Genomic DNA, 56,357 nt, shown 5'->3' on the forward strand with positions numbered 1-56,357 from the left:
CCGCGAAGGCGGCCGCACCGTCGGCGCCGGCGTCGTGTCGAAGATCGTAGAATAATCCGTAGGCCAGGCTTCAGCCCGGCACATCGGTGAAACAAAGAAGGCCGCTCCATAAAGGGGCGGCCTTTTTTGTAAGTTATTGTATCGAAGGCCTTCGACCGACTCGTAGGCCGGGCTTCAGCCCGGCGCGTCTGTGACCCTAATGAAGGCCGCAACAAGAACATCAAGGCGGGGTGTGTCCCGCCCGATGAGTTCAACGAAATTCAGTTTTGCGGATAAAGCCAACTATGCAGTCGCGAGTTGGCAGATCAGCCCAACCCGCCTTCAGCTGCGGCCCGTACGGCCCGAATATTCTCACCGTAAACCTCGGGCCGATCAACTGATCCGCCTTTGAACACGGCAGACCCGGCCACCAGCACATCAGCCCCCGCTGCGGCAACAAGGGGCGCTGTCTGGGGATCAACACCGCCGTCGATCTCGATATGCACGGGGCGGTCACCAATCATCTGGCGCAATTTGCGGATCTTGCCAGTCATGTCGATGAACTTCTGGCCGCCAAAGCCGGGGTTCACGGTCATGACGCAGACCAGATCGGTGAGGTCCAGCAGATGTTCGACCGCCTCAGCCGGGGTGCCCGGGTTCAGGGCCACGCCTGCCTTCATGCCCGCGGCGCGGATCGCCTGCAGCGTGCGGTGGGTGTGGGCCCCTGCCTCGACATGCGCGGTCAGAATGTCGGCGCCTGCATCAGCGTAGGCCTGGATGTATGGATCGACCGGCGTGATCATCAGGTGCACGTCCATGACCGTCTTTACATGCGGGCGGAACGCTTTGACGGCTGGCGGGCCAAAGGTCAGGTTCGGGACGAAATGGCCATCCATTACGTCAACATGGACCCAATCCGCGCCCTGCGCTTCGATGGCCTGAATTTCTTGCCCGAAATTGGCAAAGTCGGCGGACAGAATGGACGGCGCGATCTTGATGGTGCGGTCAAAGCTCATATTGGCCTCGTATCAGCTGAAGAGTCGCGGATGCGTATACCCGTGAGGCGGGGCGATGGATACCCCCCGCACGTGTCGTGCCGTTACAAAACTTTCACTACGCTGACACATATCCGTTGAACGGCATCTGTAGCAGTCCGCCAACATGAATTGGGGGTGGCACGTGCTGCGTATCAAGAAACTGACCAAACGCTTTGGTGACAATGTTGCCGTTAATGCCGCGGCGCTGGATGTGGACAAGCCATGCATGATCGGGATCATCGGACGGTCGGGCGCGGGCAAGTCCACCCTGCTGCGGATGATTAACCGCCTGACGGATGCCAGCGAAGGCGAAATCCTGTTTGAAGGCCGGGACATCACCCAACTGAAAGGCCGTGACAAACGCGCCTGGCAGGCCGATTGTGCGATGATTTTCCAACAGTTCAACCTGGTGCCGCGCATGGATGTGGTTTCGAACGTGCTGCATGGCACGCTCAACCGTCATTCCACGCTGGCCGCTATGTTCAACCTGTTCCCGATGGATGAAATTCACCGTGCCATCGACATCCTGGACCGGTTGGGGATTGCGGAACACGCTCCGAAACGGGCCGAGGCCTTGTCGGGCGGCCAGCAACAGCGCGTGGCGATTGCGCGGGCTCTGATGCAGGACCCGAGGATTATTCTGGCGGATGAACCAATTGCCTCGCTGGACCCGATGAACGCACAGGTTGTGATGCAGGCGCTGCGCCGCATCCATGAAGAAGATGGCCGTACCGTCATCGCCAACCTGCACACGCTGGACACTGCACGTCGCTATTGCGACCGCGTGGTTGGGATGCGCGACGGGCGCATCGTGTTCGACGGGCTGCCCGAGCAACTGACCACGGGCGTCGCCCGCGAAATCTATGGTGCCGGTGCCAGCTTCTCGGAAGAAGCGACATCAACGGAAATCGAAACGCTCGACGCCACGCAAAAGGCGCTGATGGAAGCAGAGGCAACCATCTGAGCGGTCCCAACACCTTTCATCGCCCGGCCCGATGAGAGGCCGGGGTTATCAAACTGGAGAGAGACAGATGAAAAAACTGATTGCTGCCTTGGTCGCAACCACAACACTGGCCGCACCGGTCATGGCCGAAGAAATCAGCGAATTCCGCATCGGCATTCTAGGTGGCGAGAACGCTCAGGACCGGATGAGCAAAAACGAGTGTCTGCGCGAATACACCGAAGAACTGTTGGGCGTTCCGACCAAATTGTTTGCCCCTGCCGACTATAACGGAGTGATTCAGGGGCTGCTGGGCGGCACGATTGATGTCGCCTGGCTGGGTGCGTCGGGCTATGCCAAAACCTATCTGAGCGACCCCGAAGCGGTTGAGCCGGTACTGGTTAAGGTGAACACCGATGGCGGTTACGGCTATTACTCGGTTGGTTTTGCACGCAAGGACAGCGGCATCACCTCGCTTGAGGACATGAAGGGCAAGGTTTTTGGCTTTGGTGACCCGAATTCGACCTCGGGTTATCTGATCCCGTCGATCGAGATTCCCCAGGCCACCGGAGCAACCATGGAATCGGGTGACTATTTTGCTGAGGTGAAATTCACCGGCGGTCACGAGCAGACAATTGTCGCGGTGAACAACGGTGACGTTGATGGCGGTGTGACCTGGGCTGATGGTCTTGGCGAGTGGGAAGACGGCTATCAGTCGGGCGCGCTGCGCCGTGCTGTGGATGCTGGTCTGGTCGACATGAACGATCTGGTCGAGATCTGGAAATCGGCACCGATCCCGGAAGGTCCGGTTGTACTGCGCAAGGCTCTGCCCGAGGATGTCAAAGCTCAGGTCACCGAATTGTGGAACACGCTGGATGAAAAAGACCGCGAATGCTTCTATGGTGTGGCCGCGGGTGAGGCCAAGAGCTTTGATCCAATTACGCATGAGGCCTACGAGGTCATCATCGAAGCGCGCAAGCTGAAGTCCAACTAAAACTGCATATCCAATGATCGGGGTCTGGTGATGTACCAGACCCCGTTTTCCCTTCAGGAGCATTCCATGACAGACCTTACCGCAGGGTCCTTATCCGTCGATCAGATCCGCAACGACTATACAGCGATGACACGACGCAAGCGGGTCTATGGCGGCATTCTCCTGATCCTGTTCCTGTCGTTGATGGCAGCAGGGTTTCGCACAGCCGACAACCGGAATGCCGGCAGCTTTGTCGATGGCTGGCACCGTATTCTTGACTACCCCACAGAGGTTCTGTCCGAGGCGTGGGAAAAGATTGCTGAAATGCCAGCCAATTTGGTCTCGTTCTTCCCGGCTCTGATCGAGACAATCAACATCGCGGCGGCGGCGACGCTTGTTGGCACAATTGTCGGGACGTTTTTCGCCCTGATGTCGACACGCGGCATGGCGCTGTGGCCGTCATTTATCCCGCTGTTTCGCCGAATATCAGACATCTGCCGCGCCATTCCCGAGATTGTAATTGCTTTGGTTCTGATCTTCATTCTGGGCGGTGGCCCGGTTCCCGCGATGATCGCCATCGCGATTCACACTGCTGGCGCATTGGGCAAACTGTTTTCGGAGGTGAACGAGAACGCCTCGCTGAAACCGGTGGACGGGCTGCATTCCGTCGGTGCCAACTGGTCACAGCGGATGTATCTGGGGGTGATCCCGCAGGTCGGGCCAAACTATGTCAGCTACGCGCTGCTGCGGTTCGAAATCAACATCCGTGCCTCGGCCATTCTTGGATTTGTTGGGGCGGGCGGTTTGGGTTACGAGCTGCGCAATGCCATGTCCTGGGGGCAGGGGCGTTATGACGAAGCCGCAGCCATCTTCATTCTTCTGTTCGTTACAATCGTGGTCGTCGACCAGCTGTCAGGCTACCTGCGCGACCGCCTGACCCACGGCTCGGAAAAAGGAGCTTTGGCATGAGCACCTTCGCAACCAATCTGACTGTTGATGACCTCAAAGCCGAAGCAGATCGCTTGTTCAACCGCAAGAGGTTGGTGAACTTCGGGTTGCCTGCTCTGGTTTTCGTCTATCTGGTCTATGTCTTCTTTGCTTTTGACGTGTCGGGCCTTGTGGGGCGCGCAAACTGGGCAAATGGCAAGACGCTGGTGGCTGACAGCTATAGCTACAAAACGCATATCGCCCGGGATAATCGCACCGGTGAAGTCTCTGCCGCCATCGAGGGTGAGCGCAAGGGGGCATATCCTGAAGGGCAGGCCCCCGAGTGGGTGGCACTGGGCGAGACAACTGTGATCGACCTTGAAAAGGGCCATGTCGTGCGTTTCGGTGCGCAGACGGTGGAATATGACATTCCCGGCTATGGCACCATTCGCGCAACACCCACGCGTTCGGCCGGTGTACAGGCGGAGTTGCCGGAGGGTGAGGTTCCGGAGTGGATCAACGTTTCTAAAAACCGGCTGTCTGTGACCACGGACGCAGGTCGTTTGACTGTCACCCGCAACCGGTCCGAGGTGTTTCGCTATTTCACAGGTTGGGAATTGTTCTGGTTCACGCTGGACAGCCCTTATTTCGGCAAGTCCTTCCCGGAACTGGCCGGACTGGCGGCGTCGGGCGAGGCGGGTGCGATCTTTAATGATTTCTGGACCAACAAGATGTGGCGCCATCAGGATGTGGCGTGGGCCATCTTCGAGACGATGCTGATGGCATTTCTGGGCACGTTTGGCGCGGCGATTGTGGCCCTGCCATTGGCCTTCCTTGCGACGCGCAATTTCAACCGGATGACATCCATCCGCTTTGCGATACGGCGTGTATTCGATTTTGTGCGCGGCGTAGACGCGTTGATCTGGACTGTGGTTCTGGCCCGCGCCTTTGGCCCCGGCCCGTTGACCGGTGGGCTTGCCATTCTGGTGACGGACACCGGGACATTCGGCAAGATATTCTCGGAAGCGTTGGAAAACGTGGATCAGAAGCAGATCGAAGGTGTGCAGTCCACGGGTGCGAACGCCCCGCAACGGTATCGGTTCGGCGTTATCCCTCAGGTCACGCCTGTTTTGCTGAGCCAGCTTTTGTACTTTCTCGAATCCAACACCCGCAGTGCGACGGTGATCGGTGCAATCACGGGGGGCGGTATTGGCTTGCTGCTGACGCAAGCAATCATCACGCAGAAAGACTGGGAAGAGGTCGCCTACTACATCATCCTGATCATTCTGATGGTGATGCTGATGGATTGGTTTTCGGGCTGGCTGCGCCGCCGTCTGATCCAGGGCGAGTCGGGTAAAAAGCGCAGGCCGCGCACACCCGATCCCAAACCGTTCCTGTTGCCCTGAACCGGGATTGGAAGGACAAGAAAACAGCGCGGTTCAGTGCGGCGCAACCGTTTGAAAAAGTGTCACAGAGCTTTTGCACGACCGTTCATCCGATTGCCGGATAACGTCGGCCCAAAGGCAGTTTATCCGGATTTCGCGCCACGCCCAACGGGATGAGACCTCCGGCAGGAGGTCGAGATCGAGCGGCAGGGATAGTGGTTTACTCTTCGTTCAGCGTCAGCGTGACACGCTCACCAGCAAAGACGGTTCGGCCATATTCGACGGGTGCGCCGTCCGGGTCCGCGTTGACACCGACCGAAAACAGCACCGGAGCACCTTCGGTCAGTTGCAGATGAAGGGCTTGCGTTGCTGTCGCGCCGCGCGCGGTCAATCGGGTCGAGATGCGGGTGTAATCCGCGATGCCGCAACGTTGCAGGGCTTTTGTTACTGACTGGGTCTCGGTCAGCGCCTGTAACAGGTTTGGAAAGCGTTCTGCCGGGAAGACACTTTGAAAAACGGCTATGGGCTGCCCATCCGCCAGCGATAACCCGTCATAGACATGCACCGGGTTCCCTTTGCTCAGACCCAGTGCTTCGGCCTCGGCTTCATCTGCCGCCCGTGTGGTCAGGGCCAGGATTTTCTTTCCCGGTATCTTGCCGCTGGCCGAGACGTTCTTGTGATATCGAACCCTTTTGCCAATCGGATAGTCGGTTGGCCGCGCCGCCACAAAAACGCCCGCACCGCGCCGGGCATGAACCAGACCTTGTTCCGACATGTCAGCCAACGCGCGCCGCACCGTGTGGCGGTTGACACCGTATTTGGCGGCCAGCTGAGCTTCGGTCGGCAGGCGGTCACTGGTTTGATACCGCCCTTCGGCAATGTCCGAGGTCAGGCGCAGGGCGATGCTTTTCCAGATCGGCGTTTTGCTCATGTCACCAAATCTTCACACAGTTGGAGATTGCGTGTTGCGCACACGCGGGTTAATATTTGTCTAGTTGTATAGTTTAGATAGACAACCCGGCCAAGAGGCTTTGATGACAGATCAGACAGAATTCGCGATCGGGGCGCGCAGGGATTGGATGGGTTTGCTGGCCCGTGCACCTGACGACACCCTGATGACCTTGTGGGACGGGATTGAGACCCGCCCGAGCTTTGACTGGCTGCGCCGCCCCGAGGTCGGGAGCGTGATGGTGCGTGGTCGCACCGGCGGCACCGGAGCACCGTTCAATCTGGGCGAAATGACGGTCACGCGCTGTTCTGTGGTGTTGCAGGATGGAACGGTTGGTCACGGTTATGTTCAGGGTAGATCGAAACCCAAGGCCGAAGCCGCAGCATTGATTGATGCGATGATGCAGACCGGGGCAGCGGATGAGGTGCAGGCGCGGCTGCTCGACCCGCTTCAGCAGCAAATGCAGGCGGTCAAAAGCACTCGCGCGGCCAAGGCAGCGGCCACCAAGGTTGAGTTTTTCACGCTTGTTCGGGGGGAAGATTGATGGCCGCGCAAACACAGTTTTCCGGGGGCTTTGAAAACGCACCTGTCGATGCTGCACATGCGTTCCGCGCTGCGATGACCGTCATGGCATGCCCGGGCGACATACGTGTGCTATCGGGCGGCGAACCTCCAGCGCCCCTGTCCGTGGCGGCCGGTACACTGCTGCTGACGCTGTGCGACCCCGAGACCAGGGTTCACCTGGCCGGAGGCACCGATACCGCCGCAATCCGCAATTGGCTGACATTCCACACGGGCGCCCCGCTCGTATCCGCAGCAAAGGCTGATTTTGCCGTTGGCACGTGGGAGGCATTGGGACCGCTTAACGCCTATCGCATCGGAACGCCGGAATACCCGGATCGTTCTGCGACCCTGATTGTGGAATGCGACCGGCTAGAGCAGAGCGGTGCCGTTCTGAGCGGCCCCGGCATCAAAAAGACCGCGCGCCTGTCTCTGCCGGATATTCCGGCGCTTCAGGGGAACGCGATGCTCTACCCTCTGGGGTGCGATTTCTTCTTTACCTGCGGCAACAGGGTTGCGGCCCTGCCACGCAGCACGCAGATCACGTCGGAGGCGTAAGCGATGTATGTTGCTGTCAAAGGGGGTGAAAAAGCTATCGAGAACGCCCATGCCTGGTTGGCCGAAGAACGCCGGGGCGCGACCGATGTGGCAGAACTGAGCCTTGCACAGATCCGCGAACAGTTAAGCCTTGCAGTGAACCGGGTCATGGCGGAAGGCTCGCTTTATGACCCCGACCTGGCTGCGCTGGCGATAAAGCAGGCGCGGGGCGACCTGATCGAGGCGATCTTTCTGATCCGCGCCTATCGCACCACGCTGCCGCGTTTTGGCCATTCAAATCCGGTCGAAACAGGTGAGATGGCCTGCGACCGCCGGATATCGGCCACGTTCAAGGATGCGCCCGGTGGGCAGGTTCTGGGGCCAACGTTCGACTATACGCATCGTTTGCTGGATTTCAAACTGGCCGCGGATGGTGATGTCCCGAAAGTTCCGGAAGGTTCAGCGCGGCAGGAACCGACGCCGCATATCACTGAATTCCTGAAAGACGAGGGCCTCATTCAGGACGAGCCGGCAAGTGATGACACCCCCGGCGACCTGACGCGCGAACCGATGGAATTCCCCGCCAATCGCCCGTTGCGCCTGCAATCGCTGACACGCGGGGATGAGGGTTTCGTGCTGGGCATGGCATATTCCACCCAGCGCGGTTACGCACGCAACCACGCGTTTGTGGGTGAATTGCGGATCGGCAAGGTTGCTGTTGAAATGGACATCCCCGAGTTGGGGTTTGCCATAGATATCGGCGAGGTCGAACTGACCGAGTGTGAGACGGTGAACCAGTTCAAGGGTTCAAAAACCGAGCCGCCTCAGTTCACGCGCGGTTATGGTCTGGTCTTTGGTCAATCCGAACGAAAAGCCATCGCGATGGCCTTGGTTGATCGCGCGCTGCGGTGGAAGGAACTGGGCGAAGACAATCTGGGCGCGCCTGCGCAGGATGAAGAATTTGTTCTGAGCCACGCGGACAACATTCAGGCGACCGGTTTTCTCGAACACATCAAGCTGCCGCATTACGTGGATTTCCAGTCCGAGCTTGAACTGGTCCGCAAACTGCGCCGCGAGGCTGACGCGCGGATCACGTCAAAGGAGGCTGCGGAATGAAGGCTGTCGTTTTTGATATCGGCAACGTTTTGATCCAGTGGGATCCGCATTTGGCATGGCTGGATGAGATGGGTAGCCGCGAGGCGGTGGCAGAGTTTCTCACTCGTATCGATTTCCCCGAACGTAATCTGCGGGCCGATGGCGGTGAGGATTTCGCTGATCTGGCTGCTGAACTGGAAGATGCTGACGACCAGCGACGTCTGAGTTCTTATGTTGAGCGCTATGCCATGACCGTCCCACACAAGATCGAGGGAACTTGGCGATTGCTCCATCGTTTGAAAGAACAGGGCACCCCGGTTCATGCGATCACCAACTGGTCAGCGGAAACATGGCCCGTTGGTGTTGGTGTGCATCCTGAGCTGGGCGAGGTCTTTGGCGTGACCGTAGTGTCAGGTCAGGAAAAGCTTTTGAAACCGCAGCCCGAGATTTTCCGTCGGATGTGCGACCGGGCCGATCTTTCCCCTCAGAACTGTATCTTTGTCGATGATAGCCCAAGAAACGTGGATGGAGCCCGCGCCGTTGGCATGGACGCCATACATTTTACCAGCCCTCAGGCCTTTGAAGTAGCCTTAACTGCGCGGGGACTGCTATGAGCGCGTACAACTTTGCATATTTGGACGAACAAACCAAACGGATGATCCGCAGGGCCATCCTGAAGGGCCTGGCTATTCCAGGGTATCAGGTGCCCTTTGCCAGCCGTGAAATGCCGATGCCTTATGGCTGGGGCACCGGAGGGGTGCAGGTCTCGTCCGCGACGCTGACGCCTGAGGATACGCTCAAGGTCATCGATCAGGGTGCGGATGACACGACCAACGCAGTGTCGATCCGCAAGTTCTTTGAAAAGACCGCAGGTGTGGAGACGACCGAGGAAACCGAGAAGGCGACGGTGATCCAGACCCGCCACCGCATCCCCGAGGCGAAGCTGCGCGAAGATCAGATTATCGTTTATCAGGTGCCGATTCCGGAACCTCTGCGCTTCCTCGAGCCGCGTGAGACCGAGACACGCAAGATGCACAGCCTTGAAGAATATGGGCTGATGCATGTGAAGCTATATGAGGATATCAGCCAGCACGGGGCGATCTCGACCGCTTACGCCTATCCGGTGAAAGTGTCTGGCCGCTATGTGATGGACCCGTCCCCGATCCCGAAATTCGACAACCCGAAGCTTGAAATGGATGCAATCCAGCTGTTCGGTGCCGGGCGCGAGCAGCGCATCTACGCAGTGCCGCCACATACCAGGGTCGTGAGCCTTGATTTCGAGGATTACCCGTTCGAAGCCACCAAGGCCGATCATCCCTGTGACCTGTGCGGAGCCGAGGATAGCTATCTGGATGAAGTCATCATGGATGATGCGGGCAACCGAATGTTTGTCTGTTCGGATACCGATTATTGCCGGTCGCGCCGCGAAGCGGGCCATATGGGCCGACTGGCCGAGGAGAACGCGGCATGACCCCCCTGTTGCAAGTCAAGGGCATCGAAAAGCTCTATGGTGCGCGGATCGGATGCGCGGATGTTACTTTTGATCTCTACCCCGGTGAGGTGATGGGGATCGTGGGCGAAAGCGGGTCGGGCAAGTCGACCCTGCTGAATTGTCTGGCCGGTCATCTGGTGCCCGATGCAGGGCAGGTGATCTTTGACACGCGCGCGAACGGGCCGGTGGACACGGTAACCATGTCTGAGCCCGAACGCCGGATGTTGAGCCGTACCGACTGGGCCTTTGTGCATCAGCATGCACGTGACGGGCTGCGGATGTCAGTTAGTGCCGGAGGCAATATTGGTGAACGGCTTATGGCCGTGGGCGAGCGCCACTATGGTGACATCCGAGACAAGGCCATTGACTGGCTGGGCCGGGTCGAGATCGAGGCGGCCCGCGTTGATGACCGGCCCACCGCGTTTTCGGGCGGGATGCAGCAACGTTTGCAGATCGCCCGTAATCTGGTGACTGGCCCGCGACTGGTGTTCATGGACGAACCGACCGGGGGGCTGGATGTCTCGGTTCAGGCGCGATTACTGGACCTCTTGCGCGGCTTGGTGCGTGAAATGGGGCTGAGCGCGATCATCGTGACCCATGATCTTGCTGTGGTGCGTCTGTTGGCCGACCGGTTGATGGTGATGAAGGATGGTCATGTGGTTGAGGCCGGGCTGACCGATCAGGTGCTGGATGATCCCCAACACGCCTATACGCAACTGCTAGTGTCCAGCGTTCTGCAGGTTTGAGTATTTGGGAAAAGGTGAAGCAATGATTGAACTGATCAATGTGAGCAAAAGCTTTACCCTGCACAATCAGGGCGGTGCTGTTATCCCGGTGATGGAAGGCGCGTCGTTGAGGGTTGAACCGGGTGAGTGCGTTGCTTTGACCGGGGCGTCTGGCGCGGGCAAGTCCACGCTGATGCGCGTAATTTATGGCAACTACCTGGCGGCCTCTGGTCAGGTGCTGGTTGGAGGTCTGGACGTGGCAAAAGCCGAGCCGCGCCAGATCTTGACCCTCCGCCGGGAAACGCTGGGCTATGTCAGTCAATTCTTGCGGGTCGTGCCGCGGGTGCCGACACTGGACGTTGTGGCAGAGCCTTTGCTGGCCGTGGGTTGCGACAGGACAGAGGCGCTGGAGAAATCCGCCGAGTTACTGAAGCGGCTGAACATTCCTGAGCGCTTGTGGACCCTGAGCCCTACAACCTTTTCGGGCGGCGAACAGCAGCGGGTGAACATTGCGCGTGGCTTTGCGCATGACTACCCGGCGATGTTGCTGGACGAACCGACGGCAAGTCTGGATGCGCAGAACCGCGAAACCGTGTTGTCGCTGATTGAAGAGGCAAAAGGACGTGGCGCGGCGATTGTCGGGATATTCCACGACCTCGATGCCCGTGAGCGCGTCTGTGACCGCGAAGTCAATGTCGCTGACTTCACGCCGGGACTGGCGGCATGACACTTGCCCCTGTCATAGCGATTGTTGGCCCCTCGGGCGTTGGCAAAGACAGCGTCATGGAAGCGTTGGAGGCACAGGTGCCTGGCGTCCGGCGGGTGCGAAGGGTGATCACCCGCCCCGCAGGCGAAGAAGGCGAGGATTTTGACCGGGTTTCGGTTGCAGAATTCCAGCAGATGGAACAGGCAGGCGCTTTTGCCCTCAGCTGGCCTGCGCACGGACTGTTCTACGGTATCCCGGACGAGATTTTGCGACAGCGTCAGGGGGCGATTGCGGTTCTGGTCAATCTTTCCCGCGGGATTCTTTTGCAGGCGCAGAAGGTGTTTGGAGATCTGATTGTGATCTCTCTGACGGCAGATGTCGGAGTTTTGGCGCGGCGCCTGTCCGCTCGGGGACGGGAAAGCGCAGACGAGCAGGCGCGGCGGTTGTGTCGCGCCAAAGTGGCGTTGCCGGATGGTCTGAACCGGGTCATCCAAATTGACAATTCCGGCGCGCTGGAAGACACGGTTGCCGAAATCCTGCGCCGCCTTCAACCGGAAAGCGCGTAGCGATGGATCAGGTGAAACCGCCCTTCTTCCGCCTCGCCCATCAGGGCAAGATCAGTGATCTGGAAAGGTTGCGGCAGCAAGGGGCTCAGATGGGTGTGCAGTGCTTCTTGGGTTGCCCTGAGGGTTGGTTTGTCCAGTTTACCGCTGAGCGTGATGTGAAATCGAAACGCGTCCAGCACGTAGGGATAGCCCCATTGGGTCAGATTAGCGTCCTGCTCGGGGGTCAGTCCCGCGGCGCGGCGGCGCGTCAGTTCGGCCTGAGTGGCAGGTGCGCGAAACCGGTCGAGATCGCGAACACAGGCCGCTGCCAGCGCATTCAGCTCCTGCGTTTCACCCAGCGGGCGCAGCGCCAGAAACCGGCCAAGGCGGGCAATTTCCAGGCCGTCGAGAGTGACGGGCTGCTGGCGCGCAGCCAGCGCAATGCACGCCTGGTGCAATGCGTCAAAGGACAGGCCATCGCGCAACCGGAACGGCGGTTTCAGGGTCGCGTGCAGTCCGTATTTGCGCGGCACCTCAGTGACGGAGGCAATGTCGATGCCACCCATGATCGGATGCGCGACCTGCGTTCCTTTTGCCATGTCCCAGCCCAGCCAACTGGTCGCAAATTTCGTCCAGGCCGCCCCGGCGGGTGGCGCAAAATAGATCGCGTATCGCGTGAATGTCACATTGGCCTCCTATTAAGTGGCCTTCCAATACCTCAGATTGCGTGAAGTTCAGATGACAGAAGACTTGATCCTTGCCAATGCCACGCTTGTGCTGCCGAATGAAACCGTCACCGGCTGTGTTCGAATTGTGGGTGACACCATCATCGAAATTGATACCGGGCGTGCAGTTCCTGCAGGTGCTACAGATTGCGAAGGCGACTATGTCAGCCCCGGTCTTGTCGAGTTGCACACGGATAATCTTGAACGCCATATTCAGCCGCGCCCCAATGTGCATTGGCCCCATGCCGCCGCCATTCTGGCCCATGACGCGGAACTGGCCAGCGTGGGGATCACAAGTGTGTTCGATGCGATGCGGGTAGGTTCAATCCCCTCCGGTGCAGGACGGTACGGAAAATATGCCCGCGGCCTGTCGCGGGAGTTGTGGGATCTGCGCGAGCAGGATGCGCTCAAGATCAGCCATTTCCTGCATTTGCGGGCAGAGGTGTGTTCCGAGACACTGATCGAAGAACTGGACGAGTTTGGACCCGAGGACAGGGTTGGCCTTGTGTCCATCATGGATCACACCCCCGGCCAGCGTCAGTTTCGCGACATGGGCAAGCTGGAATCCTTTCTGAAGGGCAAATATGCCATGGACGATGATACGTTCTTTCAGCATGTGGCTCAGCTGAAAAGCCTACGGGACCGCAACGGTGATGTGCACGAGGTCGAAACCGTCAAGGCCGCGCGCCGATTTGGGGCCGTGCTTGCCAGTCATGACGATACGACCGAAGATCAGGTGAAGATCTCGGCAGGTCACGGCATTCGGCTGGCTGAGTTCCCCACAACGGTGGAAGCTGCGCGAGCGTGTCATGATCACGGTATCAAGGTCATGATGGGCGCGCCAAACGTTGTTCGCGGTGGCTCTCATTCCGGTAATGTTGCGGCCAGCGAATTGGCCGAGCTTGGGCACCTGGACGTGATATCCTCGGATTACGTGCCGTCGGCCTTGTTATTGTCTGCGGTCATGCTGGGTGAAATGTGGGGCGATATGGCGCGTGGAATGAAGACCGTCACATTGGCCCCGGCGCAGGCCGCCGGGCTTGAGGATCGTGGCGAGTTGCGCGTCAATGCCCGCGCCGATGTTATCCGTTTCCGGATGCGCGCAGGTGTGCCAGCCCTCAACTCGGTTTGGGCGCGAGGTCGCCGTGTGGCGTAATCAGGCCGTATAGAACAGGTAACGGTCCGGTGCGATCGTCTCGGGCCCTTTGATCTGGTTGAAGCCGACAAGGGGCTGGCCGGATATCAACAACCCTCCGGGCCGCATGACCTGCGCGATCAACGGGCTGAGGCGTGCGGCCTCGGCCACATCTTCGTGTTTGATGCCACGTCCGAAATCATAATGCGCCAACGCGATCTTGTGCCCCTCGGCCATCAGTTTCCGCAGCATGGGTTCAGCTTCGCCTTGCAGGAAATCTTCGGCTGGTGGGGTGCTGTCAGGGTGGCATTGCAGCACACGATCCATCACCCAGATCCGTCGGTTCGGCAGGATCTCTCGCAGGTGGTCATAGGTGCGGCCATTGCCTAGCCCCATATCCAGCACATCGCCAGTTTGGTCACTGATCTGTTCGGCTGCCCAGTTCAGCCCGTCACGTTGGGCCGTCAGTCGGCGCAGCATGGAATCCAGTCGGCTCATGACGATGTCCTTATTCGTTCTTCGGTGCGACCCAGAGTGTGGCAGGACCGTCCAGCAGATGTTTCAACAACGCCTCGGTAAAGGCCCAGATGTCCTGATCATGGACCAGGTGATGGGTCAATACTCCAAACGGCTCGGCGTTGTCTGCGCGGCCTTCGCGCCTGTCCCGCAGGAGGTTAACTGTCTGAGCGATCAGGTGGTCCGGAGAGATCAGACCGCGTGAACCCCGCCAGCCAATCGGGTCAAGATGTGTGTTGACCTGCTCAAGCCCCGCAGCCGCCATTTTCGTTCTGCGGGGCGTTGCCGTGGAAAGAATGCGGTATCCCAGTGACGGAAGATGTTCGATGACTTCTGGTGCAATGCGGTTCCACGGAGGGACAAACATCGGCCGCACGGTTTTGCCGAACAAGGCGTCAAGGCGTGACAGTCCTGCCGCGGCATCGGCAACAACCTCGTCCAACGGACGGTTGTGGCGAAACTCGGCTTTCTTCTCACTGGCGGGCGCATGGTTCTTGTGGGACCACCCGTGGACCACAGGGATGAGAGTTTCGCCGCGCGCAACATAGTTAGCCAGCGCAGGGGTTGCCGCGTGGGGAATGACGGCCAGATGTACCGGCAGGCCCAACTGTGCGGCCAGATCGGACAGGTGGTCTAACTGCGATGTCGGAGCGATCGCGTCATCGTCTCGCCACCACAGCGGCAACGACAGGCTCGCTGCATGCCAATGGGTCAGTTCGACCTCAAGTGGGTACCAGTCCGGGTTCATGTACGCCGCTCCAGCAGGTTCTTGGCGATCTCTACGGTTTGGGCCGCGCCATCAAATCCGAAATCCTGCTGTGCTCGGGGTCCATCTGAAATGACGCGCTCTACGGCCTGCGCCAACGCCTGCCCGCTCAGGGTTCGGCTGAGAAGCACCTCGATGGCTGGCAAACTCGACAGGCTTTGCCCACGCAGCCCCTGTTCAACCTCTTTGCCATCATCGAATGGGACAAAAACAGCGGGTGTTCCGCTTTGCAGAATATCCATGGCGGTGTTGTAGCCGCACATGCTGACCGATGCCGCCGCATGGGGCAGCATCTGGCGAAAATCCGGGCGCACGGGTTCCAGAATTGCTGAGGTTCCTTCGACCAGTTGGGACAGCGCGGCTATTCTCGCCTTGGCATCCGTCCCGCCGACCAGCAGGCGCCAACGCCTGTTGGGCATCTGGCGGGCGGCCTCGATGGCCGCGCGAAAGATCGGTTGCCCCACAGAACCGCCGCCGGCACTGACAAGGATTTCGCCCTGCCCAACGGCATCAGGATGCGGTTGAGGCAACTCAGGCGCAACAAAGCCGGTATAATACAACCGTTCCGCCAATCGGTCCGACACCGGCCAACTGACCGAAAGCGGTGTGACACTTTCGGTCGAGTGAACAAGAATGCCGTCATAAAAGCGGGTGACGATATCTTCTGTCCGCTGGGCCTTGGCAGGTTTGGAAGGAGGGGCCAGAATATCCCGGATCGATCCCAGGATGACCGGAGGCCGAGGCAGGGCCCGTGCCGCATTCAGGGCCGCGTCGAATTCCGCCGCCAGAGACCGGCGACCAAAGGGGTAAAGCTCGGTTATCAGAATTTGCGGCTGAAAGCTGTTTACCGCCTGCACGATGGCTGTCACACGTGCGCGCCGATAATCCGCGTCAGCCTCGACGCCGCTTTCAGTCAGAAGCCGGGTGAAATTGGTTCCATCTGATCTGAGCGGCGGCAAACCGAACAGGGTCAGCCCGCTGCTGTCCAGTTGAGGCGCAGGCATTCCGCCCGAAACGACCATGACCTCGTGACCGTCATCCCGAAACGCCCGGCCCAACGTCAGGGCCCGGCTCAGATGTCCTGTTCCCAAAAGGTGCGTGACAACGATCATTACCTTCATGGCAGCGGCCCATGTTTGATCAGGCGAACGGGGTCCGGGTCTGCGGTCATTGTGTCCATATCAACGATATACAGCCGATTGCGCTTGATCTTGAAGGGGGCGGGACCATCAAAATCCCAACCCCACGCCTGGGCGAGAATGACCCGCATGATGCCAATATGGCAGACCGCGACTGTATCCTTTCGCAGTCCGGACACCCAGGGGCGCAGCCTGGTCCAAACCTCGGCAGGGCTTTCACCGTGAGGCGGGCGAAAATCCCAGCTCCAGTCTTCGATATGGCGATACCCGCTGGTTTCATCGGCGATCAGGTCGACGCCTCGAAGCCCCTCCCAGTCGCCCCAATTCATTTCGGTCAGCGCGTCCGAGGTTTTCGGGGCGCGCCCAGACACGATCCGTGCCGTTTCACTGGCGCGCAGCAACGGGCTGGACCAGATATCAGCGGCGGCCCATGGGTCAGGCAAGCGATACCCGGCCAGTTCAGACCGCGCGTCGTCATCCAGTGGAATATCACTGCGCCCCTGAATGCGCCCTGCGCGGTTCCAATGGGTATGCCCGTGGCGAAGCAGTGCAAGACGGGTCATGATACATCCTTCAACAAGGGCCGTAGATGTGCCCACAATCGCTCGGTCGCCTGAGGCATAAGATGACGCCGGGCCACATAGCTGCGCGCATTCGCCCCAAGCGCATGGCGCTGCGCGGTATCCTCCAGCAGGTTTTGCATGTGATCGGCAAGCCCTCTGGCCCCAGCATCAACCGATGAGTAAACAGCAGGTGCCAGCACATCCCGAACGCCGGAGCGGTCCTGTGCGATCACGGGCAGGCCTGTCGCCTGCGCCTCGAGATAGACCATCCCATAGGCTTCGTTCACGCCGGGCCAGACAAGCAGGGATGCGTGTTGGTAGATTTTCTGCAAGGCCGCCCGGTCGAGCTGGCCCAGAAAACGCACCCGGCTTCCGAACGGCACCATCAACGCTTCAACATCCGGCCGCGCCGGACCGTCCCCCGCGATGTTCAGGTTCCAGTCACATGTCAGGTGCGAAAGGGCTTCGGCCAAAATCCGGTAGGACGCCAGCTTGTCCCCATGCCGCATCATTCCGACAGTCAGCATGGGGCCGTCCCCGGTCGTTGCCACAGGCAACACGGTTTCAGGCAGAAATGGCGGCAATTCAACCAGTGCCTGCTTGCCAAAACGGTCCCGTTCCAACGTAATCAGGTCATTGGCTGTGTGGTAGAAAATGATATCCGCTGCATCACACGCCTGATGCGCCGCTTGGGCGAAATCGGCCCACGGCCCGTTCAGCCTGCTTGATGCGCGCGTACTTTCCAATTGCACATACGGAATGCCGCGCGCCTGGCAGATCTTGGGGCCCAGCAGGTCGGGTGCTTTGTAGTAATTGTGATAAGTCACCCAAAGATCAGTATCAAAGGGCAACTCGGCGTTCAGCCGCTGTGCTTCAATCTCAGCCGCGCGAACAAGGGTTCGCTGTAGGTCCCGGTCCCCGTTCTTGTCATAGATGCGCAGGTCCGAGGCCAGTTCGACCTTATCCCCTTGCGCCGCCAAGGCGAGCATCAGGTTTCGCGCCATTTCGCGGTCGCCCGAGGGTTTCTGGCTGCCGGGGGATTTCATTGGCGCATAAAACGCAACCCGCGCCATTACGCGTCTTCCATGCTCAGGGTTTTCAGCCGTGCCGACAGCCGTGCAATACCAGGGTCCATTCGAAAATCTGCAATCAGACGGTCATAGGCTGCACGCGCCATAGTTGCTTCCGTTTCCGGATCAGCGGCCAGAGCTGAAATGGCCGAAGCCAATGCAGCCGGGTCGTCATCAGACAACACGCCATGCGTTCCGGATTGGATGAACTCCGGTATGGCCGAAACCGGTGTCGACAGGATCGGCAATAGCTGCGATGCGGCCTCCATCAACACGTTTGGCAATCCGTCACGATCACCATCCGCAGCAATCCGGCTGGGCAAGACAAACAGGTCGGCCCTGCGCATGGCATCGATCACCTCTGGCTGATCGCACGCTCCCCTCCAGGTGATGCGGTCCGTGATACCAGCAGCGCGCGCCTGCGCCCGTAGCGTGTCCCCAAGACCCCCGCCGCCAATGTGGGTCCAATGCCAGTTCAGGTTTTCCGGCAGCAGTGTGAAGGCCGCAATAAGACGGTCAAAGCCCTTCTTTTCAACCAGTCGTCCAACGGAAATCATGTGAAACGGATCGCCAGCGGCGCGTATCCTGCGTTTTGGCGGTTCGGGGAAGCGCGACAGGTCCAGACCGTGATAGATAAGCTCCACGCGGTTGGGGTCATCAGCTAGGCTGCGCAGGTGTTCCGCGCCGATTGCCGTGCAGGTGGCCCCGAAAGCGGCCCCATACGTTGCGGCCTGCAGCTTTTCACGCTTTTCCCAATCCGGTGAGGTCCAGATGTCCTTGGCATGGGCAGAAAAGCTCCATGGCAGACCGCGCATGATGGCCGCATACCGGGCGACCGACGAGGGGGTGTGCATGAAATGGGCATAGAGCCCCTGCGTCTGGGCGGGTAACTCAGCGGCCAGAACACATGCTTGCCCGAAGCGGCGGATGCGGTTCGGCGTGGGATCGCGGCGCAGGTCGTGCCGCCAGATCTTGTAGGCTTCGGCATAGCCGGGCAGGTCCTGGGCGGCAGCGCGGGCCGCCCACACTCTCTGTGGCTCTTCATGCAGGTATTCCGGCAGATAGCGAACCTGCCCTGCGAAACGGTCGTGCAAAGGGTGACGTTTGGTGTCGGTCGGATGGCGCAGAGACCAGATGTCAAATCGGTGCCCGGCTTCCTGCAAGGCAACAAGTTCCTGCGCGATAAATGTTTCGGACAGTCGCGGCCAGCCTTTGACCACAACCGCCAGATTGGGATAGGCCGAGTTCATCCAGTGGCTCGTTTCTGTTCCCATGTCAGCAGGCTGTCAATGCGGTCGGTGACATAGTCCAAACCGTCCAGTAAACCGCTTTGGATGGCCTGTGACGGCACAGATTGGTGCGGCAGGTTGCGGATGGCACGGATCATTGCGTCGGGTGTCAGGCTGTCGCGTTGTTCGTCCAGCATCTTGACCAGCCCCAGCTCTTCTGCGCGTGAGGCCCGTATCCACTGTTCCAGACGGGGTGTGGTGCGTGGAACGATGACGGCCCGTTTGTCAAAGGACAGGACCTCGCAAAACGTGTTGTAGCCGCCCATGCAGACCACGCCTTCGGCCCCGGCAAACAGCGTTTCGATCTGCGATTCAAATCCAACCGCGGTTACACGACCATTCAATGCGGCAACCCGTGCTTCGAATTCATTCCTCAATTCACCCGACAGGAATGGGCCATAGACCAGCACGGCACGCGGCGACAGGTCTGGGTCTTTCTCGTAGGCGGACAAGACGAGGTTGACCAACGCCTTGCCATCGCCCCCGCCGCCGGGTGTGATCAGGATATAGGGTTGCTGAGGCGGTTCCCCGATCGGGCCGAGGTCGCGGCGCAGATATCCCGTCCAGTGAATGCGGGATCGCGCTGACGCGCTTAGCGGCAAGCCTTGCGTCGGGTCATAGATCGACTGTGATCCATAAACCCAAATCTCATGATAGAACCGCTCGGTCGCTTCGATGGCTTCTTTGCGCGCCCACTCGGCGGCCAGTACTTCGGGTTCGTCCAGCACATCACGCAGACCCAGAACCAGTTTCGTTCCGCAATGGCGTTCAAGGTATTTCAGTGTCGGCACCAGCTCACCCCGGAACCCTGTCGGTTCCTTGTCGACGACCAACACGTCGGGGTCGAATTGCTGAACCGCAGTCTGGATCAATCCCGCGCGCAATTCGGTTACTTCGTCGATCCCCATTCCGATTGTGCGCGCGGCATACGATCCGTCCGCGCGCTTGGTCACACCGGGCAGGCGCACATGGTCAACGCGGCGGGGAAAGGTAAAACGGCCTGCCACGGGCGAACCCGTCAGGATCAGCGCCGAGGCGCTTGGATCCGCCTGCGTGATTGCCGCAGCCAAGGCGCGGGACCGGCGCAAATGCCCCAGACCGAACGTGTCGTGGCTGTAAAACAGGATACGCGGCGCGCGGTCCGGTTTAGAATTGGTTGTGCCAAGGCTCATAGTGTTGCCCGTCTTCTTGATCCCAGAGCGAAATCCGCGCGTTCGCAAGCGTTACTGTATATTTCAATCCCACGCTTGCCAAAGGCGGATTTGCGCACTTGCAAATGTTTCAAGCATTGCGATTTGGCAACAGCGTATTGACTGTTTCGCGACATATCGCACCACCGCCAGACAAGATCGCCTAATGAGAACGATGAAGACAATCGAGGCCGACCAGAAACCTTTGCTTGGTCATATTCAATTATTGAAAGATTGAAAACACCTGCGCTCATCAGAGTGCGCCAAGAACACGTCCAAACACGATATTGAGACGGTTCGATGCGAGTATTTGAACTGCTTGAAACGCTTCTGTAATCTGACCAATATCGGCAAAAACTGGATGCACGACCCAATGCGAAATAACTTTCTGGCCGCATTTTTTTTGGCGTTTTGGGCCATTTTCCTGAGCATTTCCACTGGTGCATTGGCGCAGTCATCCTTGATTCCCGGATATCCTTCAGGGTCGGGCAGTTCGTCCGAGGCCGACAAGGAAAGTGATCTGGCCGCTGCAATCCGCGCGGCCAGCGATGCGGGCGCAAGTGTCATTGTCATCGACAGTGCCGGTCAGGTTGTGACAACGGCAGGCGGAAAGGATGCAGGTTCGGAGGGCGCAGACAGCGATTCGAGCAACCCAATGGGTGACGGTTCGCAACTGATGAAGGCGCAAGAGCGGTTCTCGAAGTTCCGTGAGTCGATGCAATCGAGGCTCGAGGCGCTGCCCTATTCTATTTTTGAAGTACAATACATCCTGCGCCAGACCAGCCCGGATGGCCGAATTCAGACCTATGTCGAGGTGTTGGGTTGGAACATCCTGTTCCTGTTACTTGGGCGGTGGCTGTCGATCGAGATATACGGGAAGCGGTTCGCGCGCCGCTGGGTGGTGGCGCGGATCAAGGACGAACCACAGGGGTATCGGGAAAAGATGCCGTTCCTGCTGTTCCGGTTCCTGATGGGGATTGGAGCCACGGTCTTTGCCATGATCATGGCTTTGATCGTCGGGTATCTGATCTTTGGCGAGGCCGAGGATATCTCGGTCCAGTTCACGATCACGGCAATCTTTACGGCCTTTTTCCTGTCGCGCACGGTGTCGGACCTCTGGCGCATGGTCCTGTCACCTTATCTGAGCCAATATCGATTACCGCCCTTTTCGGACAAGAATGCGCGCAGGCTGTATATTTGGGCGTCCGTGCTGGCGACCTATGACATTTCGGTCGTTCTGTTTTCTACCTGGGTCGCGGATTTTGGACTGAACTACAACGTCTACGCCATGGTGTATGGCGGTCTGACAATGCTGGGCGCGCTGGGCAACATACTGATGATCCTGTTCAACGCCCGTGCAATCTCGAACGCGATCCGGGGTGGGCGGGCATCCGAACAGGTGTCATGGCTGTTGCGGTTCGTGTCTTTTGGCTGGGCACCGGCATTGATTATCTATGTCGTGTTCAGCTGGTTCCGTCTGGCCGTTGATCTGGCGCTGGAGCATCCGACGCCGCTGCCGCTGATTGCAAGCAGCTACATGATCTTCATGTCCGTGGTCGTGGCCTATGGTGCAATGAACTATCTGCTGGAGCGATATTTTGACCGCTCGCGCATGATTAGCGAAATAAACGGGGAAGCCGCCGCAGCGGATGAAGGGGTCGTGGCGACGGAAGTATCCGAGCCCGAACAACCGAAGCAGCATCTTCTGACTTATGAAGACCTGGCCCGCCGGGTAGCCGGGATACTGGCATTCGTGCTCGGGGCTTATGCGCTTGTCGTGATCTGGTACCCGAATGCGGACTGGAGCGAGGACCTGCCCGTTGAACGTGCGCTGGATGTGATGGTTGTCCTGTTCATCGGGTACATCCTGTTTCACTTCTTTCGGATTTGGATCGACAGCAAAATCGCTGAAGAATCCGACGATGGCACCGAGGTTGAACTAGGCGACGAAGGTGGCGAAGGCGGGCAAAGCCGTCTGGCAACGTTGTTGCCGCTTTTCCGGGGCGCAATTCTGGCCGTTGTCGTGGTTACAATCGTTCTGATAGTCCTGATGGAACTGGGTATTAACGTCAGCCCGCTGTTTGCGGGTGCCGGTGTGGTTGGTTTGGCCGTGGGGTTCGGGTCACAAACGCTGGTGCGCGACATTTTTTCCGGCGCATTCTTCTTGTTGGATGATGCGTTCCGGAAAGGAGAATATATCGACATTGGGGATGTGAAAGGCACGGTCGAGAAAATCTCGGTCAGGTCCATGCAACTGCGCCACCATCTGGGTGCGCTGAACACCATTCCCTTTGGTGAGATCAAAGTGCTGACCAACTACTCGCGCGATTGGGTGATTATGAAGCTGCCGCTGCGCGTGACCTATGACACCGATGTCGAGAAGGTCCGCAAACTGATCAAGAAACTGGGACAGGAGTTGTTGACCGATCCTGTAATCGGAGACAATTTCATCCAGCCGCTAAAGTCGCAGGGCGTGATCGAGATGCAGGATTCGGCGATGATTATCCGGGTCAAGTTCATGACGAAACCGGGTGATCAATGGCTGGTACGCAAGAAGGTCTATCAGGACATTCGCGAGCTGTTCGCGCGCGAAGGGATCAAGTTTGCACATCGCGAGGTCACTGTAAGATTGGCGGATGGCAAGGAAGCAGAAGACCTGACACCGAAACAGCGTGAAGCCGTGACGGGGGCTGTTCAGGCCGCGATCGACGAGGATTATCTGGACGATATCGGACCGGGCGGTGACGACCGATAGCAAGGCCTTCCGTCGCTTTGAATCGCGCCTCGGATGAGGGGCCACCGAAAGAGCTGGGTCACTAGGAAACGAAGGGCCAGACCGGTTCGGATGTGCCCAGTTTCGACGCCGGTAAATCCCATTGCAGCACAGCGTCACCGAGGCTAAGCGCTGGTTTGAGACGGTGCCCCGGTCCCCAGCCCGAGGCTTCTGTCACAGGCGAGTAATCCGTGGGTATTGGAATAATGGGCTCGGCCTCGACGTCGTCTTTGCCGAGAACCGCCAATAGCTCGGCGGTGCGGGCAAGGGACAGATGCGCATGCATGATGGAATTACCCGACGCAGCCTCGGCCAATGCGGAAAGGACGGCGGCGGCCATCAGGTAGCCGGTTGCGTGGTCCAAAGCCTGAACCGGCAACGGCGTCGGTTTGTCTGCGTCAGCCCATCCCATGCCCGCATGTGCAATTCCCGCGCTCATCTGGACAAGGCTGTCAAACCCGCGCCGGGTCGACCAGGGGCCTTGCCAGCCATAGGCATTCAGCGTCACCTCGACCCTGTTCGGTGCCAGTTCATCGCGCTTGGCGCGGGTCATGCCAAGCGCGTCCAAAGCGCCGGGCCGGTACCCGTGTACGAACACATCCGCTTGGGGCAGAAGTTCTTGCAGCCGTTCCATGCCATTGGTCGATTTCAGATCGAGATAGGCGCAGTGTTTTCCAAGTGAAATGTCGGGGATCACACCGGGTTCGTCCCAACCGGGCGGATCGATCCGCAGAACCTCGGCCCCGAAACCGGCCAATGTGCGGGTCGATACCGGACCTGCCAGAACGCGTGTAAGGTCAAGAACCCGCAGCCCGGCAAGAGGTCTTGCAGGGGTTGCCTGCGGTCTCTCCCGCAGCTTGACGTACCGGGGGCCTTGCCAGCCAATCAACGGGTCGCGCGATACAGCGCGGCCCTGCGGATGTTCAAGCCACTCGGTCCGGCTGCGCATGGCAGCGGCCACGCCGCCTTCGGCCACAATATCGGTTTCCAAATCGGATATGGCCCGGGTTCTGACGGCTTTTGTCACAGCTTCACGCTCTGGCGGGGTTCCGAGAACCTTCATCGCTGCTGCGCGATGGCGCGGAAGGTTGGTGTGCAGCCTGATCCAGCCATCTGAGGCCCCGTAGTCCCCCGCGACCGCATCCCAAAGGTTTGGCATTTCCCAGCCATCGGACTTGAAGGAATAGCCGAACCACAACGATGCCAGCCGGTGGTCGATGGCGATCTCGGGGGCGTTTTGGGTCAGGTTCAGCGCCTGCATAAAGCGGGCCATCTCTTGCCCAACGGCTGCAAAGCTGGCCGTCGCCAGTTCGGAGACGGCAAAAGCACTTGGCAGAGCGCCTGTGCCGACCTTGCGATATCGGTCGGCGGCGGGAAGGGTGGCAAGAAGGCTCATTGCTGATAAGGATCAAGGCTGTCGCGCAACCCGTCACCCAGGAAGTTGAAGGCCAGTACGATCACGATAATCGGCAGCATCGGGATTGCCGTCCAGGGGTAGATCTCGATCGATGCGAGGTTTTGCGCGTCATTCAGCATCACCCCCCAGCTGACCGCTGGTGCACGAAGGCCCAGGCCAAGAAAGCTAAGCGCCGTTTCCCCAAGGATCATTGCCGGGATCGACAGGGTGGCTGATGCAATCAAGTGAGACATGAAATTCGGCAACAAGTGCTTACGGATCACCCGGCCCGAGCTTGCACCCATCATTTCTGCCGCACGAACGTATTCTTCCTCGCGTAGTGACAGGAACTTTGCACGAACTGAACGCGCCAGTCCTGGCCAGTCGAGGATGCCGAGGATGATCGAAATGATGAAGAATACGGCAACCGGGCTCCAGTTCGATGGCACGGCGGCAGACAGTGCCAGCCACAGCGGCAGTTCCGGCAGTGAACGCAGGATTTCGATGACCCGGTTGATGACCCAGTCAATGCGCCCCCCGAAATAACCCGCCATCGAACCGAACAGGATACCCAGAAAGAATGACACCGAAATACCGATCAGCCCCACGGTCAGCGACAGCTGCGCCCCATAGAGGATGCGGCTGAAGATATCGCGACCCAGCCTGTCGGACCCCCAGAGGAACAAGGTGGCACCATCCGGCGCGCAGAAAAGATGCCTGTCTGTCTTGATAAGACCCGCAAGTCGATATTCGGACCCTTCACAGAAGAACCGGATCGGGCGCGGGTCGTCAGTGTCAGGGACGAACTTCCACTGGAAGGTTTCCAGATCCGCCTCGGCGACGATTGGAAAAACATGGGGGCCGATAAAAGCGCCTTCGTAAAACCAGTTCACCGATTGCGGTGGCGCATACAGATGCTCTCCGTTCCGGTCATTCGGGCCATACGGCGCGATGAAACCGGCAAATGGGAGCATCAGATAGCACATTAGCAGGAAGATGCCCGAGATCAGACCCAGCTTATGCGTGCGGAACTTGCGCCAGACCAATACCCAGTTGGGGGCATCCAGATCGGCGCGTTCCAGTTGCTGTATCGACGCCTGCGGATCAAACGGCGCGTCATCGACGTAGCGGTTGTCAGGAGTATCGGTCATGCTTCGCGCCCCTCATATCGTATGCGGGGATCCAGCATCACCAGCAGAATATCCGAGATCATCGTGCCGATAAGCGTCAGCAGCGCGACAAACATCAGGATAAACGCGGACAGGAATTGGTCCTGCGTTTTCAGTGCTGTCAGCAAAGTCGGCCCGATGGTTTGCAAGCCCAGAACGACTGACACCAGAACCGATCCCGACACCATAGATGGCAGAAGGTTACCGATATCCGCAACGAACGGGTTGAATGCCACGCGCAACGGATATTTCGTCAGCATCCGCGACGGCGCCATACCTTTGGCAATGGCCGTTTCCACATAGGGTTTCCCCAGTTCATCGAGCATATTTGCCCGCAGGCGCTGCATCATCGCCGATGCGCCCGAGGTTCCGATGACAAAAGTCGGAACGATCAGGTGGATGAGAATAGATTTCATCTTGTCCCAACTCAGCGGCTGACCTTCGAATTGCGGATCCATCAGGCCGCCGATAGGCAGGTTGAAATACCGATGCCCGTAGTAGAATAGGATCAGGGCCAACAAAAAGTTGGGTGTCGCTAGCCCCAGATAACCCACAAAGGCCGAGGTATAATCAATCCATGTCCGTGATCGCGCCGCAGCAATAACACCCAGGGGAAGAGCAACGGCATAAACAAACAGGATCGCGGCCAGGTTGACGACGACCGTCAGCCAAAGCGTGTCGCCCACGATTTCAGATACAGGCCGGTCGAACTCAAATGACCAGCCGTAATTACCTTGGATCAGACCCGAAAATCCGTGCGGTCCCGGCCAGAAGCCCACCCAGATCAGGTACTGTTCCCACATCGGGCGATCCAGAGCGTACTCGGCGCGCAGAAACTCGGCCTTGGCGACACCTGCTGACTGGCCCGAGGCCTGAAGCTCGGCAATCTGGTTGCTCAGGTAATCACCGGGCGGCAGGTTGATGATTATGAAAATCAGGACCGAGACCACCAACAATGTCAGCAGCATCGTGAAAAAGCGATACACCGCATAGCGCAGCATGACCATTTAGCTGCTCCTGCTTAGTCGGCGAAAAAGAACTCGTCCGGGCGGTGAACGCCGAAATGCGCACCGGGCTCCCATGCCCACATGGCCTGTTCCGGCACATTGCGCAGACGGTTCGACACGACAATCGGTTGGGGTGCTCCGTTCAGGATACCGATGGCAAAAAGCTGGTCGGCGTGGATTCTCAGCATCTCAGTCCAGACTTCTTTGCGTTCGTCATCGGTAGTTGCGACCTCCCAGTCATGGGCCAGTTGCATCAGGCGTTCTGCCTCGGGCATGTCGGGGGCTTCCCCGGCTTCACCACCTGTCTGATAAAACTGGCCCCATTTTGGCCAGGCCAGGAAGACCTGATCGGTTGGTGCCAGGTACGCCGGGGACGTGTGCGCCTGCGGGATACCGTCATCCCACCCATACCAGACCGATGCCATCGAGTTACCTGCAAACACCCGGTTGCGCAGGATATCGCGATCCAACGGGCGCATGACCAGCTTGACCCCGATCTCGCGCCAGGTGTCAGTAACGATCTGAAGGGCGTTTTCAACCTCTTGCCGCTCGCCAGCGGTTTCGATCACCAGCTCCATAGGGCGCCCGTCCGGTAGCAGGCGAATACCGTTCTTGTCGCGCTTGGTCAGGCCGACCTCATCCAACAACGCATTGGCCTGGCCGACATCGTAACCGGCCCATGCGGTGGCATTCTTCTCATCATAAAAGGGCGAGGCCGGCAGAACCGACATTGCGCCGGGATGCGCTAGCTTGAAATACAAAGCTTGGTTGATTGTCTCGCGGTCGATGGCAAGGGACAGGGCGCGCCGTACACGGACGTCACGCAGCACATCGCGCCAGACGTCATCCTCGAAATTGAGGTTCGGATAGATCGCGATTTGCGATGCAACGCCGGTTTTCCACAGCAATGTCTTGTAGCCGCCTTGCGCTTCGCCTTTTTTCAGGATCGAAGCGTCGCGGAAATCCAGACCCCGGCCTTGCAGGTCGCTTTCCCCTGCATTGGTTTTGGCAGCGACCAGACCGGGGGCAACGATCTCCATCTCGACCACATCGATATAGGGCAGTTGAACCCCTTTGCTGTCGATACGGTGGTAATAGGGGTTACGTACGAAATTGTGGCGGATTTTCTTGCCGGAACTTGCGTTCAGCCACGGTTGCAACGTGGGCAATTCGTGATTGTCGAACTTGTACAGGTTGTCGAGCTTGTTGTGCAGCGCGGCCCAGCTTTTGACGCGGGCATCGTCGACCAGAAAGGCAAGTTCCTCGGGGTCGGCATATTTCTCGTGATATCGTTTCAGGAAAGCTGCAGGACGATAGATAAACGGCGGTCTTGCCTGAGCCAGCGATTGTAGAAAACCCGGGTTAGGGTCTTCCCATTCGAAAATCACCGTGGTTTCATCCGGGAAGGTAACGGTGGGTGATTTGCCTTCGACAATCAGAAAATCCGGCGGGCCTGACGGGCTGAGCAATTTGTTGTTGGCAACGTCTTCCCACCAATAGCGGAAATCTTCCGACGTAAACGGAGAACCGTCTGACCATTTGTGCCCTTCGCGCAGTTTCAGGGTGAACTTGCGGCCGTCTTCGTTTTCAAACGATGCCAGCAAATCGGGGATAATCTCGTAGTTCTGGTCGAAACCGACCAGCCGCGCATAGCCATAGACAACCATCTGGCGGATATCTTTGGACCGCGTGATCATGGTGCGCAGGGTGCCGCCTTGTTTGCCGAACTCGCGACCCTTTGCTGCCAGATCTACAATCAGCGGGTCCGCTGGCAGGCGCTCCTGAACGGGTGGCAGATTGCCCGCTTCTACTTCCGCGTTCCAGAACGCGCTTTCCTGCGGCGTCGGAATTGTCTCTGCCGTGGCGGGCAGCATCCCGATGAGCGCCAGCGAAGCGGCCAGGATCAGGGGGCGAGTGGTCTTAAACATGGCAACGTACCTTATGGCCCGGTTCCAATTCCACCAATGAGGGTATCACGGTGTCCGAGAAACGAAAGGCTTCATCCCAACTGTCCGGCGCGCCGGCGCCCAAGGAAACCACTTGCAGGTCGATCGGGCGATTGATGTCGGGTTCGGGTTGAGCGGCAATCAGCGCTTTGGTGTAGGGGTGGCGCGGATTGTAGAAAAGAGTTTCGGGGGGTGCTTGCTCGACGATCAGGCCGCGACGCATCACGGCAACTTCGTCGGCGATCCGCGCGACCACAGCCAGATCGTGCGAGATGAACAGATAGGACAGGTTCAGGCGTTCCTGCAGATTTTCCAACAGGGTCAGAATCTGCTCTTGTACCGATACGTCCAGCGCCGAGGTGGGTTCGTCACACACGATGAGCTGCGGGTCGAGCATCATGGCGCGGGCTATCGACAGACGTTGCCGCTGCCCCCCCGAAAAGGCGTGTGGATAGCGTTTCAGCATGTCGGCTGTCAGGCCGACGCGCTGCAACATCTCGGCGGCCTTGTCGCGCTGCTCGGCCGTTGTTCCGATGCGGTGAATTTCCAGCGGCTCGGTCATCGCGTCCTGAATGCGCATCCGCGGGCTGAGCGAGCTGTAGGGATCCTGAAACACCATCTGCGCATTGCGCTGAAACGCCGTGCGCTGGGCGCGGGTCATGTTGTGCACTGTGATAGGATCGGCATTCGGCACGGTGCGAAACAGGACTTCTCCACCGGGATCGGGCAGTTCCGCACCCAACGCGATCCGCGCGGCTGTTGTTTTACCTGATCCGCTTTCACCGACAATGGCCAGCGTCTTGCCGCGTGCCAAATTCAGATCGACCCCTTTGCACGCATAGATTTCCTTGTCGGCCTGCCACCCTTTGCTGGACCGCATCGTGTAGGTTTTGGAGACACCCTTCATCTGAAGGATCAGATCGTCGTCCGGCATCGGTATACCCACAGCATCCTGATCTGGAATTTCCGGTGCAGCATCAAACAGTTGTTTGGTATATGGATGTGCGGGGGAGGTCAGGATTGGTGCGGCCGGGCCAGCCTCCATGATGCGGCCCTTGTGCATGACCACAACCTGTTCGGCCATGTTGGCGACCACGCCCAGATCATGGGTCACCAGAATAAGCGCCATGCCGGTCTCGCGCTGCAATTCCTTGATCAGCCCCAGAACCTGCGCCTGAGTGGTCACATCCAGCGCGGTGGTTGGCTCATCCGCGATCAGCAGTTCGGGTTTGGATACCATTGCCATCGCAATCATGGCGCGTTGGCGCATTCCGCCCGACAGTTCGAACGGGTAGGAGTCATAGGCGCGCTGCGGATCTGGAAAGCCCACGCGCTCGAACTGCGTCAGGACATTTTTGCGCGCCTCGGACTCGGAAAGCCCACGATGGAGCCACAGGACTTCACTGACCTGATTCCCAATCTTGTGCAGAGGTGACAGCGATCGCATGGGTTCCTGAAAGATCATCGAAACGCGATTGCCACGAATGCCGCGCATTTCCCGCTCGGAGACAGCTGTCAGGTTACATGTGCCCTTGGAATCATTCAGAGTTATCGTGCCGCTGCGTATCTGGGCCGTTCGCGGCAGAATCCGCAAGACGGCCCGGCACGTGATGGTTTTACCCGATCCCGATTCACCGACCAGCGCCAAGGTTTCTCCTGGTTTGACATCGAAATTCACATCCGTGACCACTGAACTTCCCGCACCAAAGCCGATGCTGAGGTCTCTGACAGACAACAACGCTCTCATGCAGGTTTTCCAACCGTTTGGCCGCTTGGTGACATCGGTCGTTTCAACTCCCCGTGATTTTTTCGTCAGTGTCGCGCGGTTCCGCCTGTCTAGTCAAACCCGTTCTTGGGCTGAAATGTCGCGAAAATGTGAAACTTTGGGCTTCGTCGCTACACAAAGTCTTGAGAATTTGTCATCTAAGGCGGCGTCGGGGGCACCTATGCTTTCGATTGGTATCAAGGAGATATTTGCCAGTGTCCGAGAATCAAAGTCGTCTGGACTTGTTTATCGATCGTATGGTGTCGCAGCGCGCCTGCCTGGATCACGCGATTGCGCAAACGGCAGGCATGGCTGGCCCGGTGTTTGAACTGGGGTTGGGCAATGGGCGCACCTATCATCATCTTGTGCAGCATATCGATGGACGTCCTGTCTTTGTTTTCGAACGCGCGGTGGCTTCGCACCCTGATTCAACCCCGCCCGAGGATCGGGTGATCTTGGGGGATGTGCGCGAGACGCTGCCAGCGGCGGTCGACAGGTTTGGACCGACAGCAAGCCTGATTCATGCAGACCTTGGGGGGCATAATCGCGAAAAGAACGACATCTTTGCGCGGCTTGTTTCCCCGTTGATCGAGCCCTTGCTGGCACCGGGTGGATTAATGGTTTCAAGTGACCGGATGTATTTCGAGGCGCTGGAGGAAATGCCGTTGCCCGAGGGTGCCGTCGAAGGGCGCTGTTTCATCTATCGGCGTTGACCAGAGAGAAGGGGCCTGCATGATATTCTACGATTGCTCTACGGCCCCAAACCCGCGCCGTGCCCGCATGTTCATCGCGGAAAAAGGGTTGAACATCGAAACGCACGAAATCTCGATTGCTGAGGGCGCGCAGTTGAGCACTGAGTTTCGTGCAGTGAACCCCCGGGCCACAATCCCGGTTCTGGTAACGGATGACGGCGCAGTCCTGACCGAAAATCTTGGCATCGCCGCGTATCTTGAAGCGCGTTTCCCCGAGCCGCCCTTGATGGGCCGGACCGCTGATGAAAAAGGGTTGGTCCTGATGTGGAACGCAATTGCCGAGCAGCAGGGCGGTGCGCCCATCGCTGAAGCTTTACGCAACAGCCATCCGGCGTTCAAAGACCGTGCTATTCCCGGCACGGTTAATCATGCGCAGATCCCCGAACTGGCGCAGCGTGGGCGCGAGCGGGTTGCGTCATTTTTTGAACTGCTGGAGGCGCGGTTGATGCAAAGCGCGTATGTTGCGGGCGATGTATTCACTCTGGCGGATATATCCACTTTTGTTTTTGTCGATTTCGCGCGCGTCATTAAGATGCGGATACCGGACGGCAATACGAACACGCAGGTTTGGTTTGAAAGCGTGAAAGCCCGCCCAAGCGCCCAGCTTTAGGTTTGCAAAGCATTCGGCAGAGTTCTCGCATTCCGTACTGTACATAAATGTCTAGACAGAACTGAACAGTGCCACTAGCGTCTTCTCAGATTCTGTTCAGGGAGGTCGGGATGAAATCCCAATATCGCGTAGTGGTCATTGGTGGGGGCGTCGTTGGTGCTTCGGTTCTGTATCATCTGGCCAAATTCGGCTGGTCCGATGTGGTCATGCTGGAGAGGCGGCGGCTGGCATCGGGATCGTCCTGGCATGCAGCGGGCGGCATCCATGCCCTGAACGCGGATCCGAACATGGCCTCGTTGCAGGCCTACACAATTGACCTACTGAGTGAGATCGAAAAAGAATCGGGCCAGAATATCGGTTTGCACATGACCGGTGGTCTGACGCTGGCCGGTACGCCTGAACGCTGGGAGTGGTTGCAGGCCAATTACCGCATCTTCCAGTCAATCGGCATTGATGATTGCGAGCTGCTGACCCCGCAAGAGGCACGGAGACGCTGCCCAATCATGTCAACCGACGGTGTTTTGGGCGCGATGTGGGCGGATCGCGAAGGGTATATCGATACGACAGGCACAGTTCAGGCTTATGCGACTGCGGCCAGGAAACGTGGTGCCGAATATTATGAGGAAACCAAGGTCGAAGAGCTGATCCAGACGGCAGATGGCTGGCAGGTGGTGACCGATAAGGGCACGATCACCTGTGAACATGTGGTCAACGCGGCCGGGCTCTGGGCCAAGCAGGTTGGGCGCATGGCCGGGGTAGAGTTGCCAGTCTCGCCGTTGAAGCACCACTATCTGATCACAGACACTGTGCCCGAAGTGGCGCAGGCGGATTTCGAGATGCCGATGACTGTGGACCTCGAAGGATTCACCTATATGCGGCAGGACCAGAAGGGTGTTCTGGTTGGGATCTACGAGGTCGATCACGAACACTGGGCGATGGACGGAGCGCCGTGGAACTATGGCGAGGAACTGTTTCAGGAACAGCTTGACCGGATCGAGAACGAGCTGACGCTGGGCTTTGAGCGGTATCCGTCGATCCAGAACGTGGGCATCAAGACATGGGTCAATGGTGCGTTTACGTTCTCACCGGATGGTAACCCGCTGGTTGGTCCGGTTCCGGGCAAACGGGGATATTGGACGGCCTGTGCTGTGATGGCGGGCTTCCTGCAAGGTGGGGGTGTTGGCAAAACGCTGGCCGAATGGATGATCCATGGCGAGCCCGAAGCGGATGCCTGGCCGATGGATGTGGCGCGCTATGGTGATTTCGCACAGAACAAGCGGTATATCCGTGAAACCACTGGCCAGTTCTATTCGCGCCGCTTCGTGATGACCTATCCGAACGAGCAACTGCCTGCGGGTCGCCCGCTGAAGATGGCCCCGGCGCATGACGCGATGACCGAGGCCGGTTGCAAATGGGGTGTCAGCTGGGATCTGGAGGTGCCGCTGTATTTCGCGCCCAAAGGGTTCGAGGAAACGCCAACACTCAAACGTTCGAACGCGCACGACATTGTGGCCGCTGAATGCAGGACCATCCGTGAGGGCGTGGGTCTGATGGATATCACGGGTTTTTCCCGCTTTGAGGTTTCGGGCCCAAATGCCGAGGCTTGGCTGGATAACGTTATGGCGTCGAAACTGCCCGCCCCGGGACGTGCCAAACTGGCGCCGATGCTGGGCGAGGACGGGCGGCTCAAAGGCGATCTGACCGTGTTGAACTGGGGCGATGGCACCTGGTGGATCATGGGCAGCTATTACCTGCGCGCCTGGCATATGCGATGGTTCAACGATCATATGATGGATGGGGTCACTGTCCGCGACCTGGGAGAGGAGTATTGCGGGTTCGCCGTGGTCGGACCAAAATCGCAGGCGGTGGTCGAAAAAATGGCCGAACAGGATATCTCGGGTCTGAAATTCATGGGCTGCGGTGATTTCGACATCGGTCTCGTCCGTGCCCGCGTGGCTCGTATGTCGGTGACCGGCGAAAAAGGGTATGAAATCAACTGCCGCTATGGCGATCACATCAAGCTGCGCCGCATTTTGCTGGAAGCCGGTGCAGAAGAGGGTATCCGCGAGTGCGGTTTCAATGCGATGCTGTCAACCCGGCTTGAGAAAAGCTTTGGCATCTGGTCGGCAGAGTTCACGCAGGCTTACACACCCGGCATGACCGGCATGGATCGCTGGATCGACTGGGACAAGGATTTCATCGGCAAGAAGGCCGCTCTGGCCGAGCGGGATGGCAATGGCCCGGCGCAGGTGCAGGTGACACTGGAAATCGATGCGTTGGACGCCGATGCCAGCGGGTATGAGCCGGTCTGGGCCAATGGTGAACGCGTGGGTTTTGTGACCTCAGGCGGTTACGGGCACTATACCGGCAAGTCGTTGGCAATGGCCTTGATTGACCGTGACAAGGTGGACCCAGGTACGGAACTGTCTGTCCATGTCGTAGGGGTGGAATGTCCGGCGCGGGTAATTGCACCGTCGCCCTACGACCCTCAGGGCAAAGCGATGCGGGGCTGATCATGGCCGCTCCGGACCGACGACGCCGAAGGCGAGGGGGCGAGGCTGCCCCGCAGCCCAGCCGCGACGTGAACTATCGCCAGCTTAGGAACCCTTTCCCATTGATGGAGGTGTTCCCGGCTGACCAGATTGCGGACATGCACGAGACAGCGTTGCGTACGCTCGAGGAGTTGGGTGTAAAGACCCTGCTTCCCGAGGCGCGCAAGCTGTTCAAGCAGGGTGGCGCGCGCGTGGATGAAGACAGTGAGATGGTCTTTATCGGGCGCGAGATGGTTGAGGCTGCCGTTGCCTCGGCCCCCAAATCTATTGCTTGTCGTGCCGGTTCACGGCATCGGGATTTCACTCTGGAACTGGGTTCGCTGGTGTTTCAACCGGGGGCAGGCGCGCCGAACGCAACCGATCTGGAACGTGGTCGCCGCCCGGCGACAGGTCAGGATTATCTGGAGTTTCTGAAGCTCACCCATCATTTCGATGTGTTCCAGATGATCTCTCCTCAGGTTGAACCTCAGGATGTACCGACGCATCTGCGCCACTACTTCACGACACAGGCACAGATGGAACTGACCGACAAGTTCCCGTTCTTCTTCTCGCGCGGCACGCCGCAGGTCATGGATTGCTTTGAGATGCTGTCCACGGCGCGAGGTCTGTCGGATGATGAGTTCCGGGGCAACGCGCATTGTTACACGATCATCAACACAAACAGCCCGCGCACGCTGGACATTCCCATGGCGCAAGGCCTGATCGACTTTGCGCGCCACGGTCAGATGTCGATCATCACACCGTTCACCCTGATGGGGGCGATGGCGCCGATCACCGTGGCCGGGGCAATCACCCTGTCCCATGCCGAGACGCTGGCCGCGCTGACCTTGGCGCAGCTGGCCAGACCGGGCGCTCCGGTCTGTTATGGCACGTTCACCAGCAATGTGGACATGAAATCCGGTGCACCTGCATTCGGGACGCCCTCGCATTTTCAGGCATCACTGGCCGCAGGCCAACTGGCGCGTCACCTTGGCCTGCCCTGGCGGTCGGCGGCAGGGTCAGCGTCAAACAGCAACGACGTACAGGCGGCGAATGAAAACCAGTTTGGCCTTTGGGGTTGCCTGATGGCCGGCGCGACTGTGATCATTCATTCAGCGGGCTGGCTGGAAGGGGGATTGACCGTATCCTTCGAAAAGCTGGTCTGTGATGCCGAGGTGCTGAACATGGTGGCCGAGCTTTGCGCAGGCGCGCAGGCGGGGCCTGCCGAGATTGGCTTTGACACCGCTTTAAGTGAGGTCGCGCCCGGCGGTCATTTCTTTGCCTGCCCCCAGACGATGGAGCGCTACATCACCGAGTTCTATCAACCGCATGTCCATGACTACGCCAATTTCGGCACATGGACCGAACGCGGTTCAACAGATGCCAACCAACGTGCAACGGGGGTTTGGCAGGGTATCCTGAACGATTTCAAGGCCCCTGCCTTAGACAATGATCGTTTTGGTGCCTTGCAGGACTTTATCGCACGTCGCACCGCAGAGGGCGGGGCGCCACCGGAGAGTTGAATGAACAACAAACCTATCCTTCACCGCGATGATCCCGAGGCCGAGCCCCTGATCGGCAATATCAAGGTGACCCGCGACGATTGGCTGAACGTGGCGATGGACGTGCTGATTTCGGACGGGGTGGACCAGATCAAGGTTCTTAACCTGGCCGAGCGGATGGCCGTGTCACGTTCATCCTTCTACTGGTACTTCAAGTCCAGACAGGAACTTTTGGATGCACTGCTGGCGCGGTGGCAGGCGACCAATACGGTTGCGCTTGTAAAACAGGCCGAAGCGCCAGCCGAAACGATAACGGGCGCGGTCTGCAACGTGCATCGTTGTGTGGTCAACACGGATTTGTTTGACACCGCATTGGACTTTGCCGTGCGCGACTGGGCGCGTAAATCGGGCAAAGTACGCCGTGCGCTGGATCAGTCTGACACACGGCGGCTTGAAGCTTTGCACGCGATGTTCGCCAGATACGGCTATTCCGAAATCGAGTCCGAAACGCGTGCGCGCGTGCTGTATTACATGCAGATCGGATATGATCTGGCACAATTGAACGAACCCTTCGAGACGCGGATCTCGATGGTGCCGCATTACCTATACGCCTTTACGGGCGTTGAACCGAAACCCGAAGAAGTTGAAGAATTCAGCGCATATTCCCGGCGCTACTGGAAAGGAGACCCGACATGAGTCAACCAGACGCAATCATCATTGGCACAGGTGTGATCGGCGCGGCCATCGCGTTCGAAATGTCCAAGGCGGGCTGGAAAACCCTGTCTCTGGATCGCAACGCACAGGTTGGACACGGTTCAACCGCCGGGTCCTGCGCGATCATCCGGATGCATTATTCCACCTTCGATGGAACGGCGTTTGCCTGGGAAGGCTATCATTACTGGCGCGACTGGGCTGACTATCTTGGACTGCCAGAGGGGGCCAATCTGGCTCAGTTCAGGGAAACCGGCTGCCTGGTTATGAAGACCGAGGCGAACGGGATGCTGGAAAAGCACATGCGCAATTCATCAGAACTGGATTGCCCGTTCGAAGAATGGTCGGGGGATAAAGTGGTTGAACGCCTGCCGGTTTATTCGCTGGACAGCTTTGCCCCGGCACGCCGCATGGATGACCCGGAATTCGGCCAGCCCAACGGGCGAAAGATGACGGGTGGAGTGTACTGGCCGCAGGCGGGATATGTCACCGACCCGGCCTTGTCGGCGCAAAACCTGATGGATGCTGCCAAACAGCACGGAGCCGAGGTTCGCACCAGTGCCGAAGTAACCGAGATCCTGACCGAGGATGGACGTGTTTCCGGTGTAAAACTTGCCTCAGGCGAAGAAATACGCGCAAGGGTTGTCGTGAACGTGGCCGGGCCGGGCTCGGCTATCATCAATGGGATGGCAGGCGTTCTGGATGACATGACCATCAAAACCCGCCCCCTGCGGCAAGAGGTCGTACATGTCCCTGCCCCGGAAGGGTTCGACTTTGAAAACGACGGAACCATCGTCTCGGACAGCGACATTGCCTGCTATTGCCGCCCGGAACACGGCAATCACATCCTTGTGGGATCAGAGGATCCGGAGTGTGATCCGCATCAATGGTGCGAGGATGACGTCACCTACAACCGCGAATTCACGGATCAATGGACCACACAGGCCATGCGATATGCGCAGCGCGTGCCTTCCCTTGGCATCCCATCGAAAACGCGTGGTGTGGTTGACCTTTACGATGCCTCAACCGACTGGATTCCGATCTATGACAAATCCAACCTGCCGGGGTTTTACATGGCCTGCGGATCCAGCGGGAACCAGTATAAGAATGCACCGATTGCGGGTAAGATGATGGCAGCCCTGATCGCATATTGCGAAGGCGGAGCGGATCACGACGCGGAACCGCTGCAATTCGAACTGCCTTATATTAAACGGACCATCGACGTGGGCTTTTACTCACGCAAGCGCCCGATCAATGAGGAAAGCAGTTTTTCGGTTCTGGGCTAGTCGGGTTTTGGCATCGATCAAAGTCGAGTGGGGCAGGTTAACAGCTGGCCTCGCTATGACCGGCCGAGGGATAGGCGCATAGCTTCCGGGCTGCGCATCGGACGGCATATCCTGATACGAGCTACGTTGCCGTGAAAGTCACCCAGGCCCAGACCATCGCCACATAGGTCAGGTTGTGCAGGCACTGGTCTAACCCAGCCGCACGCCAGAACGCGGCCTGCGTCGGCTCAAGCTGTTTCTTGTCTGAATAGCTAGCTTTCAAGAAATCGATATTGAAATGAATGACCCATTCAAGCAGTCCGACAATCAGGATGAACAATACCGGAGCGCCAAACGCGGCAAACACGATGACAGAGCCCGCAACATGTACTGCTGCGTGCTGCGCGCGTCCCAAGTGAAAATACTCGCCTCGGCCAGAGAGCATTTTCGGTGTTTGGAGGTAGTAGTCAGCGAACATGTGCTTGACCTGAAAAAGGCAAAGCATAAGTAACACCGCGCCAATACTGGCAGTCAAAAGAACCCTCCCGATATCGTTCTAAACTGACTTTAGGCAATAACACGGCCATGCGTAAATGAACTAGTTCACATAAGATAAAGAAAATTCTCGGGTGGGAAAAAATTTGCATAACGTGTCAGTATGGCAGTAAATTCAAACCGTTGAATCCGGGTGCGTGGCATCCGGGCCGCGTTATCAGCCAGCAGTAGGGGCAGGTTCCATAGAACGCACGATTTTCCGCTTTATCTGGAAATACTCCAAACGCGATCAGCTGATCCTGCTGGCTGTGACGGCGACGTTGTTTCCGCTGCTCTATCTTACGCTGGAGTTGCCCAAGCGTATCATCAACGACGCAATCGGTTCGACAACGGCCGAAGTGGATGTCTGGGGCTATACGCTTTCACAGACGAATTTCCTGATCATCTTGTGCTTTGTTTTCCTTGTTGCCGTGTTGGCGCACGGGCTGATGAAAATGCGCATCAACACCATGAAGGGTGTGCTGAGCGAACGCATGCTGCGACGGTTTCGGTATCAGCTGGTCAGCCGCGCGCTTCTTTTTCCGCAACCCTATTTCGAACGGGTCAGCCAGGGCGAAATGGTCTCGATGATCACAGCTGAGAGCGAACCGATGGGTGGGCTGATGGGCGATGCGATCAGCCAGCCGGTTCTGCAAGCCGGTCAGATGATTACCATCCTTTCTTTCCTGTTCTTGCAAAGCTTTTGGTTCGGGCTGGCCGCTGTCGCCCTGATCCCGGTGCAGGCCTGGTTAATCCCTAAATTGCAGCGTCAGATCAACCTGTTGAACAAGAAACGTATTCAGGAAGTTCGGGCGTTGGCTGCCCAGATCGGCGAAAACGCGGCAGGTGCGTCAACCCTCCGCAGCAATGGCGGCTGGCGCTATCGCCGGGCTATGATCTCCGATCAATTGGGGCGGCTTTTTGCGATCCGCTTTGATATTTACCAGAAGAAGTTCTTTATGAAATTCATAAACAACTTCATCTCGCAGCTGACACCATTCATGTTCTACCTGATCGGTGGCCTTCTGGTGTTGCAGGGCTCGGTTTCTTTGGGGGCGTTGGTTGCGGCGCTGGCGGCGTACAAGGATCTGAGCTCACCCTGGAAAGAGCTGCTGACCTATTACAACCAAACTCAGGACATGTCGTTGCGCTGGGATATCGTCGTTGACCGTTTCGATCCGGCTGGACTGAAGGACGAAGCGCTGTTCGAGGGCGAACCAGCAGAGCGCCCCCACCTCAGCGGCGATATAGCACTAAAGCACGTCTCGGTTCGCGACATGGACGGCAATCAGGTGCTGGATGATCTGAATCTGACTTTCCCCGGCGGCAAAACGATTGGTATCGCCGCACCCAGCGAAGAGGACCGTCGCGCCATGGGGGAGTTACTGACTCGCGAGATTTTGCCCGCTGCCGGCACGGTTCAGGTGGGGGATCTGAACCTGGCAGACCTGCATCAGGGCGTGGTGGCCGCACGTATCGGGTATGCCACATCCCGCCCGGTCATGTTTCAGGGAACGTTGGGTGACAACGTGATGATGCCGATGCGGTTCAAACCCTTGGCTGAATCCACAGATGACCCAGATTTTGCCGAGACCTTGCGGGCTGGAAACAGCATGGATCCGTTTAGGGTGGAATGGCTTGACCCGGCGCTGGCCGGGTTTGAAGACGCGACGGCGTTGCGCGATTGGTGGTTGCAACTGATTGATGGAATGGGGTCCGGGGCTGCCCTGTTCCGGCGTGGTGCTGAACAGAGCTTTGTTGCGACCGAACACTGCGAACTGGCAAAGAAACTGATCGAGCTGCGCCCGCTTGTGCGGCAGGCGGTCCATGACGCGGGTCTTGAGCAGCAGGCGCTGATTTTCGACCGGAATGCTTACAACCCGGCGCTGCCTGTTGCAGAAAACCTGCTTTTTGCGACGCCTCGCGTGCCGGTGACGCAGGCTTTGCTTGCCCGGCAGAAGGTTTTCCTCATGCAGTTGCGAGAGTTGGGACTGGATGAGACGTTGATCGCCCTGACGCGTGACGTGATCGAGATGCTGCGCCAGATCTTCGGGTTCGACGGAACCGACCATCCGTTGTTCCGCAAGCTGGGTCTTGATGCAAAGACCTATGAGGCAGCTGTGGAGCTGGTTGAACAGACCCGCAAAGAGGGAACGTCAGGGCTGGATGACGAACAGCTGGCCAGTATGTTGGCCGTGCCTTTCGTCGTCTCGGCTGAACAGATTGGCCCGGCGTTCACGGATGAGCTGAAGGACCGCATTCTGGAACTGAGGCAGAGTCATTCGGACAAGCTGTTGGAAAGTCTCAAGGACGCTTTTGTTCCGCTGGACCCGGAAGATTTCGCGCCTGGATTGACGGTCATGGAAAACGCGCTGTTCGGCAAGGTCAGCCAGATTGGTGGCGCGCGATCGGATGAGGCCCGCAAGGTCATTGTGGACGTGTTGGAGGAGAACGGCGCGCGTCCTTTGGTGGTCGAGCTGATTTATGACATTCCGGTTGCTTTGGGTGGGCAGAGCCTTCCGGCGGTTTTTGCCGAACCGCTGGCGTTTACCCGCGCGACAATCAAGAAGCCGGATATCCTGATCCTGGAGCAGGCATTGGCCAGTTACGACATGAAAACGCAGGTGTCGGTCTACAAGAAGCTGCGCGAGCTGTTGCCGGATGCCACGGTGTTCTACCTCAATGACCAGTTCGAAAACCCGGACGTATTCGACATGTTCGTGGAAATCCGGCAAGGTCGTGTCGTCTCGGACGGAGGACCGGTGGACGTGGGAAAAGACAGCGCATCTTCAGCAGATCTGGCGCGGAAACTTCGCGCGCTGGAGCAAACTCCCTTGTTTTCGGGGCTGGACCGGAGGCAACTGCGCCTTCTGGCTTTTGGCGCGCAGTGGTTTGATGCCAAGCCCGGGCAGGTGGTGTTCCTGAAAGATGATCAGCCGACCGATGGCGCTTATGTGGTGCTGGAGGGTGAGGCCGGCCTGTACCTGCCGCAGGAAGATGGCCCCGACCAGTTGATCACCACCGTGGGGCCGGGCGCATTGGTGGGTGAGCTTGGTCTGATCCGCAAAGAACCACGCGCGCTGAGCATGGTGGCCGAAACAAACCTATCCTGTCTTCGGATCGGTGAAGAAGAGTTCCTGGCCGTTGTGGAAAACGATGCGGCAACCGCGTTCAAGCTGATGCAGGTGATCGCCGGTTACGTGTCCAATTAGGCGTGATCAGCTGGCAGGTTCGCAAAACAGATCGTACAGCAGGCCGATCATCTGCGCTGCATTCCCATCGCGCAGCGAATAATAGATCGTTTTGCCATCCCTTCGGGTGGTGACAAACCCTTCTTCCCGCAAGCGGGCCAACATCTGGCTGACGGCGGCTTGCCGCAATTGCAGCAAATCTTCAAGCTGGCCTACGGATTTCTCACCATTCCCAAGGTGGCACAGGATCATCAGGCGCCCTTCATGCGCCAGTGTCTTGAGAAATGCCGCCGCGCGGGCTGCATTTTCTTTCATTTCTGATGGTGTGTCCGAGGTGTGTGCCTGAGGTTCGGTTTCTAGGAGTGTCACGTTTTGACCGTTGTGCCATTAATCTTGGGTTAATATGCCTCAAACACGTCTGTGTTGTCACCCCTCGGTTGCAGGGGCACCGCCCTGAAAAGCATTGCCGTTCACATAATCGCAGGGCTCTTCCTGCATTTGCAGATGCAAGCCGCGACCTTCATACGGATGCGCGCGGGCCAGGTCTTCGTCGACATCGATCCCAAGTCCTGGACCGGCCGGAGCGATCACAAAGCCGTCCTCGACCTGAATGGACCCTTTGATCAGCTGATTGTGGAACAGTGTTTCAATGGTCTCCAATAGCAGCAGGTTCGGGATCGACGCGGCCAGGTGGATATTGGCGGCCCATTCCACCGGACCCGCATAAAGATGCGGCGCCATCTGAGCGTTAAATATCTCTGCTATGGCGGCGACTTTCTTCATCTCCCAGATTCCGCCGGCTCGCCCCAGCGCCGGTTGCAGGATTTCCGCAGCCCCGGCGCGCAGAACGGCTCCGAACTCAGCCTTGGTTGTCATGCGTTCTCCGGTGGCGATGGGGATACGGACGTTGCGGGCGACACGGGCCATGTCCTCGATCATATCAGGTGGCGTGGGTTCTTCGAACCATAGGGGCTGGTATGGTTCCAGCGCCTGCCCCAACCGGATGGCTCCAGCCGTGTTGAACTGACCGTGTGTGCCAAACAGCAGGTCGGCCTTGTCCCCCACCGCATCGCGAATTGCCTTACAAAAGGCGACGGACATGGAAATGTCACTCATCGCGGGCATGTGGCCGCCACGGATCGTATAGGGGCCTGCCGGGTCGAATTTCACCGCGGTATAGCCGCGCCGCACCATTTCGGCAGCTGTTTCACCCGCTTGTTCGGGAGAGGTCCAGAAGTCGGTCAGATTGTGATGCGGCAAAGGGTAGAGGTAAGTATAGGAGCGAATTCGTTCGTTCACCTTGCCGCCCAACAGCGCATAAACCGGGCGGTCGCGATCCTTGCCCAGAATATCCCAGCAGGCGGTCTCTAACCCCGAGAATGCGCCCATCACCGTCAGGTCGGGGCGCTGCGTGAAACCGCTGGAATAGGCGCGACGGAACATAAGTTCGATGTTTTCGGGGTTCTCGCCCAGCATGTGCCGTTCGAACACATCCCGAATGACGTGGCGCATCGCCTCGGGTCCGACGGACGAGGCATAGCATTCGCCCCAACCGGTGATGCCGGTGTCAGTCGTCAGTTTAACCAATATCCAGTATCGCCCCCCCCAACCCGGAGCGGGTGGGGCGGTGACGATGATGTCGAGATCCTGCAGTTTCATCTCAGTTCCTCCGAGCCGGGGGATCAGGTTCTGTCGAACAGGATCACGTTGCGCTTGGCAGATCCGGTTTTGGTATCGGCAATGGCCTCGTTGATCTGGTCCAGCGACCAGCGGCCCGAGATCAACTCGTCCAGTTTCAACCGACCCTGCTCATAAAGGTCAATCATCCATGGGATGTCCCGCTGAATAACCACATCACCCATTTTCGAGCCGACAACACCCTGCCCCAGGGCTGCCAGAACAACCGGTTCATAGCTGGCCATGCCGCCCGAATGCGGCATTCCGATCATGATGGCCTTGCCGCCGCGGCCAAGATAGCGCGGGGCCTGATCATAGGCGGCGATTGCGCCGACCGTAATCAGAACCGCATCGGCCCCGCGCCCGCCAAGGGCTTTGAACGCTGCTTTCCAGGGCTCTTTCAGGCTGGCCAATACGCCATGGGTCGCGCCGAATTCCTTTGCGATTTCCAGTTTTTCTTCTGTCATGTCGACGGCCACGATCCGTCGTGCACCGGCGATCCGTGCGCCCTGAATGGCGTTCAGGCCAACACCACCCGCGCCGATGACCACGACATCCTGACCCGGACGCAAATTGGCCGCGTTTACCGCAGCACCAACCCCGGTGATTACCCCGCAAGACAGAAGGCTAGCCAGGTCTTTGGGCAGGTTTTCGGGGATCCTGACGATTTGCCGATGGCTCACCACGACCTTTTCGGCAAAAGCGCCGCAGGCCATGGCCTGTTCCAGAGGACTACCGTCAGCCGTTTTTAGCGGGCCTTTGACGGTGTCGTACGGTGTTTCGCAATTTGTCGGGTGCCCTCCGGCACAGGTGGGGCAGGACCCGCACGCGCGGATCAGCGTTACAACCACAGGCTCGCCAATCCTGAAGTCACCGGCGGCCTCTCCAACTGCGGAGATCACGCCTGCGGCTTCGTGGCCGTAAACGGCGGGCAGAAAGCCGCCCCAGGCACCTTCGGCATAGGATATGTCCGAATGGCAGATGGCTACTGCATCCAGCGTCACTTCGACCTCGCCCGTGCCGGGGGGTGCCAGCTGAACCTCTTCGATAACCAAGGGTTCGCCGAATGCCCGGCAGACTGCGGCTTTGATTGTTTGCATGTTTTCCCTCACTTCCGTTGGGCCCACGGTGGCGTGGGAAAGGATTGATCGCAAGGCAGAAACCGTCATGTGTGTGTCGTTGTTAAGCCACGACAGGCGGGGACCGGCGAAACAACACAAACCCGGCCAGCATCAGCGCCAGCGCCAGCAGGAACGGAGCACCCGGCAAGTACAGCGGTGTGTCGGGGCGAATGAATTGCGCAAATACGCTGGTCATGACCAAGGGCGAAATGACCATCGAAAGCGCGTGGAGCGCGGACAATACACCCTGCAACTCTCCTTGCTGCGAATCCGGTGTCGCTTTGGACATCATTGCCTGAAGTGCTGGTGTGGTGATTGCCCCGATTGCAGTGATTGGGATGAACAAAAGTGCAATGAACCCGTTGGTCAGAAAGGCCAGAATTGCGAAACTGAGGATTTCAAAACCCATCCCGTAGATAATGGCACCCCGCTCGCCGCACAATCGGATTGCGGGGCGGATCAGACCGCCTTGCACAACGGCCATGCCGATTCCATAGACGCCCAGTGACAGGCCGATCATCTGAGGGGACCAGCCGAACCGCTCGGTGGTGAAAAAGGACCAGATAGCGGGGTAGACGTAGATTGAGACCGAATACAGAAAGTAGACCCACAGCATAGGCCGGATACCGGGCAGTGCAGCAATGGCGCGCAGCGAATTCACCGGGTTGGCGCGGCGCAAGTTGAAGGCGCGCCGGGTCTTGTCGGTCACGGTTTCAGGCATCACGAAACAGCCTACGGCAAAGATCAGTGCCACCAGTCCTGCCGCAGCCCAGAACGGGGCACGGGTTCCATATTCGCTGAGCAACCCGCCGATCACCGGGCCAAGGACAAAACCCACGCCAAAGGCCGCACCCAACAGGCCAAAGTTCGCGGCCTTGTCCTTGGGATCGGAGATATCCGCCATGAACGCGGCAGCGGTGGAATGTGTGGCTGCGGTTATACCGCCGACAATACGACCGGCCAGCAACAGCCAGATACTGCCGGCCACGGCCATGACCATATAATCAAGCGCCATGACGAACAGCGACACCAACAGTACAGCTCTGCGACCATAGGCGTCGGACAGGTTTCCCAGGATTGGACCAAAGACGAACTGCATCGCCGCAAAAGCCGTACTCAGCACTCCGCCCCAGATCGCCGCATTGGCAAGTGAGCTGCCCTGCACGTCTACAATCAGTTGCGGCATGATTGGCATCACCAGACCAATGCCCATTGCGTCGATCATGACGATGCTGAGGATGAAGAGTGATGGCAGGCGCATGGGACTCGGGCAGGTGATCTGTTCGTGGCACCCTAGGCACAGTCACCGAATGTGGGAAGACAGAGTTTTACGTACAATCTGCGGTATCACCCGAATTTGCTTGCCAATTCGCTTAGCAATCCGGCCAGTTCCTGTGGATGCGAGAAAAACGGAGAATGCGAACTGTCGATGGTTAGCCGCAGGTCCTTCGGGATGAACGCGCACATGTCCGCCTGATATTCCGTGGGGATCGTTCGGTCATCCGTGGTGCGGATATAGGCCTTGGGTACTTCGTTGAAATTGGTGCTGACCGGCAGTGGTGTTTCCTGGGGGCGAATGGCCTGTGGGCACAAGCGTGCATAGGCAAAGGGCAGAATATCGTCCGGACAATCGTGATAGAACAGCTTGGGTATGGCGTCTACCGACACGGTGTAAGACAGACCGTCTGCGGATTTTTCCACTGCGTGTGCTATGGTTTGCCGTGGCCCGCGTCTGCGCATGTCTGCCAGCGAAAGCCCATCGTGAGGCACGTAGGCGCACAGAAAGATCAGGGCGCGCATGGCGTCCGGTCGAGCCTCGGCGGCGGCGCTGATCGGATAGCCGCCCCACGAGTGACCCACGACAATCGTATCGGGTGTGCAGGCGTTCAGAACGGCATCGCGGCAAGTGTCCAGAGTCACCTCGGACACCGGCGTTGGATCCGCCCCATGACTGGGCAAGTCTATGGCCCGGGCAGAGTGTCCCAAAGCCTCCAGCGCGGGGATCAGATCGCGCCAGCACCAGGCACCGTGGCAGGAGCCGTGGACCAACAGGAAAGACGCCATCGCTGTTCTCCTTCAGATATGCCCGGTATCGGTCAGAAACCGGGTTAGGATTGCTGCGTATTCTGCGGGTTTCTCGACACAGGGCAAATGGCCGGCCCTGCGGATCAGTTCGAATCGCGATCCGGGGATCAGGTCGACGGTTTCGCGCACCAGATCGGGCGGGGTCGAGCCGTCTGCGCTTCCGGCGATGCCAAGCGTGGGCAGGCGCAGGCCGCTTGTGGGTGTATAGAAGTCGGTCCCGGCGATGGCGGCGCAACAGCCAAGATACCCGTCAAGGGGTTGGCTGACCATCATGTCGCGCCATGGCAGGTGGTCTTGCGCCGCGCGGAAATCACGGGAAAACCAGCGTTCCATCGTGGCGTCCGCCAGTGCTTCGATCCCACCGCGACGCACGGCGTCGATCCTATCCTGCCAGACTGCGGGTGTGGCAATTTTGGCAGCGGTGTTCGACAGAACCAGCGCACGTATCTGATCCATACGTTTGACGGCCAGCCCCTGTGCAATCATCCCGCCAATGGACAGGCCGACAAAAACGCAGTCGCGAACCTTCAGGTGATCCAGCAGTACCTCGGCATCACGAATCAGGGCGCCCATAGAATAAGGCACCGGTGGAACCGAGGATTGCCCATGTCCGCGTTTGTCATACCGGATGATGCGCAACCCGTTGGGCAAGTGCGGTAACACGGCGTCCCACAGGTGCAGGTTTGTTCCCAATGGGTTGGCAAAAACCAGTGGCGCGCCATCCGCCGCACCATCGACACGGTAATTCAGTTTCACGTCGCCCAGATCAGCGATCTTCATGACTCAGGTCCTTGCAGCCCCGGCGTTCCAGGTGCAACTTGCACAGGTTTGGGGTGCCTGTCAGGTCAGGAATTCCAACGCCCTGGCAAAAACATCCGGATCGACATTACCACCCGAAGTAACTACGATCACGTCGTCGCCCTCGATCTCGTCGCCCCGGAACAGCGCCGAGGCCAATGCGACTGCGCCGCCGGGTTCCAGCACGATCTTGAGGCGCAGGAAAGCAAGTGCCATGGCCCGCAGCGCCTCGTCTTCGGTGACCGAAATACCGGGTCCGCAAAGACGGTTTAGGATGGGAAAGGTGATATCGCCGGGTTGCGGTGTCAGGATAGCATCGCAAATATTGCCTGATGCCGCGTTGTTGTTCTGAATCCGTCCCGTTGCCAGTGATCGTTTTACGTCATCGAACCCTTCCGGTTCGCACGGGCGTACCCTTAGGTCGGGGGCGTGTTTTTCAAGTGCCAGCGCAATGCCAGAGGTGAGGCCGCCACCACCACAACAGACCAGAACATCCGCCTGAGAAACCCCAAGTTCCGCTGCCTGTCTGGCGATTTCCAAGCCGGTGGTACCTTGCCCGGCAATCACCTGAGGCTCGTCATATGGCCGGATCAGGGTTAGCCCGCGTTCGGCGGCGATGGTTTCCCCGATCTCTTCGCGGCTTTCGTTTGCGCGGTCGTAAAGAACAACTTCACCCCCAAGCGCTCGGGTGTTTTCGATTTTCAGGTGCGGCGCGTCCGACGGCATGACAATGACCGAAGCAATTCCATGTTTCGACGCCGCCATCGCAACGCCCTGCGCGTGGTTGCCCGAGGAATAGCCAATCACGCCGCGCTGGCGTATATCTTCGTCCAGCGCGGATATGGCAGACCAAGCCCCCCGAAACTTGAAACTGCCCGTATGTTGCAGGCATTCCGGCTTGACCCAAATTCGGCGTCCGGCGATCGCGTCAAGAAATGGCGACGACAGAATTGGTGTCTCGCGGACATGTCCCTTAAGCCGTTTGGCCGCGGCTTCGATCATTTCAATTGTGCTCATGCAGCGTTCTTCAATACCTTTTTGATGACATCCAGAGATTGAGGCTCATTCAGGAACGGAACATGCCCGCGATCCGGCACTTCGGCCGAGATCAGACCGGGATGCCGCCGATGCATCTCAGCCAGGGTTTCGGCGCTCAGAACGTCCGAGTTCGCGCCCCTGATCGCGCCGCAGGGTATGTTGCGCAGCGCTTCAAAAAACAACCAGTAATCGGGTATGGCACCGCTCGCGGCCTGTTCCAGAAGCGCTTTGCGCAGGGCCGGATCATAGCGCAGCGCCAGCCTGTCCCCTTGTTGTTTGTATTGAATTTCGGCCTGTTTGCGCCAGATTTCCAGGGGAACTCCGGGGAAATGCGGCTCCATCACATGTTTCAGGGCAGCAGCAGCTTCGTCATAGGTTTTCGCGGTGGGTTGTGCGCCCACGTAGGCCATGATCTTGGCGATGCCTGACGTCTCGATGACCGGCCCCACATCGTTCAGAATCACACCGGCCAAACGTTCGGGGTGGCTTGCCGCCAATGCCATGGCAATCAGTCCGCCCCGCGAGGTGCCCAGAATGGCCGCTTTTTCGATGCCCAGAATATCCAGCAGTTCAATCGCGTCATGGGATTCACGAAAGACGTTGTAATTCATGAGATCGGGGTCGTAGTCCGAGCGACCGCGCCCCCTGTAATCCATAGCAATCATGCGCAGCTCAGTGGCATGTGGTGCAAAATACGAGAAATCCCGGCTGTTTCTGGTCAATCCGGCCAGACACAAAAGCGGCGTGCCCGATCCATGGTCTTCGAAATAGATGCGCTTGCCGTCCGAAGTCGTGAAGTCCGGCATCAAAGACCAGCCAGTTTGGGAATGGTGGTCAAGTCAGACAGTACATGCGCTGGCGTCCACGGCAGCCGGTCCATTGGTTCCCCAATCCGATTGACCCAGGCGGTGACAAAACCATAACCGCTGGCCCCTGCGGCATCCCAGCCGTTTGAACTGACGAACAAGACCTCGTCACGGGCGCAGTCAAACCTGTTCTGAACCAGATCATAGACACGGGAATGGGGCTTGAAGACCCCAACGCTTTCGACCGAGAGCACGTCATCCAGCACATCGCCGATCCCGGCGGACTGAACAGCGCCGTCCAGCATGGGCGGTGATCCGTTGGACAGGATGGCAGTCTGCATCCCGCCATCCTTGAGGGCTTTCAGCATGACAGGAACTTCGGGATAGGCCTGTAACTCCCAATAAAGATCCAGCAGGCGTTGGCGCAATTCTGGATTGCCCTGGAGGCCGGCAGCTTCCAGCGCCCAGTCCAGCCCGTCCTGCGTGACATCCCAAAAATCCGCATGGGCATCCGCCACAGCACGCAGCCATGTGTATTGCAATTGCTTCAGGCGCCAATGCCCCGCGACCTCGGGCCATTTGTCTTTCAGGGCTTCGAACCCCGGCTCGCCTGCTGCCTGCCGGGCGGCGGCCGCAACATCAAACAGCGTTCCGTAGGCGTCGAACACGCAGGTCGTGATTGCCATATGACCCTCCTTTGATTGCGCGCAGGTTGGCACAACGCGAAAGGGGGGGGAAGGGCCAAGGGTTTACAACTTTGTGTCAATCTCTAGGGTTGGCCGCTTAACCCCTAAAAACGGCCGGAGGCCACTATGACCGAAATCAAGCAAGGTGACACGGTTCGCATCCATTACACAGGGACATTGTTGGATGGCAAAGTCTTTGACAGTTCGGATGGGCGCGATCCGTTGGAGTTCGTGGTAGGATCGGGCCAGATCATTCCCGGTCTGGACAGTGCCATGCCCGGTTTGTCCGCAGGTGACAAGAAACGGGTCGAGATTGCCTGTACCGACGCCTACGGCCCGATCAACCCTGCGATGCGTCAGGAAATCCCCCGCGAGGGTATTCCCGAGGATATTCCGCTGGATCCGGGCACTCAACTGCAGATGCAGACACCGGACGGTCAGGCCGTACCTGTGACAGTTGTGGACGCCAACGAAGCGACTGTGATCCTGGATGGAAACCATCCGTTGGCCGGTCAGGATCTGGTGTTTGAGATTGAAGTCGTCTCGATCAATTGAGACATAGTTCGGGTTGGAACGACCGCCCGGACTTCAGCCGATCAAAGCTTCAACAGCTGCGCGCACCTGTGGCTGGGTGAAAAAGACGAACACCAGCAGCAATGATGTCAGCGCGAGCAGCAGCACTCTGGCCCGCTGGCTGAGGAAACCGGACTTCTTCCGGCTTTGCACTGATCGTGCGTTGTTTGCAATGATTTGATCTAGCTTGCTCATATCGAAGTCCTGCCGCCCAAAGATGGTGAAATCTTGGCGGCGGCAGGGAAAGATATGGTCACATGAAATCGGGTTGCGGCATGCCCAAGACGTGGAAACCACCGTCAACGCGGATGATTTCGCCAGACGTGCAGGCTCCCGCATCAGATGTCAGGTAAACTGCGGTCCCGCCAACAGCTTCCAGAGTGGCATTCGAACGCATCGGCGCATTCTGATCGCAGAACTTATATGTCCTGCGCGCCCCGCCAATGGCGGCACCGGCAAGGGTTTTCATCGGTCCCGGTGAGATTGCGTTCACGCGGATACCATCCGGGCCAAGGTCATTGGCCAGATAACGGGTCGCCGATTCCAGCGCCGCCTTGGCAACACCCATGACGTTGTAGTTCGGTACCACCCGGTTTGATCCCTGATAGGTCAGCGTCAGCAGCGAACCCCCATTGTCCTTCATCATCGGATACGCGCGGCGTGCCACCTCGATAAAGGAATAGGCCGACACGTCCATCGAGTGTTTGAAGTTCGCCCGCGTGGTATTCAGAAACCGACCTGTCAGCTCGGATTTATCCGAATACGCAATGGCATGAACGACAAAGTCGATGGTGGGCCAACGCTGGGCCAGTTCACCAAAGGCACGATCCAGTGACTCGTCGTCGGTCACATCGGCATCCACCATGAAATCGCTGCCAAGGCTTTGAGCGAGAGGTTCCAGCCGTTTGCCGAAAGCCTCGCCCTGATAGGTGAAGGCCAGTTCTGCGCCTGCCTCGTGCATGGCCTTGGCAATGCCCCACGCGATCGAGCGGTCATTGGCCACGCCCATGATCAGGCCGCGCTTACCTTTGAGAAGATCCGACATCACTTTCACCCGTTATACTTAGACAGAATCATGGACCCGTTGGTGCCGCCAAAGCCGAAGCTGTTGGTCATGACACTGTCCAGTCCTGCGTTTTCAACCACTTCAGTTGCAATTTCACCGGGCAGGATGCCTTGGGCGAGTGTGTCGACATTGATCGACGGCGTAATGAAATCATTGTCCAGCATGAGTAGGCAGAAGATCGCCTCAAGCGCTCCTGCCGCGCCTTGCGCGTGGCCAGTCATTGATTTGGTCGAGGAAATCGGTGGCACGTTACCTTCACCGAAGATTCGGCGCACAGCCTCTACTTCGCCCACATCACCGACAGGTGTCGAGGTCCCATGTGCATTGATATAGCCGACCTTGCGACCTTCGGGCAGTGTGTCCAACGCCAGCCGCATCGCGCGCTCGCCGCCTTCACCCGAAGGGGCCACCATGTCGTGGCCATCCGAGGTAGCAGCATAGCCGGTGACTTCGGCATAAATCTTTGCGCCGCGGGCCAGAGCGTGCTCCAACTCCTCCAGAACGAGGATGCCGCCGCCACCGGAAATCACAAACCCGTCACGGTTTTCGTCAAACGCGCGCGAGGCTTTCTCGGGCGTGTCGTTATATTTCGACGACATCGCGCCCATCGCATCGAACAGGCACGAAAGTGTCCAGTCCAGTTCCTCGCCGCCGCCAGCGAACATGACGTCCTGCTTGCCCAGCATGATCTGTTCGGCCGCGTTGCCGATGCAATGCAGTGAGGTCGAGCAGGCCGAGGTGATCGAATAGTTGATACCCTTGATCTTGAATGCGGTCGCCAGGTTTGCCGAGATTGTCGAACACATGCATTTCGGCACTGCGAACGGCCCGATCCGCTTGGTCGCACCTGTCTTCAGAACGGTCTGATGCGCCGTCAGCATCGCGCTTGTCGACGGGCCGCCGGATCCAGCCACCAAACCTGTGCGCGGGTTGACTACCTGGTCCTCGGTCAGACCAGAATCTGCAATGGCCTGAGACATGGCGATATGAGCGTAAGCCGCGCCCGGACCCATGAAGCGCAGGGTGCGTTTGTCCACGTGTTCAGCCACGTCAATCTTGAGCGTTCCCGCGATCTGACTGCGAAACCCATGTTCCGCCATCTGTTCGCTGGCTTCGATCCCGGATTTACCTGCTTTGAGCGAGGCCAGAACCTCTTGGGCATTATTCCCGATCGAAGACACTACCCCCAGACCGGTGACGACTACTCGACGCATGTGCGCACTCCTTATTTCGGGTCGGTCAGGCTCAGGCCTCGGACAGAACGACCTTCATATCTTTGACATCATAGATCATCTCGCCATCGGCTTCGACGATTCCATCTGCCACACCCATGGTCAGGCGACGTGTCTGAATCGCCTTTTTGAAATCGATTTTATACGTTAGCATCTTGCGGTCGGGACGAACCATACCGGTCAGTTTCACTTCGCCCACGCCGACGGCCATGCCGCGCCCTTGCCAGCCACGCCAACCCAGGTTGAAACCGGTCAGCTGCCATAGACCGTCAAGGCCCAGGCAACCCGGCATAATCGGGTTGCCGGGAAAATGGCAGTCAAAGAACCAAAGGTCAGGGGTGATATCGAATTCGGCCAGCACATGTCCTTTGCCATGCAGGCCACCATCATCCGAGATGTCGGTGATCCGGTCCATCATCAGCATTGGCGGGGCGGGCAATTGTGCATTGCCGGGGCCAAATAATTCGCCGCGGGCGCATTTCAGCAGATCGTCTTTGTCAAAACTGCTTGGGAACTGGGCCATTCTTGCCGCCTCTCCTGCCGTGGGTCCGTTCGTTATATCTGGCCTCGTCTAGCACCCGTTTGCAAGGTCCTGCAAGAGCAGCGGCCACATCATGTTGTGTATGCCGCGTTCTTTGCGAATGAATTTCATTTGAAATTGCCAACCATGCGCTCCTATATATAATGGAAGTGACTATGGGTATTGGATCAATGACACCGCAGAGCGGCGAAATAGCAACGGGTTGGCTGGTGAACGCCGGCCTGCGTCCGACGCGTCAGCGTGTGGCGTTGGCCGAGCTTCTGGTGGGCGATGGCCGCCATCGTCACGTCACCGCCGAGAGCCTGTTTGAATCGGCCAAGGCGAATGGTGACGCTGTGTCCCTGGCGACGGTATACAATACCCTGCGCGCGTTTTGCGACGCTGGTGTTCTGCAGGAAATTACTGTGGACGGGTCAAAAAGCTATTTCGACACGAACACGCATGACCACCCCCATTTTTATTGGGAAGACGAGGCGCGCCTGAGTGATGCGCCATCGGACCAATTGGTGATCCAGCGCCTGCCCGAAGCGCCCGAGGGTGTCGAGATTGCCTCGGTCGACGTTGTCATTCGCCTGCGCAAAAAGTAGCGCCAAGACCACCTTTCAAACTTGCCAACAACAAGCGTTCAACCTGATCAGTGGTCGCGTCAGCGGGCCCTGTTCCGTGGCGCGCAAGAACAACGGATTCAGTTGCGTCCTGATCGCTGATCGGAACACTGACAAGACGTTTATTGTCATAACTGACCGGGCTAAGCGGGCTGGTATAGCTGATCCCGATCCCTTCGCCATGGGCGGCAAGACTGCGCTGAATCTCGATCGATGCCGCCCTATGGGCGACAGTCGGGTGCAGACCGTTGCGCCGAAAGAGACTGAGGATGTGTTGTGCCGACAAGCCTTCTGTTGACAGGATCAACGGTTGAGCGGCCAAGTCAGCCAGCGAGACCGTGCCCGCTGTCGCCAACGGATGATCCGGGGGCATAAGGGCCTTTGGCCGACTGTCGAACAGTTTTGCGCGTGTGAACCCCGCGTCCATTGTCAGCTCGTAAGTGATTGCAACATCGATCTGGCCATCAATCAATCTGTTCAACAGCCCTTCGAAGGAGGCGGCAAAATAAGTGATAGCGATGTTTGGGAAAGCATCGCGCAAATGGTGCAGGGCGGGTGCCAGCAGGAAGGGCGCGAGGTCCGTAAAACACCCCAGTCTTAGACGTGTCGTGCCTGGCGACGGAGTTTCTGATGCCTCGATTTGGGCTGCGTCTTTCAGCAGGGTCTCGGCCTGATCGATGAATTTTCGCCCCTGAGGTGTCAGCGCCATGGCCGAACCTCGGCGGCGGATAAACAGCGGGTATCCCAAATGTGCTTCGACACGCGTCAGGGCGGTGGACAGTGCTGGTTGTGAAACATTCAGGTATTGTGCGGCGGCGGACACGCTGCCGTGGCGCCCGACTGCGCAAACATATTCGTACTGACGCAGTGAAATGTATAACATGAAGTTAATTATAGCTTCGAAAGATATAATTTGAACAGAACACGCCTTCAACGCAAAAGATTGAAAAACGAATGGAGACCCAGATGCCCCACCCGCTTGTTACCCAAGAGATGATCACAACGTATCAGGATGATGGCGTCGTTCTGATCAAAGGCCTTTTTGCAGATTATGTGGATCAACTGCGCGACGGCATTGCCGCGAATATGGCAGAGCCTGGCCCGTATGCATCAGAAAACAAGAAAGAGGGTCAAACGGGTCTGTTCTTTGACGATTACTGCAACTGGACCCGCATTCCGCAGTTCCGCGAGGTGATCGAAAACTCGCCCGCGGCCGAGGTCGCCGCGGACCTGATGCAGTCGAGAAGTGTGCAGGTGTTTCACGACCACGTATTGGTCAAAGAGCCCGGGACATCCATGGCCACGCCCTGGCATCAGGATGGCCCATATTACTTCGTAGAAGGTCAGCAAACCATCAGCTTCTGGTCTCCGCTGGATCCGGTCAGGCAGGCGACGTTGCGCTGCGTCGCAGGCTCTCACCGGTGGGAAAAAGAGGTGCTGCCAACCCGCTGGGTTTCAGAGGAAGGTTTTTTCCCCGATGAAGGGCAGTACATTCCCGTGCCGGACCCAGATGCCGAGGGCATGAAAGTCGTTGAATTCGAAATGGACCCCGGTGACGCCGTTGCCTTCAATTATCGCACCCTTCACGGTGCGCGGGGCAACCAGTCAGACAGCCGTCGCCGCGCCTTTTCTCTGCGGCTGGTCGGCGATGACGCGCGGTATGTAGAGCGCCCAGGCAGAACCTCTCCACCTTTTCCCGGCCATGGCATGACACCGGGGCAGCGTCTTCGTGAAGACTGGTTTCCGGTCCTGTTTCAGCGCTGAGGCGCTTCAGAACCATTGGCCTGATTCGATCAGACCCAGATCCAGCAGCTGCCGCGAGTGCCATTCAAAAGGCACGGAGTTGCGCCAGCTAAAATTTGGAATGTCAAAAGTCGACCCGGCATTTGTTTTGAGCGCCTTCGCAGCGCGGAAGGAACAAATAGCTGCGGTCATGTTGTGATGCCAAGGGCAGGAATAGGTATTGTATTCCGGCTCATTGAACGTGTGGTCGGATTTCAGGATCAGGCCCTTTTGCGCCTTGAACAGGGCGATGCGGTCGATGCGACGGCGTTCATAGGGAATGTGATCCTCGAACCGCCAGCGCAAGCCACCTGACAGGTCAACCTGCCGGTCCAGCGGTTGGCCGTCAGGGTCGTGGCGTGATTGGGCATAGTAACCCGTTTTGTCGAACAAAGCCTGTTCAGGGGCGACGCCGTTGGGAAAAGCGGTCAGGTCCTCGGCATAAAGGTCGATGACGTAGCTCAGCATAGCGTTGCGGCGTTCTTCGCTGTGAAAGGCCAGCATTTCGCCAATGCTGCGCGTTTCGCAGAACGGAAAGAACAGGTACTCGGCGTTATAGCAGTAATACATCCAGATGCTGGGTGCGGCCTGAATTATTCTGTTCAGGGTATCGACAACCACCGTTCGGGGAACGCACTTCAAGGTGACCCGATGCACCCGGTCGGTCAACGCGGGCTCCAGTCGGAACTCCTGAGGCATGAAGGCGATAACGGATTTGAACCCTAGTTTCAGATGGTGATGCAGAGTACTTTCCAACTCGACCTCATCCTCGGCAAAGACCATCGCAACGGGGCCTTGCGCCATTGCGGGCTGCCCGGCTTTCAGGAAATGGTCGAGGGAATCGTATTGCATCGGCTGTTTTCAGTTTTGTCTTGCTGGAAAGTTCCGCCAAATTCGGGTAATTGCGCCCGCATTGCAAGCGGCGTTCGAAGCATATAGACGACGCCGGTC

At 58.3% G+C, this 56,357-nt stretch carries 55 protein-coding genes; 24 read left to right on the top strand and 31 right to left on the bottom strand.

All coding sequences use genetic code 11. The annotated features are described in order from the left end of the window. Positions 1 to 305 precede the first annotated feature (305 nt). Positions 306 to 995, bottom strand: a complete 690-nt coding sequence (gene rpe, locus ACR0M9_RS15250; protein ID WP_209598264.1) for a ribulose-phosphate 3-epimerase — start codon at positions 993 to 995, stop codon at positions 306 to 308. A 163-nt stretch (positions 996 to 1,158) separates the two neighbouring features. Here rpe and phnC point away from each other — a divergent pair, with 163 nt between their 5' ends. The 4 genes from phnC (at position 1,159) to phnE (ACR0M9_RS15270) (ending at position 5,262) form a co-directional block, all read left to right on the top strand. Further along, positions 1,159 to 1,980 (top strand): phosphonate ABC transporter ATP-binding protein, encoded by an 822-nt coding sequence (gene phnC, locus ACR0M9_RS15255; RefSeq protein WP_480774010.1) that lies wholly within the window; start codon positions 1,159 to 1,161, stop codon positions 1,978 to 1,980. A 67-nt stretch (positions 1,981 to 2,047) separates the two neighbouring features. Beyond that, positions 2,048 to 2,950 carry a phosphonate ABC transporter substrate-binding protein gene (gene phnD / locus ACR0M9_RS15260; RefSeq protein ID WP_267365714.1) on the top strand — a complete coding sequence of 301 codons (903 nt, stop codon included), beginning with the start codon at positions 2,048 to 2,050 and terminating at the stop codon, positions 2,948 to 2,950. A 66-nt stretch (positions 2,951 to 3,016) separates the two neighbouring features. Continuing rightward, entirely contained in the window at positions 3,017 to 3,898 is an 882-nt protein-coding gene (phnE, locus tag ACR0M9_RS15265; protein ID WP_480774011.1) for a phosphonate ABC transporter, permease protein PhnE, read from the top strand. Further along, complete coding sequence (phnE, locus tag ACR0M9_RS15270) at positions 3,895 to 5,262, top strand: phosphonate ABC transporter, permease protein PhnE (protein WP_480774012.1); 1,368 nt, start codon at positions 3,895 to 3,897, stop codon at positions 5,260 to 5,262. The genes phnE (ACR0M9_RS15265) and phnE (ACR0M9_RS15270) overlap by 4 nt, the downstream gene beginning before the upstream one ends. Before the next feature lie 199 nt (positions 5,263 to 5,461). Here phnE (ACR0M9_RS15270) and phnF read toward each other — a convergent pair whose 3' ends face one another. Then, positions 5,462 to 6,172: a phosphonate metabolism transcriptional regulator PhnF gene (phnF, locus tag ACR0M9_RS15275; protein ID WP_480484067.1), complete on the bottom strand. Its 711-nt coding sequence runs from the start codon at positions 6,170 to 6,172 to the stop codon at positions 5,462 to 5,464. A 103-nt stretch (positions 6,173 to 6,275) separates the two neighbouring features. Here phnF and phnG point away from each other — a divergent pair, with 103 nt between their 5' ends. Genes phnG through phnN form a run of 8 tightly spaced genes read left to right on the top strand, consistent with a single transcriptional unit; the run spans position 6,276 to position 11,872 of the window. Further along, positions 6,276 to 6,734, top strand: coding sequence for a phosphonate C-P lyase system protein PhnG (phnG, locus tag ACR0M9_RS15280; RefSeq protein ID WP_480484066.1), 459 nt, complete (start codon positions 6,276 to 6,278; stop codon positions 6,732 to 6,734). Further along, complete coding sequence (gene phnH, locus ACR0M9_RS15285; RefSeq protein ID WP_480488331.1) at positions 6,734 to 7,309, top strand: phosphonate C-P lyase system protein PhnH; 576 nt, start codon at positions 6,734 to 6,736, stop codon at positions 7,307 to 7,309. Before phnG ends, phnH begins: the two co-directional genes overlap by 1 nt. Before the next feature lie 3 nt (positions 7,310 to 7,312). Further along, positions 7,313 to 8,404, top strand: coding sequence for a carbon-phosphorus lyase complex subunit (locus tag ACR0M9_RS15290; RefSeq protein WP_480488329.1), 1,092 nt, complete (start codon positions 7,313 to 7,315; stop codon positions 8,402 to 8,404). Further along, positions 8,401 to 8,997 carry an HAD family hydrolase gene (locus ACR0M9_RS15295; protein ID WP_480484063.1) on the top strand — a complete coding sequence of 199 codons (597 nt, stop codon included), beginning with the start codon at positions 8,401 to 8,403 and terminating at the stop codon, positions 8,995 to 8,997. The genes ACR0M9_RS15290 and ACR0M9_RS15295 overlap by 4 nt, the downstream gene beginning before the upstream one ends. Further along, a complete protein-coding gene (locus tag ACR0M9_RS15300; protein WP_480774013.1) occupies positions 8,994 to 9,854 on the top strand; it encodes an alpha-D-ribose 1-methylphosphonate 5-phosphate C-P-lyase PhnJ in 861 nt (286 codons plus the stop codon). The genes ACR0M9_RS15295 and ACR0M9_RS15300 overlap by 4 nt, the downstream gene beginning before the upstream one ends. Then, positions 9,851 to 10,621, top strand: coding sequence for a phosphonate C-P lyase system protein PhnK (phnK, locus tag ACR0M9_RS15305; RefSeq protein WP_480484061.1), 771 nt, complete (start codon positions 9,851 to 9,853; stop codon positions 10,619 to 10,621). The genes ACR0M9_RS15300 and phnK overlap by 4 nt, the downstream gene beginning before the upstream one ends. A 22-nt stretch (positions 10,622 to 10,643) precedes the next feature. Continuing rightward, positions 10,644 to 11,327, top strand: coding sequence for a phosphonate C-P lyase system protein PhnL (gene phnL, locus ACR0M9_RS15310; RefSeq protein WP_480774014.1), 684 nt, complete (start codon positions 10,644 to 10,646; stop codon positions 11,325 to 11,327). After that, on the top strand, positions 11,324 to 11,872 hold the full coding sequence (gene phnN, locus ACR0M9_RS15315; protein ID WP_480484059.1) for a phosphonate metabolism protein/1,5-bisphosphokinase (PRPP-forming) PhnN: 549 nt from the start codon (positions 11,324 to 11,326) through the stop codon (positions 11,870 to 11,872). Before phnL ends, phnN begins: the two co-directional genes overlap by 4 nt. Here phnN and ACR0M9_RS15320 read toward each other — a convergent pair. Beyond that, positions 11,854 to 12,537 carry a DUF1045 domain-containing protein gene (locus ACR0M9_RS15320; protein WP_480774015.1) on the bottom strand — a complete coding sequence of 228 codons (684 nt, stop codon included), beginning with the start codon at positions 12,535 to 12,537 and terminating at the stop codon, positions 11,854 to 11,856. The two genes, phnN and ACR0M9_RS15320, sit on opposite strands and share 19 nt — an antisense overlap. 52 nt (positions 12,538 to 12,589) lie before the next feature. Here ACR0M9_RS15320 and ACR0M9_RS15325 point away from each other — a divergent pair, with 52 nt between their 5' ends. Further along, positions 12,590 to 13,732: an alpha-D-ribose 1-methylphosphonate 5-triphosphate diphosphatase gene (locus ACR0M9_RS15325; RefSeq protein ID WP_480774016.1), complete on the top strand. Its 1,143-nt coding sequence runs from the start codon at positions 12,590 to 12,592 to the stop codon at positions 13,730 to 13,732. Here the strand turns inward: ACR0M9_RS15325 and ACR0M9_RS15330 are convergent, their stop codons facing one another. The 7 genes from ACR0M9_RS15330 to ACR0M9_RS15360 are packed head-to-tail and all read right to left on the bottom strand — an operon-like array spanning position 13,733 to position 20,226. After that, complete coding sequence (locus ACR0M9_RS15330) at positions 13,733 to 14,209, bottom strand: class I SAM-dependent methyltransferase (RefSeq protein WP_267365789.1); 477 nt, start codon at positions 14,207 to 14,209, stop codon at positions 13,733 to 13,735. A 10-nt stretch (positions 14,210 to 14,219) separates the two neighbouring features. Then, a complete protein-coding gene (locus tag ACR0M9_RS15335; RefSeq protein ID WP_480774017.1) occupies positions 14,220 to 14,975 on the bottom strand; it encodes a polysaccharide deacetylase family protein in 756 nt (251 codons plus the stop codon). Further along, entirely contained in the window at positions 14,972 to 16,114 is a 1,143-nt protein-coding gene (locus ACR0M9_RS15340) for a glycosyltransferase family protein (protein ID WP_480774018.1), read from the bottom strand. Before ACR0M9_RS15340 ends, ACR0M9_RS15335 begins: the two co-directional genes overlap by 4 nt. Next, a complete protein-coding gene (locus ACR0M9_RS15345; RefSeq protein ID WP_480774019.1) occupies positions 16,111 to 16,695 on the bottom strand; it encodes a histidine phosphatase family protein in 585 nt (194 codons plus the stop codon). Before ACR0M9_RS15345 ends, ACR0M9_RS15340 begins: the two co-directional genes overlap by 4 nt. Beyond that, positions 16,692 to 17,768, bottom strand: a complete 1,077-nt coding sequence (locus tag ACR0M9_RS15350; RefSeq protein ID WP_480774020.1) for a glycosyltransferase family 4 protein — start codon at positions 17,766 to 17,768, stop codon at positions 16,692 to 16,694. Before ACR0M9_RS15350 ends, ACR0M9_RS15345 begins: the two co-directional genes overlap by 4 nt. After that, positions 17,768 to 19,015 (bottom strand): glycosyltransferase family 4 protein, encoded by a 1,248-nt coding sequence (locus ACR0M9_RS15355; RefSeq protein ID WP_480774069.1) that lies wholly within the window; start codon positions 19,013 to 19,015, stop codon positions 17,768 to 17,770. The genes ACR0M9_RS15350 and ACR0M9_RS15355 overlap by 1 nt, the downstream gene beginning before the upstream one ends. Next, positions 19,012 to 20,226, bottom strand: coding sequence for a glycosyltransferase family protein (locus ACR0M9_RS15360; RefSeq protein WP_480774021.1), 1,215 nt, complete (start codon positions 20,224 to 20,226; stop codon positions 19,012 to 19,014). The genes ACR0M9_RS15355 and ACR0M9_RS15360 overlap by 4 nt, the downstream gene beginning before the upstream one ends. A gap of 391 nt (positions 20,227 to 20,617) precedes the next feature. On the opposite strand from ACR0M9_RS15360, the gene ACR0M9_RS15365 reads away from it, so the two are divergent. Beyond that, the gene (locus ACR0M9_RS15365) at positions 20,618 to 22,999 is read left to right on the top strand and encodes a mechanosensitive ion channel domain-containing protein (protein WP_480774070.1); all 2,382 of its coding nucleotides are present in this window, start codon (positions 20,618 to 20,620) and stop codon (positions 22,997 to 22,999) included. Between the two features lie 61 nt (positions 23,000 to 23,060). Here the strand turns inward: ACR0M9_RS15365 and ACR0M9_RS15370 are convergent, their stop codons facing one another. From ACR0M9_RS15370 to ACR0M9_RS15390, 5 genes are read right to left on the bottom strand one after another with little or no spacing between them, the layout of a single operon-like run. Continuing rightward, positions 23,061 to 24,413 (bottom strand): CoA transferase, encoded by a 1,353-nt coding sequence (locus ACR0M9_RS15370; protein WP_480774022.1) that lies wholly within the window; start codon positions 24,411 to 24,413, stop codon positions 23,061 to 23,063. After that, the gene (locus ACR0M9_RS15375) at positions 24,410 to 25,564 is read right to left on the bottom strand and encodes an ABC transporter permease (protein ID WP_480484049.1); all 1,155 of its coding nucleotides are present in this window, start codon (positions 25,562 to 25,564) and stop codon (positions 24,410 to 24,412) included. Before ACR0M9_RS15375 ends, ACR0M9_RS15370 begins: the two co-directional genes overlap by 4 nt. Beyond that, positions 25,561 to 26,589: an ABC transporter permease gene (locus ACR0M9_RS15380; protein WP_267363792.1), complete on the bottom strand. Its 1,029-nt coding sequence runs from the start codon at positions 26,587 to 26,589 to the stop codon at positions 25,561 to 25,563. The genes ACR0M9_RS15375 and ACR0M9_RS15380 overlap by 4 nt, the downstream gene beginning before the upstream one ends. 14 nt (positions 26,590 to 26,603) lie before the next feature. After that, positions 26,604 to 28,517, bottom strand: coding sequence for an ABC transporter substrate-binding protein (locus ACR0M9_RS15385; RefSeq protein WP_480484047.1), 1,914 nt, complete (start codon positions 28,515 to 28,517; stop codon positions 26,604 to 26,606). Continuing rightward, a complete protein-coding gene (locus ACR0M9_RS15390; protein ID WP_480774023.1) occupies positions 28,510 to 30,282 on the bottom strand; it encodes an ABC transporter ATP-binding protein in 1,773 nt (590 codons plus the stop codon). Before ACR0M9_RS15390 ends, ACR0M9_RS15385 begins: the two co-directional genes overlap by 8 nt. A gap of 233 nt (positions 30,283 to 30,515) precedes the next feature. Here ACR0M9_RS15390 and ACR0M9_RS15395 point away from each other — a divergent pair, with 233 nt between their 5' ends. The 6 genes from ACR0M9_RS15395 (at position 30,516) to ACR0M9_RS15420 (ending at position 37,692) form a co-directional block, all read left to right on the top strand. Then, entirely contained in the window at positions 30,516 to 31,013 is a 498-nt protein-coding gene (locus tag ACR0M9_RS15395; RefSeq protein WP_480585924.1) for a class I SAM-dependent methyltransferase, read from the top strand. 19 nt (positions 31,014 to 31,032) lie between these two features. After that, entirely contained in the window at positions 31,033 to 31,662 is a 630-nt protein-coding gene (locus tag ACR0M9_RS15400) for a glutathione S-transferase family protein (protein WP_480774024.1), read from the top strand. A 110-nt stretch (positions 31,663 to 31,772) separates the two neighbouring features. Beyond that, a complete protein-coding gene (locus ACR0M9_RS15405; RefSeq protein WP_480774025.1) occupies positions 31,773 to 34,175 on the top strand; it encodes a GcvT family protein in 2,403 nt (800 codons plus the stop codon). 2 nt (positions 34,176 to 34,177) lie between these two features. After that, entirely contained in the window at positions 34,178 to 35,716 is a 1,539-nt protein-coding gene (locus ACR0M9_RS15410) for a trimethylamine methyltransferase family protein (RefSeq protein ID WP_480774026.1), read from the top strand. Continuing rightward, a complete protein-coding gene (locus tag ACR0M9_RS15415) occupies positions 35,717 to 36,391 on the top strand; it encodes a TetR/AcrR family transcriptional regulator (RefSeq protein ID WP_209505343.1) in 675 nt (224 codons plus the stop codon). Beyond that, a complete protein-coding gene (locus tag ACR0M9_RS15420; protein ID WP_480774027.1) occupies positions 36,388 to 37,692 on the top strand; it encodes an NAD(P)/FAD-dependent oxidoreductase in 1,305 nt (434 codons plus the stop codon). Before ACR0M9_RS15415 ends, ACR0M9_RS15420 begins: the two co-directional genes overlap by 4 nt. A 121-nt stretch (positions 37,693 to 37,813) precedes the next feature. On the opposite strand, the gene ACR0M9_RS15425 is transcribed toward ACR0M9_RS15420, so the two are convergent. Next, on the bottom strand, positions 37,814 to 38,176 hold the full coding sequence (locus ACR0M9_RS15425) for a DUF3307 domain-containing protein (protein ID WP_480484076.1): 363 nt from the start codon (positions 38,174 to 38,176) through the stop codon (positions 37,814 to 37,816). A 187-nt stretch (positions 38,177 to 38,363) separates the two neighbouring features. Here ACR0M9_RS15425 and ACR0M9_RS15430 point away from each other — a divergent pair, with 187 nt between their 5' ends. Beyond that, positions 38,364 to 41,417 carry a cyclic nucleotide-binding domain-containing protein gene (locus tag ACR0M9_RS15430; protein WP_480774028.1) on the top strand — a complete coding sequence of 1,018 codons (3,054 nt, stop codon included), beginning with the start codon at positions 38,364 to 38,366 and terminating at the stop codon, positions 41,415 to 41,417. Between the two features lie 6 nt (positions 41,418 to 41,423). On the opposite strand, the gene ACR0M9_RS15435 is transcribed toward ACR0M9_RS15430, so the two are convergent. The 9 genes from ACR0M9_RS15435 to ACR0M9_RS15475 form a co-directional block, all read right to left on the bottom strand. After that, a complete protein-coding gene (locus ACR0M9_RS15435; protein ID WP_480488347.1) occupies positions 41,424 to 41,711 on the bottom strand; it encodes an ArsR/SmtB family transcription factor in 288 nt (95 codons plus the stop codon). A gap of 111 nt (positions 41,712 to 41,822) precedes the next feature. Next, positions 41,823 to 43,055 (bottom strand): mandelate racemase/muconate lactonizing enzyme family protein, encoded by a 1,233-nt coding sequence (locus tag ACR0M9_RS15440; protein ID WP_480774029.1) that lies wholly within the window; start codon positions 43,053 to 43,055, stop codon positions 41,823 to 41,825. Between the two features lie 23 nt (positions 43,056 to 43,078). Continuing rightward, the gene (locus tag ACR0M9_RS15445; RefSeq protein WP_480546287.1) at positions 43,079 to 44,173 is read right to left on the bottom strand and encodes a Zn-dependent alcohol dehydrogenase; all 1,095 of its coding nucleotides are present in this window, start codon (positions 44,171 to 44,173) and stop codon (positions 43,079 to 43,081) included. Positions 44,174 to 44,255: 82 nt separating this feature from the next. Continuing rightward, positions 44,256 to 45,455 (bottom strand): TCR/Tet family MFS transporter, encoded by a 1,200-nt coding sequence (locus tag ACR0M9_RS15450; RefSeq protein ID WP_480774030.1) that lies wholly within the window; start codon positions 45,453 to 45,455, stop codon positions 44,256 to 44,258. An 86-nt stretch (positions 45,456 to 45,541) separates the two neighbouring features. Beyond that, positions 45,542 to 46,258, bottom strand: a complete 717-nt coding sequence (locus ACR0M9_RS15455; protein WP_480774031.1) for an alpha/beta fold hydrolase — start codon at positions 46,256 to 46,258, stop codon at positions 45,542 to 45,544. A gap of 12 nt (positions 46,259 to 46,270) precedes the next feature. Then, positions 46,271 to 47,059: a 3-oxoadipate enol-lactonase gene (gene pcaD, locus ACR0M9_RS15460; RefSeq protein WP_480774032.1), complete on the bottom strand. Its 789-nt coding sequence runs from the start codon at positions 47,057 to 47,059 to the stop codon at positions 46,271 to 46,273. 60 nt (positions 47,060 to 47,119) lie between these two features. After that, a complete protein-coding gene (locus tag ACR0M9_RS15465) occupies positions 47,120 to 48,094 on the bottom strand; it encodes a threonine ammonia-lyase (protein WP_480774033.1) in 975 nt (324 codons plus the stop codon). Continuing rightward, positions 48,091 to 48,921 carry an alpha/beta fold hydrolase gene (locus ACR0M9_RS15470; protein ID WP_480774034.1) on the bottom strand — a complete coding sequence of 277 codons (831 nt, stop codon included), beginning with the start codon at positions 48,919 to 48,921 and terminating at the stop codon, positions 48,091 to 48,093. Before ACR0M9_RS15470 ends, ACR0M9_RS15465 begins: the two co-directional genes overlap by 4 nt. Then, positions 48,921 to 49,607 (bottom strand): haloacid dehalogenase type II, encoded by a 687-nt coding sequence (locus tag ACR0M9_RS15475; protein ID WP_480585960.1) that lies wholly within the window; start codon positions 49,605 to 49,607, stop codon positions 48,921 to 48,923. The genes ACR0M9_RS15470 and ACR0M9_RS15475 overlap by 1 nt, the downstream gene beginning before the upstream one ends. A gap of 126 nt (positions 49,608 to 49,733) precedes the next feature. On the opposite strand from ACR0M9_RS15475, the gene ACR0M9_RS15480 reads away from it, so the two are divergent. Beyond that, on the top strand, positions 49,734 to 50,162 hold the full coding sequence (locus tag ACR0M9_RS15480; RefSeq protein ID WP_480774035.1) for an FKBP-type peptidyl-prolyl cis-trans isomerase: 429 nt from the start codon (positions 49,734 to 49,736) through the stop codon (positions 50,160 to 50,162). A gap of 33 nt (positions 50,163 to 50,195) precedes the next feature. Here ACR0M9_RS15480 and ACR0M9_RS15485 read toward each other — a convergent pair whose 3' ends face one another. The 4 genes from ACR0M9_RS15485 to fabA are packed head-to-tail and all read right to left on the bottom strand — an operon-like array spanning position 50,196 to position 53,001. Next, complete coding sequence (locus ACR0M9_RS15485; protein ID WP_267366102.1) at positions 50,196 to 50,375, bottom strand: hypothetical protein; 180 nt, start codon at positions 50,373 to 50,375, stop codon at positions 50,196 to 50,198. A gap of 58 nt (positions 50,376 to 50,433) precedes the next feature. After that, positions 50,434 to 51,225, bottom strand: coding sequence for an enoyl-ACP reductase FabI (locus ACR0M9_RS15490; RefSeq protein WP_267366101.1), 792 nt, complete (start codon positions 51,223 to 51,225; stop codon positions 50,434 to 50,436). A gap of 5 nt (positions 51,226 to 51,230) precedes the next feature. Then, complete coding sequence (fabB, locus tag ACR0M9_RS15495; protein ID WP_480507094.1) at positions 51,231 to 52,460, bottom strand: beta-ketoacyl-ACP synthase I; 1,230 nt, start codon at positions 52,458 to 52,460, stop codon at positions 51,231 to 51,233. A gap of 31 nt (positions 52,461 to 52,491) precedes the next feature. Continuing rightward, on the bottom strand, positions 52,492 to 53,001 hold the full coding sequence (gene fabA / locus ACR0M9_RS15500) for a bifunctional 3-hydroxydecanoyl-ACP dehydratase/trans-2-decenoyl-ACP isomerase (protein WP_209598228.1): 510 nt from the start codon (positions 52,999 to 53,001) through the stop codon (positions 52,492 to 52,494). A 188-nt stretch (positions 53,002 to 53,189) separates the two neighbouring features. On the opposite strand from fabA, the gene irrA reads away from it, so the two are divergent. Further along, entirely contained in the window at positions 53,190 to 53,606 is a 417-nt protein-coding gene (gene irrA, locus ACR0M9_RS15505; protein ID WP_209598312.1) for an iron response transcriptional regulator IrrA, read from the top strand. On the opposite strand, the gene ACR0M9_RS15510 is transcribed toward irrA, so the two are convergent. After that, positions 53,584 to 54,507 carry a LysR family transcriptional regulator gene (locus ACR0M9_RS15510; RefSeq protein ID WP_480774036.1) on the bottom strand — a complete coding sequence of 308 codons (924 nt, stop codon included), beginning with the start codon at positions 54,505 to 54,507 and terminating at the stop codon, positions 53,584 to 53,586. The genes irrA and ACR0M9_RS15510 overlap by 23 nt on opposite strands. Positions 54,508 to 54,590: 83 nt before the next feature. Here ACR0M9_RS15510 and ACR0M9_RS15515 point away from each other — a divergent pair, with 83 nt between their 5' ends. Continuing rightward, a complete protein-coding gene (locus tag ACR0M9_RS15515) occupies positions 54,591 to 55,388 on the top strand; it encodes a phytanoyl-CoA dioxygenase family protein (RefSeq protein WP_480774037.1) in 798 nt (265 codons plus the stop codon). Positions 55,389 to 55,394: 6 nt separating this feature from the next. Here ACR0M9_RS15515 and ACR0M9_RS15520 read toward each other — a convergent pair whose 3' ends face one another. Continuing rightward, positions 55,395 to 56,258, bottom strand: coding sequence for a hypothetical protein (locus ACR0M9_RS15520; protein ID WP_480774038.1), 864 nt, complete (start codon positions 56,256 to 56,258; stop codon positions 55,395 to 55,397). Positions 56,259 to 56,357: the final 99 nt, after the last annotated feature.

This window comes from Ruegeria sp. CH2 (assembly GCF_056537065.1).

Coding starts and splice junctions, on each gene's coding strand:
- ACR0M9_RS15515 (WP_480774037.1), top strand. CDS start 54,591: ATGCCCCACCCGCTTGTTACCCAAGAGATGATCACAACGTATCAGGAT.
- ACR0M9_RS15325 (WP_480774016.1), top strand. CDS start 12,590: ATGACAGAAGACTTGATCCTTGCCAATGCCACGCTTGTGCTGCCGAAT.
- phnH (WP_480488331.1), top strand. CDS start 6,734: ATGGCCGCGCAAACACAGTTTTCCGGGGGCTTTGAAAACGCACCTGTC.
- phnE (WP_480774012.1), top strand. CDS start 3,895: ATGAGCACCTTCGCAACCAATCTGACTGTTGATGACCTCAAAGCCGAA.
- ACR0M9_RS15360 (WP_480774021.1), bottom strand. CDS start 20,226: ATGAGCCTTGGCACAACCAATTCTAAACCGGACCGCGCGCCGCGTATC.
- ACR0M9_RS15445 (WP_480546287.1), bottom strand. CDS start 44,173: ATGCAAACAATCAAAGCCGCAGTCTGCCGGGCATTCGGCGAACCCTTG.
- ACR0M9_RS15520 (WP_480774038.1), bottom strand. CDS start 56,258: ATGCAATACGATTCCCTCGACCATTTCCTGAAAGCCGGGCAGCCCGCA.
- phnD (WP_267365714.1), top strand. CDS start 2,048: ATGAAAAAACTGATTGCTGCCTTGGTCGCAACCACAACACTGGCCGCA.
- ACR0M9_RS15380 (WP_267363792.1), bottom strand. CDS start 26,589: ATGGTCATGCTGCGCTATGCGGTGTATCGCTTTTTCACGATGCTGCTG.
- ACR0M9_RS15485 (WP_267366102.1), bottom strand. CDS start 50,375: ATGAGCAAGCTAGATCAAATCATTGCAAACAACGCACGATCAGTGCAA.
- ACR0M9_RS15510 (WP_480774036.1), bottom strand. CDS start 54,507: ATGTTATACATTTCACTGCGTCAGTACGAATATGTTTGCGCAGTCGGG.
- ACR0M9_RS15355 (WP_480774069.1), bottom strand. CDS start 19,015: ATGAACTCGGCCTATCCCAATCTGGCGGTTGTGGTCAAAGGCTGGCCG.
- phnF (WP_480484067.1), bottom strand. CDS start 6,172: ATGAGCAAAACGCCGATCTGGAAAAGCATCGCCCTGCGCCTGACCTCG.
- ACR0M9_RS15410 (WP_480774026.1), top strand. CDS start 34,178: ATGGCCGCTCCGGACCGACGACGCCGAAGGCGAGGGGGCGAGGCTGCC.
- ACR0M9_RS15480 (WP_480774035.1), top strand. CDS start 49,734: ATGACCGAAATCAAGCAAGGTGACACGGTTCGCATCCATTACACAGGG.
- ACR0M9_RS15490 (WP_267366101.1), bottom strand. CDS start 51,225: ATGTCGGATCTTCTCAAAGGTAAGCGCGGCCTGATCATGGGCGTGGCC.
- irrA (WP_209598312.1), top strand. CDS start 53,190: ATGACACCGCAGAGCGGCGAAATAGCAACGGGTTGGCTGGTGAACGCC.
- rpe (WP_209598264.1), bottom strand. CDS start 995: ATGAGCTTTGACCGCACCATCAAGATCGCGCCGTCCATTCTGTCCGCC.
- phnL (WP_480774014.1), top strand. CDS start 10,644: ATGATTGAACTGATCAATGTGAGCAAAAGCTTTACCCTGCACAATCAG.
- ACR0M9_RS15335 (WP_480774017.1), bottom strand. CDS start 14,975: ATGAACCCGGACTGGTACCCACTTGAGGTCGAACTGACCCATTGGCAT.
- fabB (WP_480507094.1), bottom strand. CDS start 52,460: ATGCGTCGAGTAGTCGTCACCGGTCTGGGGGTAGTGTCTTCGATCGGG.
- ACR0M9_RS15330 (WP_267365789.1), bottom strand. CDS start 14,209: ATGAGCCGACTGGATTCCATGCTGCGCCGACTGACGGCCCAACGTGAC.
- ACR0M9_RS15420 (WP_480774027.1), top strand. CDS start 36,388: ATGAGTCAACCAGACGCAATCATCATTGGCACAGGTGTGATCGGCGCG.
- ACR0M9_RS15350 (WP_480774020.1), bottom strand. CDS start 17,768: ATGGCGCGGGTTGCGTTTTATGCGCCAATGAAATCCCCCGGCAGCCAG.
- ACR0M9_RS15455 (WP_480774031.1), bottom strand. CDS start 46,258: ATGGCGTCTTTCCTGTTGGTCCACGGCTCCTGCCACGGTGCCTGGTGC.
- ACR0M9_RS15405 (WP_480774025.1), top strand. CDS start 31,773: ATGAAATCCCAATATCGCGTAGTGGTCATTGGTGGGGGCGTCGTTGGT.
- ACR0M9_RS15465 (WP_480774033.1), bottom strand. CDS start 48,094: ATGAGCACAATTGAAATGATCGAAGCCGCGGCCAAACGGCTTAAGGGA.
- ACR0M9_RS15415 (WP_209505343.1), top strand. CDS start 35,717: ATGAACAACAAACCTATCCTTCACCGCGATGATCCCGAGGCCGAGCCC.
- ACR0M9_RS15375 (WP_480484049.1), bottom strand. CDS start 25,564: ATGACCGATACTCCTGACAACCGCTACGTCGATGACGCGCCGTTTGAT.
- ACR0M9_RS15295 (WP_480484063.1), top strand. CDS start 8,401: ATGAAGGCTGTCGTTTTTGATATCGGCAACGTTTTGATCCAGTGGGAT.
- ACR0M9_RS15435 (WP_480488347.1), bottom strand. CDS start 41,711: ATGAAAGAAAATGCAGCCCGCGCGGCGGCATTTCTCAAGACACTGGCG.
- fabA (WP_209598228.1), bottom strand. CDS start 53,001: ATGGCCCAGTTCCCAAGCAGTTTTGACAAAGACGATCTGCTGAAATGC.
- ACR0M9_RS15365 (WP_480774070.1), top strand. CDS start 20,618: ATGCGAAATAACTTTCTGGCCGCATTTTTTTTGGCGTTTTGGGCCATT.
- phnN (WP_480484059.1), top strand. CDS start 11,324: ATGACACTTGCCCCTGTCATAGCGATTGTTGGCCCCTCGGGCGTTGGC.
- ACR0M9_RS15340 (WP_480774018.1), bottom strand. CDS start 16,114: ATGAAGGTAATGATCGTTGTCACGCACCTTTTGGGAACAGGACATCTG.
- ACR0M9_RS15370 (WP_480774022.1), bottom strand. CDS start 24,413: ATGAGCCTTCTTGCCACCCTTCCCGCCGCCGACCGATATCGCAAGGTC.
- phnG (WP_480484066.1), top strand. CDS start 6,276: ATGACAGATCAGACAGAATTCGCGATCGGGGCGCGCAGGGATTGGATG.
- ACR0M9_RS15440 (WP_480774029.1), bottom strand. CDS start 43,055: ATGAAACTGCAGGATCTCGACATCATCGTCACCGCCCCACCCGCTCCG.
- ACR0M9_RS15290 (WP_480488329.1), top strand. CDS start 7,313: ATGTATGTTGCTGTCAAAGGGGGTGAAAAAGCTATCGAGAACGCCCAT.
- ACR0M9_RS15450 (WP_480774030.1), bottom strand. CDS start 45,455: ATGCGCCTGCCATCACTCTTCATCCTCAGCATCGTCATGATCGACGCA.
- phnE (WP_480774011.1), top strand. CDS start 3,017: ATGACAGACCTTACCGCAGGGTCCTTATCCGTCGATCAGATCCGCAAC.
- ACR0M9_RS15300 (WP_480774013.1), top strand. CDS start 8,994: ATGAGCGCGTACAACTTTGCATATTTGGACGAACAAACCAAACGGATG.
- ACR0M9_RS15470 (WP_480774034.1), bottom strand. CDS start 48,921: ATGCCGGACTTCACGACTTCGGACGGCAAGCGCATCTATTTCGAAGAC.
- pcaD (WP_480774032.1), bottom strand. CDS start 47,059: ATGAAGATCGCTGATCTGGGCGACGTGAAACTGAATTACCGTGTCGAT.
- ACR0M9_RS15400 (WP_480774024.1), top strand. CDS start 31,033: ATGATATTCTACGATTGCTCTACGGCCCCAAACCCGCGCCGTGCCCGC.
- ACR0M9_RS15390 (WP_480774023.1), bottom strand. CDS start 30,282: ATGAGAGCGTTGTTGTCTGTCAGAGACCTCAGCATCGGCTTTGGTGCG.
- phnK (WP_480484061.1), top strand. CDS start 9,851: ATGACCCCCCTGTTGCAAGTCAAGGGCATCGAAAAGCTCTATGGTGCG.
- ACR0M9_RS15425 (WP_480484076.1), bottom strand. CDS start 38,176: ATGCTTTGCCTTTTTCAGGTCAAGCACATGTTCGCTGACTACTACCTC.
- ACR0M9_RS15385 (WP_480484047.1), bottom strand. CDS start 28,517: ATGTTTAAGACCACTCGCCCCCTGATCCTGGCCGCTTCGCTGGCGCTC.
- ACR0M9_RS15345 (WP_480774019.1), bottom strand. CDS start 16,695: ATGACCCGTCTTGCACTGCTTCGCCACGGGCATACCCATTGGAACCGC.
- ACR0M9_RS15475 (WP_480585960.1), bottom strand. CDS start 49,607: ATGGCAATCACGACCTGCGTGTTCGACGCCTACGGAACGCTGTTTGAT.